The organism is Sphingobium sp. MP9-4 (assembly GCF_005281675.1).
In the GTDB taxonomy this organism is placed as follows: Bacteria; Pseudomonadota; Alphaproteobacteria; order Sphingomonadales; family Sphingomonadaceae; genus Sphingobium; species Sphingobium yanoikuyae.
The window spans coordinates 1-57,671 of record NZ_LUFI01000049.1 but is presented as its reverse complement, the minus strand read 5'-3'; the positions used below and the strand labels follow the sequence as shown (position 1 = coordinate 57,671).

Genomic DNA, 57,671 nt, shown 5'->3' with positions numbered 1-57,671 from the left:
GCCTGGAGGAAAAGCCCGAAACACCCCAATCCAACTATGCGGTGACCGGGCTGTATTTTTATGATGGAACCGCTGTCGAGCGTGCAAAGCATATCGTTCCCTCGCCGCGAGGTGAGCTGGAAATCACCGATCTAAATCGCATGTATCTGGAAGATGGTGAGCTTTCCGTCGAGTTGATGGGGCGCGGCTACGCCTGGTTGGACACCGGCACCCACACTTCGCTGCTCGATGCCGCGCATTATGTGCGCCTGATTGAGGAGCGCCAGGGTTTACGCATCTGCTGCCCGGAAGAAATTGCCTGGCGCCAGGGTTTCATTGACGATGCTCAACTCGAACGTCTTGCCGGCCCCTTGCGCAAGAGCGGTTATGGGGAATATCTGCTCGACCTCCTGGCCGGGAAAGGGGCACTGGTATGAACATCATAGAGACTGGCATTCCCGATCTTGTCATCCTGGAACCGAATGTTTTTGGTGACGAGCGTGGCTTCTTCATGGAGAGCTGGAACGCATCCCGCTTCAGGAACGCAGGTCTGGATCTCGACTTCGTGCAAGATAATCACAGCCGGTCTGCCAAAGGCGTACTGCGTGGCCTGCATTTTCAAAATCCCAACCCCCAGGGCAAGCTGGTGCGCGTGACCTCCGGTCGGGTGTGGGACGTGGCGGTCGATATTCGTCGCTCCTCCCCTCATTTCGGTAAGTGGGCCGGCGTTGAGCTCTCGGCCGAGAACAAGCGGATGTTCTGGGTGCCAGCCGGCTTTGCGCACGGCTTTGTCACCTTGGAAGACAACACCGACTTTCAGTATAAATGCACCACCTATTATGATCCCGGCTCGGAACATTCCCTGCTGTGGAATGATCCGCAATTGGGTATTGAATGGCCGGTCGACGGGTTGGAACTCCGACTCTCCGAGAAAGATAAGGTGGGCAAGCCTCTTCACGCGATCGAGGCCTTCGAATGAAGGCGCTCATTGTAGGCGGCGGTGGGCAATTGGGGCGCTCGCTCAATGCTTCGGCCCCTTTGACTGCATCAGTTATCAGCCTCGACAGGGCGGGCTTGGACATCACCGACGCGCAGGCCATCCAAGCCGTGATGCAGCAGGAGCGACCGGACATCATTTTCAACGCCGCCGCCTACACGGCGGTGGATCGAGCGGAAAGCGATGCCGAAGCCGCTATGGCCGTGAACGCTACGGCCGTCGGCTATATGGCCGAGGCCGCACAGCAAGCGGGCGCTGCATTCGTTCATGTATCGACTGACTTCGTTTTCGATGGAGCTGCCGGAACCCCCTACCCGACAGACGCGGCCACCTCGCCCTTGGGCGTTTATGGCGCGACGAAGCTTGTGGGGGAACGTCTGGCCGGAGCGGATGCTCTGATCGTGAGAACCGCCTGGGTCTACGCGCCTACTGGCGGCAATTTCGTGCGGACGATGCTACGCCTGATGAGTGAACGGTCTGAAGTCCGGGTCGTCGCGGACCAGATCGGCACACCTACTTATGCGCCGGCACTTGCTGATGCGCTCTGGGCTATGTCGCAAACGGGTGCCAAGGGCATATATCACTACACGGATGCCGGCGTCGCCAGTTGGTACGATTTTGCCGTGGCGATCCAGGAGGAAGCTCTGGAGGCAGGCCTGCTGACGGAAAAAGTACCGGTCATCCCTATTGCGACCAGCGATTTCCCCACGGCTGCCGAACGTCCGGGCTATTCGGTTCTGGATAAGAGTGCGACTTATGCGCTGATCGGGAGAATCGCCCCTCACTGGCGCGATAATCTTCGGATCATGTTGAAAGAGATCAAGACACATGGCTAATCTGCTTGTTACCGGGGGTGCCGGTTTCATTGGCGCCAATTTCGTGCATCATTGGCGCGCTGTCGAGCCGGCCGATTCCATCATCGTCCTCGACGCCCTCACCTATGCCGGCAACAAGGCTAATCTGGCCGGTCTTGATGGCGTGGAACTGGTTGTCGGCGACATCTGCGATACCGATCTGGTGACCAATTTGCTGGACGAGCGTGGAGTTGACACGGTCGTGCATTTTGCAGCGGAAAGCCATGTGGACCGATCGATTACCGGCCCTGACGCCTTTGTCACGACCAACGTCATCGGCACCCACAGTCTGTTGAAGGCTGCCAAGTCGGTCTGGCTGGACAAGGGCATGGGACGTCCCCACCGTTTCCATCATGTTTCGACCGATGAAGTCTATGGAACGTTGGAACCGGAAGATCCCGCCTTCTCGGAAACCACGCCTTACGCGCCCAATTCTCCCTATTCCGCTTCCAAGGCGGGTTCGGATCATCTGGTGCGCGCCTACCACCATACCTACAAGCTGGAAACGACGACCAGCAATTGTTCCAACAATTATGGGCCATATCAGTTTCCCGAAAAGCTGATCCCGCTGTTCACCATCAATGCGCTCAATGGCCGCAACCTGCCCATATATGGCGACGGTATGAACGTCCGCGACTGGCTTCACGTCGAGGATCATTGCAAGGGGATTGAACTAATCCTTAAAAATGGTCGCATCGGTGAGACCTATAATGTCGGCGGTGGGCAGGAATTACCCAATATCCAGGTGATCGAGGAAATTTGTCGGGTTGTAGATGCGGTTTTCGAAGCCGATCCGGACATGGCTCTCCGCTTCCCCGATGCACCGGCAGCGCGTGGACAGTCCACCGCGCAGTTGATGACCTATGTGGAAGATCGCAAGGGGCATGACCGGCGCTATGCGATCGACGAAACCAAGATTCGCAGCGAACTGGGTTATGCACCGAGCCGGGATTTCCCGGAAGGCTTTGCTCAGACGCTGGCCTGGTATCTGGCCAATGAAGAATGGTGGATGCCGCTTATCAAGCGGGCCGCCTGAGCAGCGGCACTGGAACGGTAGGCGGCGTTCAATGAAGGTGGAAGGCCGTCGATGATTGCGACATGGCGTCGACATCAGTCGCGAAAACTTGCCCGACGCGGCGAGGTGGCCATGGAATGTGGCGACTGGACGCAAGCGCAAAAGCTGTTTGCAACGGCTTTTCGCCTGCGTCCGGATCGATACGAACTTCAAACCCAACTGGCGCATGCCCTAAAAGAGGCCGGTCATGTTGAGACGGCCGTCCAACAGTATGAACAGGCGGCTGTTCGTGATGACGACGCGCTCTATCATCTGTGTGTCCTTTATGCCGAACGCGGCGAGCGTGAACATGCCGGCGCATGTCTCGCAGCCCTTCTCAACCGCCGGCCCGATTTCGCCGGCGCTTACAGCGCCATGACGACGTTCGGTCTTGAATCCGGCCTACCATCGGCGCTGAAGAACCGCCTTCGTTCGGATATGGAGGAAAAGATGGTCAGCATGATTGATCGACTTGAAAGCCTCATTGCGCAGACGCGCAGCCTGATGGTCGAAACGGTTGATGCCTATGATACCATTCGGCCAAGTTGCATTCCTGCGCCGCCGCCAGGATCAGGAAATCCACGCCTGCATGTAGTCGTCGATGCACGAAAAAGTGAACCTTATCATGTTCGTACGACCCTGTTCAGCCTGATCGGGTCCGACTATCAGAACTGGTCCGCATCCATCATTCTGGATGATCCGGGTTTCGATCATGCCGTCATGAGCATGTTTGATCTAGACTCTCGTTTCCGCGCGCACACGCCGGACACATGGGACCCTGATGCTGCTGCAATCGGGGTACTATATACCAGCGCGGGAATCAGTCTTGATCGTCATGCGCTTGCATGGTTTGCCCATGTCTGGGAAAATTACGCGATTTCCGTCTGGACCTGCGACTGGGATCATAAAACGCCAGTCTGGGACAAACCCCCTCATTACGCCCGCCCGGTCTTGAACGGGGCGTTCGACCTCGATCTTTTGCTGGCGGATGAGATGCCTCCGCCTCTCCTTGGCATTCGGCATTTCGCACAGTCTGCAACCTACGTCATGAGCGCAACAGAACGCAAAAGACGACTGGCGCTACTGGCGATGGATGGCGAACATATCGCCCATATTCCGTTGCCGCTGGCGTCCGTCACGCGCATTCCAGAACGGTCCGATCAGGCAAGGGAAAAAGGGGAAACCCTTTCGACCTGGCCCCTCGAATGGGAAGGAAGTGCGCGCCTCCCTTCCGTCGATGGAACGCTGACGATCAGCAGAAGGAACGGTCGCCCTGCACTGACCTGCGGCCCCATGCCAGTTGAAACGGACGACATACGAATCATCATTCCCACCCGGGATTGCGCCGACCTACTGAAGGCCATGGTCGACAGCTTGCTGGAACATGCCGATTATCCCGATCAGGTCAGGATTATGATTGTCGACAATCGCAGTCAGGATATCGAGACCGAGGCGCTGCTGACCCTTTTGCAGGAGAGCGGCAAGGCCAGCATCCTCCGCCATGATGCCGCGTTCAACTGGGCGCATATGAATAATCTTGCGGTGCAGGCGTCGCACGAGCCCCTCCTGGTTTTTGCCAACAACGATATGCGCATGCTTAGCCCCGGCTGGGACAGTCGCCTCCGTGGGCAACTGAATCGTAAAGACGTGGGCATCGTGGGCGCTAGATTGCTGTTTCCCGATGGCGGTTTGCAACATGCCGGCATGATGCTGGGTCTTGCGGAAGGATCACCTGTCCATCTCGGCGTTCACGGCGTCGATGCCGGCGCAGCGCAAGATCCCATTTATGATCGGACACGATCTGTTGCCAGCATAACCGGCGCGTTCATGGGGATCACGCGCCAGTGGTTTGAAAGGCTCGGCGGGTTTGATGCCGTTCGATTTCCCATCGCGTATAATGATGTCGATTTATGCCTCTCCTCGAGAATGCAGGGCAGAAAAATCCTCTTCGACCCTGGAATCGAATTGCTGCATTTTGAGTCGCGGACTCGTGGACTGAACGATAGTCGCGCCAAAATTGCATGGGATCAGGGCGAACTGGGGCTGCTTTTTGCTAAATGGGGCCGCTTCAGTACGCAGGATCCTTTCATTTCGCCTTTACGCTCGCGCCCCTCCCTGCGGGGGCTAGCCCCGACCACAGCGCATCAGATCGAACAGCACATTGAGGTTGCAAACGCTGGTTTTGCGAAGGGCATATGATGTAGCAGGCAGCGAATGGGGCACTATCTTTATGCCGTGCTTTCCATATGCTGTGCTTTCCATATGCTGTGCTTTCCATATGCTGTGCTTTCCATGCATCATTCTGGGCGACCGCTGGGGTGCTCGACACATTATTCCTTGCTAGCCTTGCTCGACTTTGGCACAGGAAGCGTCGTAAAAAGTGGGGCTTTTGCCGTAAACCTTGCAGGGATTTGGTATCGGCCGGCTTTCATGGCGAACGGAATTTGCGACTTTATGATGCGGAAAAATTCGGCCGTACGACTGATCGTCATGGCCAGTGCTACGCTTGGCGGATGTACGACATTGCCGTCCAATGGGCCTACAGCTGGTGAGGTCATTAAATCAGTCGAGCGCAATGACAGTGGTCTGGGTATCAGGCTCATCGACTTTTCACATGCCAGTATGCAAAGCCTTACATCAACGCCCTTGGCCGCATCGACAGGCTTTGAGGATCTGAGGCGCGAGGGGGCAGCGGATTCTCCCGAGATAGTCCGTCCAGGTGACACATTGTCAATCTCGATATATGAAGTTGGGGTGTCGCTTTTTTCGGCGCAATCGGCCGCCGGCGGAGATCTTCAGGTCAGCAACCCCGTTGCCAATGCGCAGCGCATGAGCGGCGTGCAGGTCGATGAAAATGGCGACATTCAACTTCCTTATATCGGCACCATATCAGCATCAGGCCTTACGCCGCGTGCTATTGAGCAAATTGTAGAGCAGAAATTGCGCGGACTTTCACAAAGTCCGCGTGCGGTCGTTTCGATCACCGACAGCGTGAACGGAACTGTTTACATGTCCGGGGTTGTCAGACGTCCCGGTCGTTACCGCCTCTCCGTTGCCCATGAACAATTGAGAGGGTATCTGGCGATCGCCGGCGGCGTGGAAGGAGATCCGAGCGATGTGATCGTGAAGTTGACGCGCAGCGGAGTCACCCGAGAAATGCGGTTGAGCGACGTACAGATCGGATCGCCCAACGACGTCCGTCTGCTGCCCGGGGATCAAATGGAATTTCTCCAGCGACCGCGTACTTATACCGTATTCGGCGCCTCGGATCGCATCTCGCAGGTGCCGTTCACTTCTGAAACTCTTTCTCTCGCAGAGGCTATCGCCCGTGTCGGTGGCCCATCGGATGCGCGGGCCAATTCGCGCGGTGTGTTTCTGTTTCGGATGGTGAGCGAAGGTCCAGACAAGCCGGCGCGTCCGACAATTTACCGGCTGAACCTGATGAAACCGGCTACCTATTTCCTGGCTCAACAGGTCGCGATGCAAGATAAAGATCTGATCTATTTTGCCAACTCCGTATCTGGTCCGCCAACGAAGCTGATCGGCATCATCAACCAGTTGTTTGGTCCATTTGTTACCGCACGCGCCTTAACGCAATGATCTATTGTTTAGGCAGGCTGCTGGAGATGGCCGACATGATGGCTGAGATTCTTTAATGGGATGGCTCCCGTTTGGACGCTCATCACGGCGGTCTTCGATCTTGGTTGGCAAGATTGGCGCGCCCCTGTTCGACATATCCGATTTGCAGCGCCAAAATCGCTTGCGGAACGAAAATGCGATCCGCAGTCTCAGCCAATGTGTCGCGGTAAGCGCGACGCAAGCGCTGACCCGGGTGTTGGGCTGTTATAAAATGTATGTCGATCCCAGTGATTTCGGCCTGTCGCCTCATTTGATGCTGGATGGCTTTTGGGAAATGGACACGACCGAGGTCGTAGTTCAGCTATTGCGCCCCGGAATGGTGGCTGCCGATGTTGGCGCAAATGTCGGCTATTTCACTATGCTGATGGCAGGTTTGACCGGGCCATCAGGCCGAGTGCTCGCCTTCGAACCGAATCCGGCAATGGCGGAACGGATCGTCCGAAGCGCCTCTTTAAACGGCATGAGCGACAGGATCGAGGTCTATCCTGTCGCATTATCCAATCGCAATGAAGCCGTTTGCTATGTCATGCCGAGCGACGAGCCAAAAAACGCGTATATTCTTCCGTTCGAGAATAACGAGGTTCCATCTGGTGCTGTCGTCATTGATGCAGAACGGCTGGATAGCCGATCGCAATGGGCTGATATCGAGTTTCTGAAAATCGATGCGGAAGGGGCCGAGGAAAAGATCTGGGAGGGCGCTTCCGGGTTGCGGGCTATGGACAAGCTGAAAATCCTTATCCTGGAATTTCAACCGGGCCGCTATGCCGATCCTCGGGCCTACCTTAACCGGATCATGGACTGGGGTTTTTCTTTATCTCTGATTGATCAAAGACATGGCCTGGTCCCAACCACTGCCGAAGCGATCACTTCCGGCAATCCGGATCGCGACGTCATGTTGGTGTTTCAACGGTGATACCCTCTAGAGTTGTTCTGTTGCGATGAGCGAAGAAACTTCCACCTCGGTCAAACGAATCATCGAACCGTTTGTCTATTTCCCTAACCACGCCAGCGCGATCGCAGGTCTGGGGGGCGCGCATCGCAGCCCCGATCCCAACTACTGCTTCCATACGCATTATTTCGAATATGCTCCAGGCCGTGTCATCATGCATGTCACCCTGCTCGGGGCGCAAGCGGGTTTCGGCGAACTATCGATCCGCATCCATGCATACCGGCCCGGGAATGAAGCCTTGGGCATCAAAATGGTTGGTGCGCATCGGGAAAATCTCTCCGGCTTGTCGGGAGACCATCACATTGCCGTGAAATTTGCGGCGATTCCCGGCGTTCATTATGCTGCTTATGGATTTTTCACGGAGGCTTCCGACATTACTGCGTTGGGCATTGATCTCATCGCGGAAGAGTTTGGCGATGACGATGCCGGCAATTATCGCGAAGCAGACGCCCCGCAGACTATTCTTGTTGCCCATGCTCTGGAAGAGACGGCATCTCTCATTTCCGCTCAGCCTCCAACTCTAAAGACGCCGATGTCGCAAGTCTGCACAAAGAAGCAGCTGGACGAACTTGACCGCTGGGAACCATGGAGCAGCACCATTTCAGGTGCCGGTAGTCGGCTCGATCGCTGGCGCCAGATTTTCGCGCTTCGCGTTCTCGAACGGTATGGGTTGCTGCAAAAGGAAGCTCGCTGCCTGATCCTCGAACCTGTATCGCATGAACTTGCCTCCGTACTTTTCGACGCCGGATGCTTTGTCGAACGGATCGGGATGTCCGAACGCACGGAAGACAGGATTTCCCGGCATGATATCGGATATTTCGATTTCGCCATATGCACGTGTCCGACTGCTTGGCTGCAGGATCGCGCGGCTGTGAACGCCTTTATCGACCAGTTGCTGCAGAATATATTGTCAGGAGGTTTTGCCATTATCGTCTTCGACTATGACCCGGCTTCAGGTACGGCAGAAACGAAGTTAACGAAAGGTGACATTGAACGCGCAGCTTTCCATCTTCTGGGGCACAGCCACAATGTGGCTCAACTCAATTTTTCATCCGGCATCGGTCCGGATGCGCCGTCTTCTCCTGAGACAGCGTTTGCAATGGTGATTCAAAGATAGATTCTGCACGTCGCCAGAACGACGGCAATGGTGATATACGGTAAGGCGCAATCAAAATGATGGATCGGTTCAAGAAGTTTGCATCTCTGGCCAAGTTGACGCCTCAGCAGCGTTCCGCTGCGCGCGCCGTCCGCATGGCGGGCAATCAGGCGCGTGACGAACGTCAATGGCACAAAGCCCAGCAGCATTATTCCGAATATCTCAACCTGCGTTCAGATGATTTCTCTATCTGGGTTCAACTTGGCCATGTCTGCAAAGAAGCAGGCGATCTTGACGCTGCCGAAAGCGCATACGAGCGGGCGCGATTGATCAATCCGGCGGATAGCGACTTATTGTTGAATTTGGGGCATCTGCGCAAACGCCAGAATCTATTTGAAGAGGCTCATCTATTCTTCACTCAGGCTGCGAATATTGACGGCAATCAAGCCGCGCTTAAAGAATTGAACGGCGGCTGGATCCCGGCCACGCCATCACTTCCCATCATCCAATCCAGCGACGAACGACGGTCCGAGACGGAAGAAGCGCTTGCGGAGCTGATTAAGGGCGCCAAATTCAGCATGGCCCCCGGCTTATCTCTGGGAGAAGAACCGGGACTGTTCCAGTTTAGCGGGATGGACCCCCAGATCCATTTCTCGTTTACCGATGCCATCGCCTCCAGCAAGGTAGCGGTGCTGAAAATCGCTTTTGAAAAAGGTGAGTATTTTCCCTCCGACTTTGGTACTCTGTTCTACGACCTGGGCGCAGGCTTCCAGGCCGGACAGATGATCATGGTTCCCTATTCGGAAGGGAGCATATGCGAAGTGACGCTGCTTCTGGCAGCCCCTGCCCTGGTGCGAGGGCTGCGGTGGGATCCGATTGAAGGCGCTGGTGCGGAGATCAGGCTGCGTCATATCCATGTCGAGGCCATTTCCAGCTTGAATGCGCTGCATGCCGCGGTGCGTTGCCTTGAGGCTACGCAATTTGCCGATCCGGATGTCGCAGATACATTGGTCTCGGCTGATGAAGTGTGTGAAGGGCTGGCTCCGTTTTTTACGAAAGACCGTCTGTTCGAGGCGGATTATGCGGTTATGCAGCCGTTCCTGACGCCATGGTCTGGCCGCCATCATGCTTATTCGCATTGGCGTCATATCTATGCCAATCCCAGCGAGAACGATTATGCGACAATGGACCGTATGATCGAAGAAATGCCGTGGCGGCCGCGCTTTTCTTTCGTCATGCCGGTTTATAACACTCCTCCACAGTTGCTCTGCGAAGTGCTCGATGCAATGTTGGAGCAAAATTATCCTGATTTTGAAATATGCCTAGCCGATGATTGCAGTCCAAATGCAGAAGTGTTGCAGATCCTTGAAGATTATGCTGCGCGCTGTCCGCAGGTAAAATTCGTTCGACGTAAGACGAATGGCCATATTTCCCTCGCATCAAATAGTGCTGCGAAATTGGCAACTGGAGATTTCATCGTTCTGGTGGATCATGACGACCTGATCCCGCGTTACGCGCTATTTGTGGTTGCTGCTTACCTCAACCGTTTTCCAGATGCCCGGATACTGTTCAGTGATGAAGATAAGATCAGTCCTTCTGGCATATATTTCAACCCATATTTTAAGAGCTGCTTCAATCAATATTTGATGTATGGCCATAATATGGTCAGTCATTTGGGCGTGTATCAGCGAGCCTTGTTTGAGGAAGTTGGCGGATTCTACAAAGGGCTGGAAGGAAGTCAGGATTACGACCTTACCCTGCGCTGTATCGATCGGGTGGATCCACATCAGATCATCCATATTCCTCATGTATTATATCATTGGCGTCAGGTACCCGGCTCCACATCCATGGCGGCTGAAGCGAAAGATTATGCGGCCTATGCCGCTCGCAACGCCATTAACAGGCAGATGCAGCGCCAGAACCTGCCGCTTGCATCTGTAGAAGGTCACGCCCCGGGCAATCATGCCATCGACGTTACCCATGAGCTTGACACCTCTATCAGCATAATCATTCCCACCCGCAACGGAATAGATGTCCTTGACGACTGCCTGAGGTCGATCGGCAAATGCGATACCGTGAACACGGAAGTCGTGATCGTCGATAATGACAGCGATGATCCCGAGGCATTGGCCTATCTCGGCCGGGTGGCAAAAATCCATCCGACATTGAAGGTCAGGGTCCTCAAGGCGCCCGGCGCTTTTAATTTCTCTGCGATCAACAATTTGGCAGTCGAAAACAGCACTGGCGATATCGTCTGCTTCCTGAACAACGATACGCGGATATTGTCCAAATCTTGGTTGATTCGCGCTCGCGGTCTGTTGGCAATGGAAGAAGTCGGCATGGTAGGCGGCCGGCTCCTATACCCCGACAACACCATCCAGCATTTCGGTATCGTGACGGGCATGAGCGACCACCACGTTGCAGGCGGCGTCCATCTGTTCGAGGATGGAAATGGGTATGGCTATTTCAGCAAGCACCGCATGATGGGTGAGTTCACGGCCGTCACAGCTGCATGCATGTTCGTCCGTAGGGCGGATTTCGACGCTGTGGGCGGGTTCGAAACGGATCTTGCCGTGGCCTATAATGATATCGACCTGTGTTTGAAAATACGGGCGATTGGCCGTCGGATCCTATGCGATCCTTCCATTCTTGTAGAACATAAGGAATCCAAGAGCCGGGGTAGCGACACGACGCCTGAGAAGGCCGAACGCCTTGAACGAGAGGCCGCTTGGATGCGGGCTCGTTGGGGAGAACAACTGCTGGAGGATCCCTATTATTCTCCCAACCTGTCGCTCAAACGGCCTGATTTCTCTTTGGCTTATCCCCCAAGGCAAGCCTGGCCCTGGCAGCTAACCGACGACAAGCCGTCCATTGCCAGCGGCGCTATAGCCCGCGCGCCACGCTTCTTCTCCGCGAAGAAACGCAACGATCAGGGTTTCCTGGCTATTTGCGCAATTTTGAAAAACGAGGCAATCAACATTCTTGAATGGATCGCCTATCATCGCGCACTAGGCGTCGAGAAATTTTATCTTTATAACAATAACAGCACGGATAATGTGGACGCGCTGCTTGAGCCATTGATAGAAATCGGCTTGGTTGATTTGATTGACTGGCCTATCCGACCCGCTCAACTCGAAGCTTACGATGATTTTGTCGATCGTCATCGGCACAACTGGACATGGACTGCATTTATCGATCTCGACGAGTTCATCAATCCACTCGAGTATGATTCAATCATCGATTGGCTCCAAGGCTTCAAGGAAGCCTCGGCAATCGCTGTTCAGTGGATGAATTTTGGCCCCGATGGCCACAATACTCCGCCTGACGGCTTGCTGATCGAGAATTACACGACTCGATTGCCTGACGATCATGCGATGCATGGGCATGTCAAGACGATCGTACGAACAGCCGATTATGTGAAAGCAAGAAGCCCGCATAGTATGATCGTGTCTGGCCGTATCGTAGACGAGCATGGCGAGGATATTGATCAATCGGTCGATTATGCGATCCTGCCAGTCCGCAAGCATCGCTCAATCTGCATAAATCACTATTATACTCGCTCTCGCAGTGAATGGGCAGCCAAACTCAATAAGGGGCTGGCAGACCATCGCAAAGACACGACGGTTTCCAGAAACCCCGCTTGGCTTGAAACCTATGAGCGCGAAGCGATTGTTCCAGACGTCCGGATTGCAAGATTTGCCGATGCCACCCGGTTGATGTTAACCGAGCTAGGTTTGCCCGCTGGTCCTCAACTGGAAAAAATCTGAGTTAGGAAATCAATAGTCGTGTCCAATCATGACAGGAGCCTCACCCCATCGTCCTGGAGTACGCAGGCAGCGGTGCTGCACGCGTTAATTTTGCGCGAACTTCACTCCCGGTTTGGCCGAGACAATATTGGCTATTTGTGGCTGATCGGTGAGCCGATGATGCTCGCCACGGTCATCAGCTCCATACATACGCTGACGCAATCGCATCATCCGGTGGGCATGCATCCCTTCGCTTTTACGGTGATCGGCTACTGCATCTTCATTATCTTCCGCGGCATCTTCAACCGGGCAGAGGGAGCGGTCGAAGGAAGCGCGTCCTTGCTGCACCATCGCATGGTGACGCCGTTGGACATCATGGTGGTAAAAGCGGTTATCGAAACCGTGGGTTGCATGGGGTCAATGGCAATTTTGCTGACAATCGGCATCATGTTGGGCATCGCGGAACCTCCCGCCAGGCCTCTTTATCTATTCCTAGGGGCATCTTTAGTTACGTGGTGGTCTTTCGCTTTGTCGCTTATCATTGCGGGCGTCACATTTGGTAGTCATACTCTGGGACGTTTTGTTCATCCTATTTCATACTTCATGGTGCCACTGAGCGGCGCGTTTTGGACCATGTCTTTCTTACCCGTGGCGTTTCGAGATATTATGGCTTGGAACCCCATGGTTACGATGTTCGAGATCGCACGCTATGGTCAATTCCGCGCTGCAGATAGCAGATATCTGTATCCTGAATATGCTATAGCCGTATGCGCTGTCCTGACGTTGATAGGGCTTATGGTAATTAGAAAATTGCGCGAAAAAATACAGGCTAACTAAAAAGGCTGGGAAATCCGGAGCTCTATAAAATGTTTATGTCAGGGATCATGAAGCCGTCCGGTCGTGACGAAATTGAAAAGCCGTCTCTGAGAAGTATCATCATCCGTGGAATAAAGCGAAAGCGATATTTCATTGGACTTGTCGTTTTGCCATCGCTTTTGACGGCGACATATTATTATTTTGTTGCCTCCGATCAGTATGAGTCGACCGCTGATTATGTTGTGCGCCGAGCCGATGCTCCACAGAAAAGTAGCGGTGGCGCTGCCGCGCTGCTCGGATTTGGCGCGCCTACAGGAGCCTCGGCAGATCCCTACATTGTCTCGGACTATCTGCTTAGTCACGATGCGGTAAAGAGTCTGCGGCGGGACGATAATCTGGTGGGGCGCTTCCGCCGGACATCAATCGACTTCATCAGTGCACTGAAAAGTGACGATCCATCTCCTGAGAAGTTGCTCAAATACTATCGTGATCAGGTTGGCGTGGAGCAAAATCTTGAATCTGGTATCAGTCAGATCAAGGTTCGGGCGTTTACGCCTCAAGATAGCTATCATATTGCCGACAAGCTTCTTAAGATGGGCGAGGATCGCGTTAATCAGATAAATGAAAGAACTACACGGGGACAACTTTCGTCAGCACAGAATAATTTGGCTAATGCTGAAAAAGAGTTGGCCAATATTCAAAGAAAAATCACATTGTTTCGTCAGAAGGGCGGAGATATCAATCCAACAGGGAGTGGAAAGGCTCAGATTGAACTAGTATCGCAATTGACTGCGAGCCTGGCCAGCGCACGTGCGCGATTGAACTCTCTGCAGGGGTTTATTTCTCCTTCTAGTCCACAATATCGAGCAGTAGCTGCACAGGTTTCGGCGCTTCAGCGGCAGGTTGATCTTCAAAATGCGCGGCTTGCGGGGGCAGGTAATAACATCGCAGTAGGTTTGGGGACGTATGAAGATTTGATTGTGCGTCAGGACTTCGCTGCCAAGCGCTATGCTGCTGCGGCCGCTGTCCTTGATGAGGCAAAGGCGCAAGCATTACGTCAGCAAATTTATCTTGTACGGGTGGTCGACCCTAACATGCCCGTGAAATCACTCTATCCCGAGCGGGGGCGCATTGTCATTACCGTGTTCTTTTCACTTCTAATCGCTTATGCCGTCGGCTGGCTGATGCTTGCGGGCGTTCGCGAACATAAGATGTGATCGACGGTCGTGCGCCAAAAGTAGGTCGTTTCGATTTGATCGTCCGCACTTGAAGTCCATTTGGGAGCTCAAATGCGGACGGTCAGGCCAGGACGAGCGCTGTAGCGGCCTAGAGGAAAGCGGGGAGGGGCGTAGAGGTCATTCGAAACCTTTGGCGAAGCGGCTGATCGGAGTGAAGTTGCGATCCACCAATCACCCTCTTGGATAAGTCGGGAAATCGGCCTGGTTCGCAAACTTTCGAATGGTCGATTTCGATGAACCGGAAGTGGCGTGCCGGGACTTCGGGAGGACGTGGCTCTATTGTCGGACGATGGAAGAGGCTCGGGAGCCCGATCAATCATGCAGCAAATATTAGAAGGTTGAATCATTCACGTTATCAGTCAGTTGAGATATTTATGATGCAATCCGTTTCTATTGGCGACCTGATGGCGCGCTCCGGCGTCGCGTTCGGCACTAGTGGTGCGCGCGGACTAGTGGGCGCTATGACGGATCGGGTTTGCTTTGCCTATACTGCTGCTTTCTTGCAGCATCTGGCTGCGATTGGGCAGTTTTCGCCAGGTACGCATGTCGCGATCGCCGGCGATCTGCGGCCCTCCAGCCCGCGCATCATGGCTGCCTGTGCGGCAGCGGTGCGCCATATGGGAGGGCAGGTCGATCTGTGCGGCTTCGTGCCATCCCCTGCGGTGGCAGCCTATGGCTTTACCCATGCCACCCCATCGCTGATGGTGACCGGCAGTCATATTCCCGACGATCGAAATGGCATCAAGTTTAACCGCATCGACGGTGAGGTGCTCAAAGCGGATGAACTAGCAATTCGCGCCCAGAATGTCACCCTACCCGACCTGTTCGACGAAGTGGGCATGTTGAAGGAAGTACAACAGTCAGAGGTGCTGATCGATGTCGCGACGGCCTATATTGCGCGCTATGTCGATGCCTTCGGTGCGCAGGGGCTGGCGGGCCTGACACTGGGCGTTTACGAGCATTCGGCTGTCGGGCGTGACATATTGGTCGCGCTGGTGAGCGCGCTGGGCGCTAAAGCCGTTTCGCTAGGGCGATCGGACCGCTTCATTCCCGTCGATACAGAAGCGGTCCGACCCGAAGATCAAATATTGGCGCGGGAATGGGCCACGCAGATGGGGCTGGACGGCATCCTTTCGACCGACGGCGATTCCGATCGCCCCTTGTTGGCCGACGAAAGCGGCATATGGATGCGCGGCGACGTGATGGGGATATTGAGCGCCCGTGCGTTGGGCGTTGCGGCGATCGCAACCCCGGTCAGTTGCAACAGCGCAGCCGAACTATCGGGGCTATTTACTGCCGTGCGCCGTACTCGGATTGGGTCACCTTATGTGATCGAGGCGATGAACGCGCTGGTTGAGGAAGGGCAAGTCAGTGTTTGTGGCTATGAAGCCAACGGTGGATTTCTGCTGGCAACGCCGGTCGAGATCGAGGGGCGAACATTGGGCGCATTACCCACGCGGGATGCGATGCTCCCGATTCTGTCGATATTGGTTGATGCGAAACGGCGCGGCGTGACACTATCGGCGCTTCAGACGCAATTGCCCGAACGTTATACGTTTAGCGAACGGTTGCAGGCTTATCCGCTTTCACAAAGCCAGGCGCTGATCTCGCATCTGGAACAGGGTAGTGACGAGGAGATACTCGCGCGACTTACGAGCATGTTTGGAGATATTGCCGGGCAGGCAGATTCTATCGACCGAACCGACGGGCTACGCATCCTTTTCGCAAGCGGCAACATCATTCACTTGCGGCCGAGCGGTAATGCGCCCGAACTTCGCTGTTACACCGAAAGCGACACGGCCGAGCGAGCTGCATCACTCAACGCGCAGGCCCTGGCGCTGGTGGTGAATTTCAGCGTCACGAGCTGAATGAAGCGGAGAGACTGTGGCGTGGGATGGCGAGCATCCGAAGGACAGCATATTGCCGCTGACAGCGTCGTCGGGGGGCTTTCCCGGCCTGCTGAAGTCCAGCGTGACACGGCTGATTTAGGCCCAATGGTCGAGCGCCCGAGAGATAAATTCCGGGCCGTTGTCCACCCTGATCTTGGCAGGTGCGCAGCCGCGCTCGAACAGCAGGCGATCCATGACATCGACGACCTGTTCACCCTTGATCCCATGATCCACGTGGATCGCCAGTAACCGTGGCGCCGAGGCCGCCTTGCGCGGTTGCTGGATGAAGGGCTGATTGCCGCTCGGATAGGAAGCGGCGATGGATAGCGAGATCGAAGGTGGACACCTCGAAAAACCCGTGGCGCCTGAGGGCCTGAAGTGATTCACTGCCTTTGCGCGATAGCGGAGGCGATGATGGCAGGGCAGCCGGGTTTCTTCGATCTTTCGGACCGATATGAGGCATTGAGCGCTGCGGGCGATCCGCTGGAGCGTCTGGCGGCCGTCGTGGACTTCGAGGTTTTCCGAGGACCGCTGGTAGCCGCGCTGCGCCGTAATCCTCGCGGCAGGGGTGGCCGCCCGCCGTTCGACCCGGTCCTCATGTTCAAGATCCTCGTGCTGCAGGCGCTCTACTCGCTTTCTGACGAAGCGACCGAGTTTCAGATCAAGGACCGCCTCTCGTTCCAGCGCTTTCTGGGGCTAGGCCTGGATGGCACGGTGCCCGATGGGACGACAGTGTGGCTGTTCCGGGAGCGTCTGGTGAAGGCCAGGGCCATCGACAGGCTCTTTGCCCGCTTCGATGCCGCCCTCACGGACCGGGGCTACCTCGCCATGGGCGGGCAGATCATCGATGCCACCGTTGTACCCGCCCCGAAGCAGCGGAACACCGAGGAGGAGAAGGCGGCCATCAAGGAGGGCCGGATACCCGAGCGCTGGCAGGATAACCCTGCGAAGATCCGGCAAAAGGATCGCGATGCCCGCTGGAGCGTGAAGTACACCAAGGCCAAGGTGAAGGAAGGCGCGGACCCCAAGGCCTTTAATACCGACCTCCAGTGATGCTGACTCACGAGGGGGATTCCCAAGGCGCTGAATTTCTGAATCTATGGCTTCCCGTTGGGAGGGCATGGCCATGGGTGCAGCGATCGGATTGCGGGACGACTTTGACGCGGTGGGCTTGAGGCGACTGGCGCGTGCGACAAGGAGCGCGAACCAAGGACGGCGGCTGCTGGCCTTGGCGGAAATTTATGATGGTGGGAGCCGCAGCGATGCCGCGCGGATTGGCGGCGTGACGTTGCAGATCGTGCGCGACTGGGTGGTGCGCTTCAATGCTCGGGGGCCGGACGGACTCCTCGACGGGAAGGCGCCGGGCAAGCCCCCGTTGTTGAACGATGCCCAGCGTCGGGCCCTTGCGGAGATCGTTGAAAGCGGCCCGATCCCGGCGATCCATGGAGTTGTTCGCTGGCGGCTGATCGATCTGGTGCGGTGGCTCCATGACGAGTTTGGCGTGTCCCTGACGGAAACGACTGTGGGGCGGGAGCTGAAGAAGCTGGGCTATGTCAAACTGACGGCACGCCCGCGTCATCATGCCCAGAACGAATATGCGATGGAGGACTTCAAAAAGGGGGCTTTGCAGCCGAGCTGGCAAAGATCAAAGCCGCCCTCCCGCGTGGCACGCCGATAGAGGTCTGGTTCCAGGACGAGGCCCGGATCGGCCAGAAAAACAAGATCACCCGGCGCTGGGCCAGACGTGGTACCCGGCCGTCGGCACCCAAGGACCAGAGGACGAAATCGGCCTACATCTTCGGTGCCATCTGCCCCGAACTCGGCAAGGGAGCGGGCCTGATCCTCCCGTTCTGCAACACCCAGACCATGTCGCTGCACCTGGCGGAGATATCGCTCGCTATCGAGCCAGGTGCCCACGGCGTTGTGTTGATGGATCAAGCCGGGTGGCACATGACCGGAAAGCTGAAAGTGCCAGAGAATATCAGCATCATTCCGCTGCCCCCGAAATGCCCCGAACTCAACCCGGTCGAAAATATCTGGCAGTTCATGCGGGATAACTGGCTGTCCAACCGGATCTTCACATCCCACGACAACATCATCGACCTTTGCTGCGAAGCCTGGAACAGGCTGGTCAATCAGCCGTGGCGCATCATGACTATCGGACGCCGTAAATGGGCGCGTGGGTCGTGATCAATGCATCTTGGTATAAGCCGGTCGATCTGGCCATCCCGATGTTCGGCTACAAGAACCATATCGGCATCGACCGGGCGCATGGCCTGATCCGCACCTGGGATGCCAGCGCTGCCAATGCCCACGACGGCGCGCGATTGCCGACGCTGATCAGCCGGGGCAACACGGCTTCGGGCGTATGGGCCGATACGGCCTACCGCTCGAAGAAGAACGAGGCCTTCCTCGCCAAAGGCATGTTCATCAGCCACATCCACCAGCGCAAGCCGCACCGCCGAGCGATGCCTGAGCGTATTGCACGCGCCAATGCCAAGCGGTCCGCTGTCCGCTCCGCCGTCGAGCACGTCTTTGCCGGGCAAAAGCACCGCATGGGTCTGGTGGTGCGCACCATCGGCATTGCTCGTGCCCGTATCAAGATCGGCATGACCAACCTTGCCTATAACTTCGAGCGCCTGGCCTGGCTCGAGGGGCGAATTGCGCCCGCGTGACGCCAAAGACGGCCTGTGAAGGCGCCGCACCGACGAAAATCAGCAGATCAGACCCCGAAACCGACGCTCATACTTCCCTCTTGAGCCTTCCAGCCGCCATCATGCCGAAATCAGACGGTTCTTCGAGGTGTCCAGGTGGACCAGCGAGCAGTCATATGAGATTCCTCTCATTCCCGCTGGAGGCAGTTTCCGGGACAGGGGAATTGTGCCGGGGGAATCCCAAAAATCGCACTTCTGCCAAACTAGTGCTAGCCACGTTTGAACAGGAATGCGATATCATTATCGCCAACCCCATGACGGACAACGTGGCGGATATGTCGGAGAAGGACTTCACCCGCGACCTATCCGGGTCGGAATGACTGTCATTCATAGTGTAAGCTGCCTATCCCGTTTATGCGCAACGCTCGATCCAGATAGCGTCTGAACGTCGGCGTTCGCTCTGTTGCATCCCGCGCGCGTAGCCATGCGAGCGCCACGACAGGCCGCCATGCATCAATGTCGTGGGCGTTGACGCCCGACGCCGCCACATGGCTGCTGCGCAGCCGTCGCGCCGCCCAGTCGCGCCAGAGGTTCGTCACCCAGTCGCACGGCCCGATGCCAAAGCGCATCAGCATTTCGGATCGCACCGCATCAGCCGCCGGATGACCCGCCGCCGCTTTCGACCAGTCGATCACCCTCATTCCCAGCGGCGTCATCATGACATTGCCCAGATGAAAATCGCCATGGGTCAGCGCGTCCCCTTCTGACAGGGTCTCAAGATACTTAATGGCGGCGCTTTGCAGCCCTTTGGGCGCGGGGCCGTAGGCGATATCGGTAGCCAGGACCTGTTTCAACGACCGCAAAGTCCCTCCATGTGCCCGGTGCATGTCGGCATGGATTTCTCCCATCTGGTCCAGCGCCCATCCTGCCCGCATCGGATTGCGGCGGATCCAGTCCATCAGAGTCGCACCTTCAAGCCGCGGGTAGATGATACCCCGCCGACCGTTCCGACTTTGTTGCATAATCGCCGCAGCCGTAGGCACGCCGCAAGCCCCGGCATGGACGGACGCGGTAGCCTCGCGCGCGATCATCTCGTCTGAAACGCTATCGTGGAACAGTTTGAGCGCCTGCCCTCCACCTATATCGAACAGTTCTGCGCTCGCGCCTTTGGCAAGGAAGGGATAGGGAGGCGTCCGATCGTTCATTCGAGGCTGCTATCAAACCTTGTAGCTATGGTCATGTCCGCGCATAGCGATCGTCGTAACGGATGATGTCATCCTCCCCGACATAGGGGCCGGTCTGTACCTCGATGAACACCATGGGGATGCGGCCCGGATTTTCGATCCGGTGCTGCGCGCCGACCGGGATGTAGATGGACTGATTCTCCGTGAGTACTGACACGTCGCCGTCAAGCGTGACACGCGCCGTCCCTTCCACGATGATCCAATGTTCGGACCGGTGGAAATGGCTTTGCAGGCTGAGCGACGCGCCGGGCAGCACGGTAATACGTTTGACTTGGAATCTCCCGCCAATCAGCAGGCTTTCGTGCCAGCCCCATGGCCGGTGATCCTTGGGGAAAGTCTCTGCTTGAACGGCGCCCTTGACTTGTAGAGCCTCGACCACCTTCTTCACGTCCTGCGCGCGCGATTTGTCGACGATCAGCACTGCATCGTTCATTGCCACCGCGACAATATTGTCGAGGCCAAGGCCGACAATCTCCAGTCCGTCGCTTTCGGACCGCAGCAACGTATTGCGGCAATCGATCGCGGTTGCCGCGCCGGACAACGAAACCCCCTGCGTGTCGGGCTCCATGTGGCTCCAAACTGCGTCCCAGTCGCCCAAGTCCGACCATCCTGCATCAAAGGGGACGACAGACAGATTGTCTGCCCGCTCCATGATGGCAACGTCGATGGCGATATTGTCCGCCCTGCTCCACGGGGCGGCCGCCAGGCGCAGGAACCCGAGATCTGATTCCGCCTGTTCTACGGCCAAGCGTACGCTGTCCAGCATGGCAGGCGAGTGCCGTTCGAACGCGGCGATGATATCCTTAACTGCAAACAGGAAAATCCCGGCGTTCCAAAGATAGTTGCCGGTTGCAAGCATTTCTTGCGCGCGGACGATGTTGGGCTTTTCGACAAAACTGGTCAGGCTGATCGGTGTCCCCGACCCGTCCGGTCGACTTGCTATTTCCAGATAGCCATAGCCGGTTTCCGGTCGCGTCGGTTGTATGCCGAACGTCACCAGATCACCCCTGTCAACGGCGGCCAGCCCTTTGCCCACCGCTTCGTGGAATGCTGCGTTATCGGGTACCACATGGTCGGACGGCGCGACCAGCATGACGGCGTCGGGCTGCCGCCCTGCGAGTTGCAGCGCAGCGGCCAATATGGCAGGCGCCGTGTTGCGCCCTTCCGGCTCGATCAGGATGGCGTCGGGGTCCATGCCTTCCTGCGTAAGCTGTTCGGCGATTATGAAACGGAACAGCGTATTGGTAAGCACCATTGGCCGCGTAAAGGTGAAATGGTCGGTTGCGCCCGACAGGCGATGGGCGACGGCCTGAAACAGTGTCCTATCCCCTACCAGCGGCACGAACTGCTTGGGATAGGATTTGCGCGACAAAGGCCATAGCCGCGTACCCGCCCCGCCCGCCAATATGACAGGAGTTATCCGCATGTTGGAACCTGTAGCTGGTGGTGGTGAATTATCCATGAACATCCCTCTGGCACCATCTCATGGTGACCGCTGCAACTCTATGCGGAGATTGCATAAGGCCACAATGCGACATCTTGATTTTCTGCACGTGTGACGGGCGAATATTTGTCCTTCGTCAATCACAATCCTGACAGGCGATCCTGTCAGCGAAAGGGCATGTTAGGATATCCTTCTAACGTCCGATAGCGGCCATTGGCCTGTGCCATCGCCCTCTATTATTTCGCAGTTTCCGTCCGCCCTCCGTCGTTCAGGGGCCTTCATCACGCGAAATAGCGTCATCTCCATCGGCGATCATTTCAGCCATTTTGTCTTCGAACAGGTGCGATCATAATGGGTCGTGTCCCGCGGGGTGGTGTAGGAAGGTTTCCCTGAGAGGGTGGCCACCGTCGATCTTCTGGTAGGGTTCGGATGCGAACTCGAACCTGGAGAAGAAGACGATGACCGACGATAGAATGGCCCTTGTCGAGCTGATTGAGCAAGGGGCTGATAGCGATTTGGTGCGTGAGATGCTGGCTTTCGCCGCAGAGCGCATGATGGATCTGGAGATCGACGCGAAGACGGGTGTGCCTTGCGGGTCCCGCAGCCCTGAGCGGCTCAACCACCGCAATGGCTACCGTGAGCGGGGCTGGGATACGCGCGCGGGACGGATTGATCTGGCGATCCCCAAGCTCAGGAAGGGCAGCTACTTCCCGAGCTTCCTGGAGCCACGCCGCACCGCCGAGAAGGCTTTGGCGGCAGTGATCCAGGAAGCCTACGTCCATGGCGTCTCGACCCGTTCGGTCGACGATCTGGTCAAAGCGATGGGCGCCAGCGGTGTTTCAAAGAGCCAGGTCAGCCGTTTGGTTGCCGAGATCGACGAGCGGGTGAATGCCTTCCTTACGCGGCCCATTGAAGGCGAGTGGCCCTATCTATGGATCGATGCCACCTACCTCAAAAAGCGCGAGGGCGGACGGATTGTCTCGACGGCGGCGATAATCGCGGTGGGCGTCAACACCGATGGCCGGCGCGAGGTTTTGGGCGTAGCCACCGGCCCCTGGGAGGCCGAACCCTTCTGGAAAGCCTTCCTGCGCTCGCTGGCGGATCGCGGCCTGCGTGGTGTGAAGCTGGTCATCTCCGACGATCACAAAGGGCTGCGCGCCGTTGCCAGCAGTCCGATCGCTTCATCGACACTGCCCCGACGCTGACGTCGGTAAACCTCAATCGCATTGACTATCTTTTCGACAACGACCTCTACAATCTTCCGGACGATCAACGACCCGACTGCCACAAGAACGGCACCACCTATACGGCGGTCTACGGCCGGATGCATTGGGACAAGCCGGCCCAGACGATCACGACGGGTTTCGGAACGCCGGGGCAAGGACGCTATGTACATTCGCTGCGCCGCCGCGTGATCACGCCGCACGAGGCGGCTCGCATCCAAGGGTTTCCGGACTGGTTCGATTTCGAGCCCCCGCACATGCCCGTCAAACGGAAAAACTTGGCCAAATGGATCGGCGACGCCGTTCACCCGGTCCTGGGTTATGCCGTGGGTCTCTCGATCTTGGCGGCACTTGAAGAAACTGTGGTCGCCGATTTAGAAGACGCTGCGTAGTTGCGAGCGAGATAACCGGACCGCTTTCCTTATCCCGGCTTTAAGAAGCATAGCCTCATCATCGCGGCCGCGTGCGTTGCAGGCGCGCGTGGACCGCTCCTGCCCTTGCCGATCCATGCGAGGGTGCGCTCCGCGCAAAGGGCACGACCTTCTCCGGTGTGGTGCGCTATGTCGCTATGTCGGTGATGGTGACAGCTTTTGTTTCGGTCCAACCGGCCGGGCCGCTGGATCGAAGTCCGGCTCGCCGACTTCTACGCGCCCGAGCTGCATGCACGGGGCGGCCTCAATGCCAAGCGCCGGCTTGAACGGCTGGTCATAAATCGGACATTGGCCTGCCGCGCGGGGCGCCGCAGCTACGATCGGTTCATTGCCACCTGCGCGCTAGGTGGCCGTCCGGCTTGACCATCTGCTGCGTGATGCCGGCGCTGTAGGAGGCGGCTGTGGATGGCCGAAATGATTGCAATGTGGAACCTATTCTACAGGCTGCGGTGCCGGGTCTCGCCATGCGAAACATTGGCGTTGTAGCCGAGGACGCCGAGTTGAAGCGCATCAGCTCATATCGGATAACAACACCATCACAACGCGCTAGACACCACGTCGAGGCTGTGCTGTCACTGGGAGAGGCCACCAGCATTGAGCCCGCCTCCCTAGCGCGGGCGTTCATAGTCGCGCCACCGCCAGTCCCGTCATCGATCAGGCTGCCTGAGCGCTCCCCTGTGGGGTGCTTTAGCGCTCACAGTGCGTCGCGTTGGCGCCTCAATGCGTCCCAACCGGAGTAGAAGGTCTGTGCAACGTAGCGCCGGCCGGCATCGTGATAGCGGCGATGGGCACGGTCGACGGTGCCATTGCTGTCGCTTCGTCTACCGTTGCCTCCGTATCCGACCGCGATGCCATCGGCTGGCTCGCACGCGCGAGGAAATCATAGCTATCGGCCAAGAGTTAGCAACACGTCGATCAGCTGATCGACGGTTCCGAGCGCCGGCGCCCGAACTGCCAGCTCACGCCGTCCGCGCGCATGATCCCGGACGCCGCCTTGCCGATATTACGATCAAGGACGTCACGCCACGGCGCCAGGGTGAAATCCCGCGAGCGCTCGACGACCGCGAAGCTCCCGCTTTCGAGATCGACCTTGCGCGCGATGACGCCCTGGATCAGCTCGCCCGTCCGGACAAGCTCGAAGCCCTTGCCGAGATCGCTGCCGAGCCGCTTACCGGCCTCCCGCAACTCGCGCTGCCGAAGACTGTCGATCGCACCGTCGCGATACCTGAATGCCGAACGCCCTCCGTCGGCCAGTTGCTGCTCGATCAGCCATTGCCGACGCGCCACAAGAGCCGCCCGAACCTCACGCCCGTAACCGACATCCCGAATAGCGCCATGGCCGCCTTCGGCAAGCTCCCGATCGAGCCAGGTCGACGCACCCTTGACGGCGAGGTCGGCGACCGGGGACCGTGACATCACCGCCAGGGTGACGGGCCGGTCGCGTTGTTGGCGCGCGGCGTGGGCTTCCGCCCGCGCGAGATGATCGTCGGGGATCGTCCAGCTTCCATCCGCCAGACGTTCGGGTCCACTGCCCGCGCGCCGCATCGCCTCGAGCCGCCGGACATGACTGGTTGCGAAGGCCTCGCTAGCACCCGGATCGTGCGCCAGGTGCAGGTCGATCGAGTAGCGCCCGCCATTGGCGCGGGCGACCGCGTCGACGGTGCGATCAGCCTGGGTCGCCTCGATCCGCGACGGCAGGATCCGTACGGTCGATCCTTCGGGAACCGATGGCGTGGCATCGCCACGGCCGATATCGACATAATGGACCCGGCCATCGACCCCGTCGACCATCAGGTAATGCCGGTCGCGATGCTCGTCGGAAAAGCCCCGCTGAATCACGCGTCCGACGATCGGTTCTCGAAGGTCATTTGACACGACCTGCTCGACGCCGGCACGGTCAAGCCTGCGGGCGGTCAACTCACGCTGCATGAGGCGGATGATGTCGCCGCGCTCGCCCATGCGGCGAAGCGTCTCCTCCAGCCCCTCGGCGAGCCTGTAGCGTCCGCCACCGATATCGTCGGCCAAGCCCATCGCCTTCAGTTTGCGAAGCCGTCCTGCCGCCACCGATTGCTGGAAGGGATCGTTGTCGGCCGATGATACCGTTCGATCGACGTCCATGCGGCGGAGCAGCCGACGATCGATCGCGGTCAGCCGTTCCTGGTCGACATCATGGCAAAGGCGCGCCTCGATTTCCTGATCGGTCCGGGGGCCAAGGTCGAGCGTCACAAGCTCGGTGGCGCGCTCGCGAAGCCCGTGCGAAATATACTCCCGCGCGATGACCAGATTGTCGCCTTGGTCATCGACCCCGCGCAGGACGATGTGGGTATGCGGACGCCCGGTGTTGAAGTGGTCGACCGCGACCCAGTCCAGCTTCGTGCCGAGGTCCTGCTCGACCTGCGTCATCAGTCGCCGGACATAAGGCTTGAGGTCTGGATATTCCGCGCCGTCTTCGGCGGAGACGATGAAGCGAAACTGATGGCGGTCCCCGGAGGTCCGCTTCAGGAAATCACCGCCATCTGCACGGTCGGTTTCGGGACCGTACAGTTCGCCTGGTAAGCCCTCGCGGGTCACCCCGTCGCGCTGGATGTAGCGCATGTGCGCGCGGGCGGCCTGGCCGCCCTTGCCAGCCAAGCGGATCAGGCTTGCCTTCACTACCGCACGGCGTCCGCGAAATCTCGCGAGCCGGTCGCGGCTCGACAGCAAACGCCCCATGCTCGCGCCGCGCCCGATTCGACTGCCGTCGAACCGCCGCGAGCGGACTCCGGTCTTCGTGCCCGCGAGGCGTGCAGCAGCGCGGATGCGTCCGCCATATTTGACGACCTTCTTGCCATCCTCGCTGCGCTGGCTGCCGAGCTTGGGGATGAAATCGTCGTCAGACATCGCGAAGTACCTCAGTCTCGCGATTTCGAGCAGGAAAAGGCTGGTTTCGGCTATTCCTGCTCTGGCCGTCTCGCGGCCGCGATCGTCTGTCTCGTGAAAAAAGGATGTGCAGACAAATGCTTGGCAGGGGTCGCGAGACACTGCCTTTATCTTGTTTCCCCTTTCTCCCTTCTCCCATTTCCTTCCGCCTCAAAAAAGGGCAGAGACGATGTCGAACCAACGACGCCTCTCCACCCGAGCTCTTCGCTGGTCAGTGCGCATGGAGCATCCCGTCGCGCGCCTCCGTTCGATCCCGGCGACACGGCACCCGGTCATGCCATGGGCATTCCCGTCGCCATCCACGAGCATGATGGCAGTGAACCACGACCCATCAAGGCAGCCACAGATGGCGACCCGGTCCAGTTCAAATACTGCATCATCGAGGTCCTTATAGGCGCCCAGCCAGCGCTCCTCGCTCCGTGCATCCCACCGGAAATCCACTTCCTCCACCTCCAGGAAATGACGGGCCAGGCCTTCCGCCGCGCCGCGCCCGAACTCCCGCTCCAGCCCTGCGACCAGCGCCGACACGACCCTGTCATTGCGTCCGGAAAACGCCGTTTCGATGTGCGGAACCATGGCCATGATGACCTCCTTCGCTGTCGTTCCCATCATCGAGAACGGCGTTTCGACGACGGCTGGCGCAGCGGCTGTCAGGGCCGATGAGCGAAGCGAAGAGCCGCGATGCGGACGTGGGGGGAACCGATTTGCGCAGCAAATTGGGGGGTACCCGCGGGCCTTGATAGCCGCTGCGCCTGCCGTCACACTGGGCCTATCGAGACGAGCTTCCTCCCTCTCGGGGGCACGCGACCTCACGTCACTGCCCCTGCGACAGGGCGACAAAAAGAGAACCTTGGCGCCGTGCATCGAGGCTATCGGAAGGCGGCGATGCCGGTATCTTTCGGACGGCGAAGAGCCCCTCCACCCGCCGGGCAGTCACCGGGGGCTGATCGCTTTCGTGTCCACCCGGCGCAACGCTGGCGAGATAGTCGACGGTCTCGCGCGGAAGCCTCGTGCGACCTGCGAGATAGTCGGCATAGCGCGCTGGACCCGCATTATAGGCTGCGAAGAGCCCCGGAAAGCCGAAGCGGTCGTACATTAGGCGGAGGTAGAAGGTGCCCGCGAGGATATTGTCGCGCGGGTCATCCGGATCGACGCCAAGGTCGAGTCTCGCGCGCATGTCCGACCAGGTCCCGGGCATGAGCTGCATCAGTCCGATGGCCCCTGCCGGAGAACGGATCGGCCGCCCACCCTGCGCCGTGCGGCCCCGGCTCTCGGCCTGCATCACGCGCTCGATCCAGGCGACCGGCACGCCGAAGCGCCGTGATGCTTCGCGGATGTAGGGCCGCCACGTCGCGACCGTCGATACAGGCTGCCCGGTCGATGACCCGGCAGGGGACTGAGCTGATATCGGCGTCGACGCGGCGAATGCGAGGACGACGACCGTCCATTTCAGCGGCGCCATAGCAGCTGCGCCTTGCCGATGAGATCGGTCCCTTCGCTCACCCCGATATAGCGCCCATCGAACGAATCCGGACTGTCCATCAGCAGGAAGAGTTGCTGCCGCCGGAGCATGCGACAGCCGTGCCACCACGGCATGACCCGCCCCATGGCATCGAGTTTCCGGCGCATCGCGACCGGCCGCCCATTGACGAAGACCTGGTCACCGAGCGCGCAGACCTCGTCGCCGGCCTCGGCCGCGACACGCTTCACGAGGGGAACGTTGCGGGGGAGATAGCGCCGGGCCGCAGCGAGCGCCCGGAAGGGTTCCGGCAAGCGCGCCACCACCATGTCGCCTGTCGTGGGCGCACCCGGACTGACCCGGTAGAGCCCGACAGGGGCGCTCGCACTGGCATTCCAGACGAGACGGGGCGATGGCGCAAGCATGGCCGAGCCGAGCACCAGACCCGCGCCCAGGCCGACAAGGAAGAAGCGCCAGCGGCGGCGGTGCTGCACTTCCTTGCGCAGGCGAAGCGCCTCGCCCCAGGCGAGCAGCGGCGCGTCCTTGAAGCGACTGCGACGGCCGCTCATTTGGAAAGTCCCCGCGCGCTGTGTTCGCGCGACCAGGCATCGAGATCGTCGATATGATATTGGACGTAGCGGCAATGGCGGCGGAACACCGGCCCCGTGCCGAGGCGTCGCATCCGTCGCAGCAGCAGCCCTGAAATCTTGAGATAGGCCGCCGCCTGCTCGGTGTTGAGGAAGGGCGAGCCGCGCTTGGCGCGGGTCGCCCGGGCGATCTGGTCGTCGTCGTCCATGATGGGCCATCCTTTCGATAGAGCGACCCATGGCGATGGGTTCGCGATATCGAGGATGGCGGGCGGGATACCGGGCCGGGAGTGTCGGAACCGGCAACGGCGTTTTCGACACAGCATGAAAGGCCCCCGCGCCGGGTTCGGCGCGGGGGGCGTGGACTTCAGCGGGACCAGATGAGCTTGTGCTCGCCATTGTCGCCCTGGGTCAGAGTCGCGTAGATCGGCGCGGGAAGCGACGGGTCGTCGAGCTTGAGGCTGAGATATTCAGCACCGGTCTCGCGGGCGGCCTTGGTCCAGCCGGCTCCGAACTCGACGCCGCCGGCACTGACGCGGTGGTCCGGGGCCTTGTCGTGCTCGCGCTCGACCGGCCGGATGGTGGCCTTGACGCGAAGCGTGAGAGTGCGGATTTCCCCGTTGTAGATGCCGTCCTCGTTGCGGGTGAAGCTGCCAATCTGTGCCATGATATGTCTCCTTCTATTGCCCGAGTGCCGCCCGATGCGGCCTCGATGGCGGTCGATCGGGCGGCGTCGCGCCGCCGTGCACCGGGACGGCCGCAGCGCCAGCGAAGGACGGCAAAGCGCCTGTTTCTTGTTTCGCGAGGAGCCCGTCAGGGCGGGGAAGAAAGAGGCGCGAAGCCGTTGCATGGACAAGGCGCGAACGCCGCCAGACCAGCCTTCAAGAGAGGCCAGGGGCGGCACGGGTCATGGGAAAGTGGAGACTTTTGCTGGCGCGATCCGGGTCCGAACCACATGCAACGATGAGCCCATCGGGGAGTCTGCGCGCCGCCGGGCGTGCAGCCAGCCTCCCGCGACCTAGCGCTCGGCAAGCTCCCGGCGCAGCGCGGGGACCGTGGCGCAGACGGGGCTGCCGTCCCTGGCGGTGCCGCATACGGTGGTGACGATGATCCCGCCCCGCGCCGCGCGAGCCAGCAGCGCCGGGTCGATATCATGGATGTCGACCTTCATCCGGCGGGACCAGGGTGAGGCATGATCGCCCGCCGCCTGACCCACGCGGACATAGACGAAGCGGCGGGTGGGGCCTTCGCGGCGAACCTGGTCGCCGAAGAATTTGGGACCAGGCCCGACCCGCACGGCGAAGTCGAAGGGGAGCGGTTCACCATCGGCAGATCTTTGCGGGTCCAGCGGGTTGCCGTCCCTGGATTGCAGGCTGTGCCACACGCCGGGCACCGGCCGGTCGATGATGATCCGCATCGCGATTTCCGTCGTGTCGGCGCGCTTCATCATCGCTCTCCCTGTTGGCGCGCGTTCGCCCCCGAAAGCCGCGCACCTATCATAATGCGCCATGCTGGCCTGTTCCAGCATGGATGCGAACGGGACAAAGCCGCGCGGCCGAGCCCATCGGGCGAGGCCGCGCGGCGCGATTTTCCAGCATCTGGCAGGCGGGCGGGATTGCGCCCGGCCGCCTTCGTTCATGCCGCTTGGGGCAAAGGCCTCTCCTCCTTTTCCTCCAATTCCGCCAGGCAATCCTCCGAGGTCCTCTGGCGCACGGCGACGACCCTGGCATGGGCGGCAACCGTTCCGACGCCCCCTCTTTGCGTGTAGGCAGAGGGGGGGAACTGCATCCAGCGCGGCACCCAGCGCTCGACCTTGTCCCGACCTTCCGCGCCGTCGAGATGATCGGCGATGATCCGCTTCAAGGTCTTCGCCTTCTCGCCCGCATTGGCGCTGGCGACCGTTTCACCGGCCACCTCCGCCGTCATCCGGCCCAGCAATTCGCGGTCGCGCAGCAAGGAAAAGAGCGCTTCGTCGGCCTGCCACCAGTCGGCCATGGCAATGCCGACCTCCGCGCCGACCGCCTCGACCGCTGCCGAGCCTGCCATCAAGGTCTCGCCGATGACGACGGCAAGGACGCGCATCACCTCTTCGTCGGGCAGCGCGACGAGACGCAGGAACAGTCCTGCGACGCCATAGTCATCGCCATTCCCGCCCGTGACGCTGGGCTCTTCGGGGACAAAGCAAAGCGTGTCGAGAACAACGCGCCGTTCCGCGTCGAAGACCGCCTCGCCCCGGCATGTCTCGATGCTCTCGCGCACCTGATCGTTGCGCGTCGCCTGCGGTTCGGGACGAACGGTCCATAGAGGCGAGCCAATGATGGCGTGCGCCACCATGAGTCGCAAGGCAAGCGAGGGATGACCGACCAGTGCGGCGCGCACGGCTGCATGGCGGTGCAAGTCGACATAGGTCTGGAGCGTGGACGTTAGCTCGGGCCGCTGGGCCTTGGGCGGCGCGGCCGCTTCGCCGCGCTCGATCCGGCGGGCCTCGGCGCGCGTAACATAGCCTTCGTGAAACAAGACCTCGCCGGTTCCGCGCACATCGACATAGACGCGCCCGCCCTTGCGCTTTGGGGCCTTTTCATATTCCCACGAATGGAAATGCTCGGCAGGCGGGACGATGACGACATCGGCCCAGCCCTGTGCGAGATAGGCTGCGCGCGATGCCTCGATCGCTGTGTTCTGCGCCGCCCAGAAGGCGTCAGGATCGGCGAAGTAGCGATCCTCGCCGAACAGGTCGGCGACGGTCGCGCCGCTGAAACCATCGATGTCGAAGAGGGCGAAACGCGCCGGGATCGACTGGCCGCCAAAGAGCCAGGCCTTCAACTGGTGGCCTGTGGGGACATAGGCGGCGGCGTCATCGAACAGGGCCAGCCATGCCCTTTGCTGGCTCTTGCTGGCTAGTGTCAGGTGCCGGACGGTGACCCGGTCGATCCGCTCGGCGCGATAGAGGTCGCGGATGCGCGGCAAAAGGTTGCCGAGGGCAAGGACGCGCCGGAGAGTTCGGGCAGGCCGAAGGTCATGGCGATCTCCTCGACCCCTCGCCCTTCCCGCACCAGCCGGGTGAAGCTCTCCCACTGGCGCACTTCGTCGGCGTCAAGCCGGGCCATGTTCTCGATCATCGAGGCCTCGATGGCGGCGGCATCGTCGCCATCCTCCATGATCGCGCAAGGCAGGAGCAGCGCGTCGGGATCGATATCGCCCGCGTCCCGCCGTTCGTCGGCGACGATGCGGCTTGCGTGGAAGCGGCGGCTTCCAGCGATGATGCCGAAGCGGCCTTCGGTATCGGGGGGACGGACGAGAAGCGACTGTATGACGCCGCGCGCGCGGATGGTCGGGAGGATGTCGGCGACGTCCGGCGCCTTGCGGCCAAAGCGCATGTTGGTCTTGTCGACATAGAGCCTGTCGAGCGGGATATGGTCGAGTTTCATGGGTCATTTGCCTTTCGTCAAAAGGTGCTGGTCGCGCTGTTTGCGATGCTCAGGACGTGACCGGCACTGAGGGTGGCGGCATGACGCGCCGCCTTGCGTCATCCGCCGTCAGGACGGTGGAAGATCAGGGTCCGCAGCCGTCTCGCCCGAAGCCGGGCCATGGCGGCGGAGCATCGCCTGCGCCCAGAGGATCGAGCCGGACCGGCGCGACCATGTGGCCCAGACGGAAAGCGGATGAGCCGTCTCGAAAGCGAGATCGCGCTCGATGGCCATGCCATAAGGCAGCGGGATGGCAGCGATTTCCGAGAGGCTGAACGTGCCGAGTTCCGGGCAACCGAAGCCAAGATCGGCAAGGCCGAAAAGCGTATCGCCATCCTCGGCGAGTTCGCTCGCCAGCCATGTCGACGCGCCCAGCGGGTTGAACAGCTTGAGAAGGGGCACGAAGTCCGGTTCGGCAAGGCCGCCGCGCAGGGCGATGCCGTGGTGAATGGCGTTCGCGCGCAGTGCCTTGCGCAGGTCATCGGGAAGCAGGATCATGCTGCGATCCTTTCCTCGGCGCGGGCGCTCTCGACCTCGCGATGGCGGGACAGCAACCAGTCGGCGGCCTTGGAGGCAGCGCTGGCGGCGCGAAAGATGGCGCGGTTGTCCTCGCGCAGGACATCGAGCCACGCGCCGAGATAATCGGCGTGACGAACGGTCGGGACGATGCCGAGCGCGGCGCACAGGAAGGCCGAGCCCATTTCCGCGATAAGTTCCTCGCGGGCATAGTCCTTGCTGCCGAAGGGATTGGTCATATCCCGGTTCAGCCGCTTCGCATGGCCGGTCGCGTGACATAATTCGTGAAAAGCCGTCCTGTGCCAGTTCACCGGATCGAAGAAGGCGGCCTGCGGCGGGACGGCGACGAAGTCGGCACCGGGCGCATAGAAGGCCTTGTCCCCGCCCACGCGAAACTCGACGCCCGAGGCAGCGATCACTTGCCGGGCGACCGGCTCGATCTCGCTCTCGTCCAATGGCACCGGATCGCCAGCAAGGTCTGCGGGCAGCCCATCACATTGGGCGACGTTGAAGAGGGTAAAGCGCTTGAGGAAGGGAATGGCGCGGGGCTCGTCGCCATCGCGCGTCGCCCGCTCGGCCTCGCCCTTGGGGGTGAAGCGATCGGCATAGACCACGCTTACGCCGTGCTCGCCCTTACGGACGCATCCTCCCGCCTCGCGAGCCTGCCGAAAGGTCAGCCAGCCTTGCGAAGGCCAGCTGTTTTCGATGACGGCGCACCACAGGATCAGGATGTTGACGCCAGAGTAAGGCCGGGCCGTCACCGCGTTGCGCGGCAGGCCGGGCGCGGCGTTGACGCCCGGCCCTTCGATCTTTCCCCATGGCTGGACCCAAGGGAAGCGCCCCGCCTCCAGTTCCGAGACGATGCGCGTGGTCACCTCGTCATAAAGGTTCGCACGTTCGCCGTCCCTGTCCTTTCCGACCTCACGGGCAGCACTGCGGCTAGACGATTTCGGCATGGCCTGTCCTTTCCACCACCCTAAAAAAAGGCACAAAGCCTCCCCGCAAAGGCGGGGGTGGGCGGCGAAATGCGACCAAGAGGCCCGGCTCCAGCGGGCAAGGACACCGCAAGGGCGGAACGGATGTGGAGCACCCCGCAGGAGCGCAGCGAGCGGGGTTGTCCTTGGCCGCGACGGGCCTAGCCGGGAGCGCCGGCCACACCCGCCACGCCGGGAGAGGCAAACAGAAAGCGCCGCCGCGCGAACCGCGCGGCGACCATCATCCTGCGCAAGCGATCGTCACCGTCAGGCCGAGACCCGCAAGGGGCTCGGGGGCGAGGGCAGCGAGCCCTGGAGCGCGGTCGTGGCCCTGCGCGATGCGCCCTTCGAGCCCTGGCTACCGAAGCCTCCACCGCCCCGTCATCTCTCCGGCCCGGAGATTAGGATAGAAAGGCGATGCGCCAGCGCAGAAGCAGACCTGTACGCCCGGTCAATCGAAGCGGAAGAGGAACAAGGCCGGTCAGCCATTCCCGTCCGGCCAGGATTGCAGGATTGCGGCAGGTCCCTTCTCGCATAGCAGGGCGCCTGCCGCCACAAGGCGGCGGACCAGCGACTTGCGGTGGTCGCCATCGCCTGGCCAGTTGCCTGGCCCCAGGACAAGCTCGGCGACATCCCGCAGGCTCGCCCCTGCGGCGCGTGCATCTGCGGCGAGAAGCGACAGATGCTGGCGCCGCAGCCGATTCGCCTGCTCGCCTGCCCCGGTATGGAAGTAGATCCGCTGGAGCGCGGCCAACTGCGAGCCAAGCCGCTCGTCGGCGATGATTTCGAAGCTCAGCAGCACTGGTTCGTCGGGCAACCTCTCCCCGACAAAATCGATCCGCGCCACCTCCCCCAGGCAGTCGAAGGCGATATGCTCGCCTTCCGTCCCCGAGATGCGGCGCGCCCGGCGGGCCGGCGCATCGAAGCGACAGGACGCATTGGCCTGCCCAGTTGCGATCCGGGCGCGCAGGACGCACGGATCGAGGACGGCAGACCAGACCGGCACCACCTGCATAGAATCCTCCCCTGGATTCTCGGCAAAAGTGCAACCCCCATTGGTGCGCCAGGGCAGCCTTGCGCGAGACCAACGGGCGGTCGTCTCGCCCGGATGGTAGATTGTCAGCGACGACCGCGCGCTCCCAGTCAGCACGATAGGCGGGGTCGCGCCGCGTCACCTCCCAGGCCAGACCGGCACGCCCGCGACGCACCAGTGCCTCGATACGGCGAGCCAGCGGCCCGGCTATCATCGCCAGGTGGCGGGCGGCGGAGGCGCCAGCATGACGGGATGGGCCCGGCGCGGGCGCCGAGGCGATGCGGAAGGGATACGCACATTCGGGGAGCCGAAGCGGTGATCAACAGACCTCTGCATATCCCCCCTTTCCGCAAGGGCAGCCGATCTCGATGCCCCGGGCGATGGCGATGCCCGGGCCGGGCAACGACAGCGCATCCTTGGGTCATCGCGGCCTTCACGCGCGGCGGTCACCCCCCGAAGATCGTGGCGGGGATTTCCAGCGGGCTGGTCGGACGAACAATGAGAGAGCATCCCGGGCCCGGCGGCGTGGGGGTGCGCGGGGGCCGGAGATGATGGAAATTCAAGGCGCGAGCCCCGGACCGGCCCCAAGCCGTCCCTCGCCCCGAAGCAGCGCGGGTCTGTAAGCCGCCGGGAAAGCCAGACGCAGGATCTCGTAGCTCAGGAACGCGCAGAAGCGCCGCGGGCTGGCTGGCGGGCAGGTCCAGTATGTCGCGCAGCAGCGCCGCAAAGGTGCGTGAATGCCGGGTGCCATACATAGGGGATGAACGCTGCGAATCGCTGATTCCGCGCGCACGACGCGAACCGATCAGACGGATCGGCCACCCGCCGTGACCGTGCGTCTTCCCCCCGCGTCGGGGTGGCAAACCGAAGGTTCGCGATCTATCTATTCCTGTGGCCAGAATTGACCATAAACGGCAAGGGATTGGATGCGTTGGGAAAGGTGCTGCGGGCCGCTCGATCATGATGGAGCGGAAGGAGGTGCAACGCTGGTGCGGACGGCAATCAAGATGATCCTCGCGGCCCACGCCGCGTCAATCGAACGGGCGGCGCCCCGCCCTCTCCCGGTATCGGTCCTTGAAGGACCAACACAGTGACGGAGGAGGCTGAAGCCCTTGCCGACAGGCTTGCCCCCCGCCATCGCGAATGCCTGTGGCACGTCTTCCAGCTCCGGACATCCAAGGAGATTGCCGGTGAGCTCGGCATCGGCGTCGGCACGGTGGACTCCTATATTTCTGAGGCGGTAGCGATCCTGGGCGCACCCAACCGACGCCGGGCGGCCGAAATGCTGTTCGGCGGCAAGAATATGACGCCCCCCGGGAAATCCGGGGGTGAATTGGCGGGGGTAGCCATCGGCTCGAGCGATCCCCCAGTGCCGGGCCAAGGGTTGCAGGTCGGCGAATGGCAGGTGCTGCTTCCCTTTCGTCACAAGGGAGTAGATCGCAATGCACTCGGACCTATCCACCGCCTCTTCTGGTTCATCCTCCTCGTCCTTGTCGCCGCCGCAAGCTTCGGAATGCTGGCCATCGGCCTCGAGGTCCTCTCCAGGTTCTTCACTGGAGAATAAGGCCAGCCCGCATGCCCGGGGCCCGGCCGTCGCGGCCCTCGCCAGCGACCTGCACGCCTATGAGAAGCTGCTCCAGGCCCTGTTCGCAAAAGGCGGCGAGCTTTCGACCTCCGCGATCCTCGCGCAGGTCGGCCGCAACCTGTCCCCCGTCGCGGGCCATCAGGTCCTGGCCGCCATCAGCAACGCGCAGTTGCTGACATCGAGCGCGCTCGGACATGTCGCCGAGGCCCACCGCATGCTTGAAATGCTTGGTCGCAAGCTCGGCATCGACGTGCAGGCGTTCGGCGACGTCCTCAAGCCGCCGGCAAGCGCGTTCGGCCTGGAGCCATCCGGGGCCGGCGGATGAGCGGCGGCGATGCCCCTGCACGTCCGCGACATCGATGACCCCGATCGCGGCCTTCCTCCTGCTGGTCCTAGTCCTGGCGATCCACGCCGGCTGGCGCGGGGGCGCCCCCGAGCGCCTCGCTGCAGCGGCGATGCTGGTCGCCACGATCGCAACGAGCCTTACGAACATGCAGGGGGCCTTGGCTTTTCGCGACGTGCAATGGTCGATCGTCTGGATCGATGCGGCGCTCCTCGCCGCATTACTCGCGATCGCGCTGAGGGCGAATCGCTTCTGGCCGCTCTGGGTCGCGGCGATCCAGTGCCTGGCGCTCGCTGCCCATGCCGCCCGTGCCTTCGACGCCGACATCCTGCCGCTGGCCTATTGGTGGATCGTCGGCAAGCTGTCCTATCCCATGCTTCTCCTCCTCATCATAGGCACGGAGCGGCATCATCGACGCCGCCTTCATGGCCACCGCGATCCGGCATGGAGCCTCGTCGGGCAATGACGAGGCTACTCGGCTCGGCACGAGGCAGTGTCGCGACCGTGACGCGGCCCGGGCAGCGTCCGGCTGGCGTCATCGCATGCCGCCGAGCCGCTCTGGCTCGGAACAGGACCGCTCGGGATCGCGCCAGGGTGACACATCGCAGAGGCGGGCGATCGCGCATGGTCAGGAAGGGACAGGATAGGGAGGAGGCCAGGTGACAGGCCTGACGGACGGGGAGCTGCGCGCCCAGGCATGCCGGATTCTCGCCAGCATGCGCGAGGCGACGCGTGATTGCCTCGGCAGCAACTTTGCATCCACCCCGCGCCTCGACATGCTCGCCCAACTCTATCTGGCCGAGTGCGAGCATCGCACGCTGCACGCCTGGAGCTTGTGCCTGGCCTCGCAGGTGCCGGCGTCGACCGCGCATCGCAAGATCGGCGAACTGGAGCGGCATGGCCTCGTCCTCTGTCGCCGCGGCGCGAGCCCGGAAAATGGAACCGAGCGTAGCGGGAGACAGCGCGACCACCGCTATGTACGCGTCAGCCTCACGCAGGAAGGCAGGGCAAAGATTGTCCGACTACTTGATCGATTCGTCAGCATCTGGGGCGGTGCTTGCCCAGACGACGGGACCGACATGTCGGCATAGAACGCAGTCCCTGCCGGGCGCCCGCATGCCACCGGTGAGGCGTCGACATGCCCCGGTACAAGACCAGCGCCAGCAGGATCGGCATGAGCCATCCCGCGTGCGAGTAGCCGGCGCGCCAAGCCGATACCCGCACGCGGAAGCGAACCGACAGGACCCCAAAGAACCAGAGCACAGTGTGCGGAAGTCCCGATGCGCAGAACGGAGGAAGGATGGCGCCCGAACCCATCACGGCAGATTATACATATCGTCGCATCCGACGGGAAATTGTCGGGGGCGCCTTTGCGCCCGGCACGATGCTCAAGCTCACCCGTCTTACCGATCAGTTCGGCGCGAGCGCCACGCCGGTCCGCGATGCCCTGAACCGGCTGGTCGGCGAGCGCCTGGTCGTTTTGCTTCCGGGCGGCGGCTTTCGCGTCCGGCCGCTCGATGCCGACCGGCTCGCCGGGCTCTATCGTTGGCATGGTTATCTGATCCGGATCGCCCTCGACCGTACCTTGCCAAAGAGCGCAACGGGCGGACTCGGCGCGTTCGAGCATGAGGCCCTGGAGCCGGGACAAGTGGCCGCGGCATCCGAGAGGCTATTCGGCATCCTGGCGTCCGTCCCGCAAAATGAGGAGTTGGAGCAGGCCGTTGCAGCAGCCTCACGCGCATTGGCACGCGCAAGGGCCCTGGAACACCGCCTGCTCCCCGATGTCGTCGGCGAATTCTCGCAGCTCGTCGCCACGATCGAGGGGGAGCAGATCGGCGCGGCACGCCGAGCCATGGTCCGCTATCACCGAGAGCGCGTACAATCGAGCTTGACGATCCACGAGATAATAGAGCTATGAATCGCGACCCATAATATATTTATCCGGCATGATGAGACATTCGCCAGACCAAGTATAATAGTCCGGCCCGCCGAATCCCGAAGGCTCTCATTCCGGCATAATATAAGTTCGCATGCAGAAACGCCGGATCCTATCCTTCTCCTGCCGCAATCCAGCGGCGAGAAGGAGTAGACGAAATGGAACGCAACAGCGAAGACCGCCGTGACGACGGCGTCGAACTCGGCGCGGTGAGCGTCGAAACCAAGGGCATCTCCGGTGGAACGGTCGATGCGCCTGCCGGCCAGGGCCTTGCCGGCATCCTCGACGACTGATCTACCCTGGCGCATTCCCGGCCGGGGATGCGCCAGGCTTCGTCACCCGCAAACCGCGAGGCAGGCTTTGCCTGCGACGCCCGGCATGCAGGGAGCCAGAATAGATCATGGCCCGCGCGGACCTATATTGGTGCGATGTCGCAGGGCGGATCGTCGTCATCGACGTTGCGCGCGACATCTACCTGCAATTGCCTCAGCATCTGGTCGAGGCCTTCCACGCCCTGCGACAAAGCGGCGCCCGTGCCGATGGCTCCGCCCAGTTCGAAGCCCTCGCCCGGATCGGCCTTTGCGACGCGGATTTCGGATGCCCTGCGGAGCCGAGCCATATCGCGGTACCCGCGCGGGATGCACCGCCGCCAGCCACAGGCGAGGTACATCGCCGACCCCTTGTGACAGCGGCGGCGATCTTGCGCATCATCACCATGCGCCTTGCGGTGCGTCTCATTCCGCTGCGCCTACTCATAAGGTGGGTCCGCCGCCTCCAGTCTCGCCCGTCGGCGCCCATGACGCCGGGCCGGGCCGCAGCCAGAACTGCGCTGTTCGTGCAGGCGCGACAGCTTGTCCCGACGCGGGATAGCTGTCTCCCCGATTCGATCGCGTTGCTGCATTTCCTGCGATCGCGAAACATGGCCTGCCGGCTTGTGCTCGGCGTGCGCCTCGACCCGTTCGAGGCGCATTGCTGGATCCAGGACCATGACATGATCCTGGGAGACACGCATGAGCGGGTCGCCTGCTTCACGCCGATCCTGCAGCTATGATGCTTGGCGCTTATCTGGGCGTGGTGACGCTGGCGCAGGGCCGCCCGGCCCCTGCCCGAACCGCGGCCGATGCGGTGGCAAATCGCCTCGGCCTGGCGCCCTGTGCCGTCTCGAGCGCTCACATCTTGTTCGCGGCTGGTCCGACCCAAAGCATCGGCGGCGTTCCTGCGGACATTCACATAGTGGGGCCGGCCTTTGCGCGCACACCGGGCGGATCGCCGTTCATAGGGGTCGTCGATTCCAACGCCGCGCCCGCTGCTTTTCTCGAAGCGATCGAAACGCGGTGGGGCGCTTTCGTGGCCTGGACCGGCATCGAGGGAGGAGATGCGGTGTGCATCTATCGCGATCCATCCGCTCGCTGTCCCTGCTACTATAGGCGCTGGGGCAGCGAAGTGGTGATCGCGTCCCACTTGCCGTTCATCGAGGCGCTCAGCGGCCGCGCCAATGCGATCAACTGGCTGGTCGTCGCAGACGAACTACTCTATCCCGACTTGGTGGGCCGCGCGAGCGCCCTGGTTGGCATCAAGGAGGTTCTGCCCGGCGAGATGCTGCATATCGGCCGCGAGGGCGTCTATCATCATGCGCTATGGAGCCCGGCCAAGTTCATCGACGCCGCGGCCCTCCCGTCTTTCGCGCAGGCGCAGGACGAGGTCGTGCGGGCAGTGGACCATGCGTGCCGCGACTGGTCGCGGCAGGTCGGTCCGGTGGCGCTGACATTGAGCGGTGGGCTCGATTCCTCGGTGCTCGCCGCGACGCTCCCCGGCCTGCGCCATGCGATCACCCTGGTAAGCGGCACGGGGAGCGGCGACGAACGCCTATTTGCCAGCGAGGTTTGCCGGCATCTCGACCTGCAGCCGCATCAACTGGACCTCTCCCCGGCCGACGTCGCCCTGTCCGTGTCGAGCGCGGCGCAGCGCCCCCGGCCGTCTACGCGCGCCTTCACGCAAAGCCTCGTCAAGCATGGCAGCGCTGTCGCCCATGAGGTCGGCGCAAGGGCGATCGCCTATGGCAGCGGCGGCGACAATGTCTTCTGCTTCCTGCGCTCGGCGACGCCGGCAAGCGACAGGATGGCCGCCCAAGGGCTGGGGGCGGGATATTGGCGCACGGTGATGGAGGTCGCCGCGGTAACCGAATGCTCGCCCTTCCTGATCGCCCGTCGATCGCTGCAGAAGCATCTGCGCCGCCGCCGGGCCTGGACGTGGCCCCGGGACGAGCGCCTGCTCGCTCCCGCGCTGCTCGACGCAAGAAAAGCGCATCCCCCGCATCCCTGGATCAACGAGTTCGCAGACCTTCCGGTCGGAAAGCGCGAGCATGTCGCGGCGATCATGCGCGGGCTTGCCCTTATCGACTATCTCGATGGTGCGGACGGCATGCCAATTATCTATCCGCTCCTGTCGCAGCCGGTGATGGAGGCTTGCCTGCGGCAGCCGACATGGCTCTGGTACGAGGATGGCATGAACCGGGCGATCGCGCGCCGTGCCTATGCGCACAAGCTACCGGCCAGGATCGTCCAGCGTGCCTCGAAGGGCGGTTTCACCAACCTTGTGCGAAGCCTTTATCTCGGCAACCTCCCCACGATCCGCGCGATGCTGCTGGAAGGCGAGCTCTGCGCCCGCGGGATCCTCGACCGGCGGGCACTGGAGGCCAGCCTAGCGACGACGCCGGACGCAGGGGATCACCTCTATGTGCGGATCATGCGGTTCATGGATGTCGAAGCCTGGCTCACTGCCCGTCGCGCCTGACCCTGCTTAGGCTCAGGGCGCTTTACCCACGCCCGGCTTGAACCAGCGCTGGAACCAGGCGAGGTTTCGCTCATAGACGGCGAGCCGATGGGCTGGCTGCAGCTTGACATGGCCCTCGCCCGAAAAGACATACATCTCGGTCGGCCAGCCGGCATTCTTGACCGCCGCATAGGTCGGCAATGCGAAGCGGAACTCCTCTTCGCCCGCCTGGATCAGCAAGGGCACCGGCGGCAGCACCCCAAGATTGGGCGCCAGCGATCCCTGCTTCCAGAAGTCGGGACGGTCTTCGTTGAACCTTGGATAGCCCCACTTCGCGTACCAGTCCTCGAATCCCGGGCCAAGACTGGCCATCATCGCCGGATCCTCGCAACAGGTGCTGAGCGCGACAGCCTTGAACAGCCGCGAATGGATGAGCGCGAAGGTCGCTGTGGAGGCGCCGTCGCTTTGCCCGGTGATGCCGATGCGGGCGGGATCGGCAATGCCCCGCGCGATCAGGCGCTCGACGACGATTTCGAGGGAGGACTGGACGCTGCGCCGATCCAGCCAGTCCTTCTGGTTGGCCTGGAGGAAGCCGAAAAGATCGAGCGGTTTTCCCTGCAGGGCGTACCAGGGCGGCCGATTGAAGCTGAGGACCGCAAAGCCATTGGCCGCGAACAGCTGGATCGGGAATTCGTCAGCGGTCCCGCCGCGCAGGAAGCCGCGCGATTCATATTGGACGACGACGAGCGGCACAGGGTGGCCGGGGCGATAAGTGGAAGGAAGGACGAGGTCGGCGAAGGTCTCGATGCCGAATGCATTGCGCCAAACCAGGCGCTCCGGGACACGAAGCCGGATCGCGGCAAATTCCGGATTGGGATCGTAGATCGTGCGGACCTTGGCCCTGCCCACATCGACGCCGATCACATGGCGGGGCGCAGTTGCGCCCTCCGCCGTGCAGACCAGTTCCTCGGGCCCGAGCTGGCAGCCGAGCCAGGGGTCGGTCGTCCTGTGCAGAAGCCGCGGCGCGCCCTTGCCGAGGTCCCAACGCATCAACGCCATCTCGCTGCGCGCCACGCCTTGTCGCCTGAGGAACAGGATCGTGCGATCATCGCGGTTCCACAGGCCGATCACGTCGCTACAGGCCGGCTGCGGGCAAGGCAGTTCGCGACCGTTTACCGAGACATGGAGAATATTGGGCTTGAACAAGACATCAGGGTTGGCCGGCGCCAGCCAGGCACGATCCGCGCCGTTGCCCAGCGGCAGGGCCTGGATCGCCCCTGTGGGCCAGCCCGGCGTGCCCGCTGGCTCCAGGACGAGGCGCTGCGCATCGCTTGCCGGTCCTATGGTTCGATCCGCCAGCGTGATGACATCGGCGCGGCTGGGGATCGGGGATGGGGGATGCGGCCGGCCACCGGCGAGCGGCCAGAAACGCAGGTCGTAGCGCCAGCCGCCTGGCGCTTCGCCGTCGATCCGCCGCTCCGCATCGATCAGGCCAGCGCGGCTGGCATAGACGATCGCCTCGCCGCCTGGCAGCCACTGGAAATCGTCGATCGACACGGTCGAATGCGTCAGTTGCGTCTCATCCGTCCCATCGGGACGAACGAGATACAGCTGCATGATGCCGCCCACCGCCTTGGTGAACGCCAGAAGCTTGCCATCGGGCGCCCAGCGCAGGGCCGAAGGCACCGGCGCGCCGGCGACAAGGCCGGAGAAGCCATATTTGTCGAAGGAGAGCCGGATGACCTCGCCGCCATCGGCGACGATCCGGGGCGGCGCGGCGCTCCCCGTCTCCTTCACCAGGATGCCGGTGCAGTAGCGGTTGGACGATGGGTCGCCGCGCCGAAGCTGCAATGCCACATGCCGGCCGTCAGGCGACAGCGCCGCCGGCGGCCCGGGATAGCTATCGAACTGCATCCCCCCGAAATCGCGCAGGCGGACAAGGTCGAGCGCGGTGATCTCGCGCCGCGCCTCGACCGGCGCCGCGGCGGGCGGCAGCAGGTCGCAGGGCGGCTGGCTTGCCCAGGATGCGACCGGCACCAGCGCCATGCCAAGGGCAAGGCCGTCAAGAGCGATACGTCGCTTCCCTTCGCCTGCGCGGCCAACGAAGCGTCGACCCCGCCATCGCGCTGCCATCCGCGTCGATCCGGCTAGGGGAAGATCAGGACCGGTCATCGCTCACCACTCCTTGGTCAGCGAGACGCTGATGAAGCGCCCGATCGCGGACTGGTTGGTGGAATCGTAGCTCACATAATAGTCCGCTACCGCGCGCGCATAGGCAGGCTTGTCATTGAGAAGGTTGCGGACGGCCAGCGCCAAACCGACGCCCGGGACCAGTCCTTCCGGGGATGGGCGATAGACAAGAGCGAGATCGAAGGTCGTCTGCGAACCCACTCGGACAGCGGGGCTATTGCGGGTGTCGTCCACCCCGCCGATATAGTTTGCAAAGGCGGATGTGCTCAGGGGACCGCGCGTCCATGTCGCACCGGCCCGGCCCCGCCAGTGCGGCGGGTTGAAGATCGTCCCGGCAAGGTCGGTATAAGGCAGCGACGGGTCGAGCCTCTGGCGTGACTGCAGCCAGGATGCCGAGCCTGTCAGCGAGAGCCTGTCGCCACTATCGAGCTCAGCATCATAATGGGCCATAAGGTCGACGCCGCGGATCTTCTGCCGCGCGACATTGAAGAAGCTATTATAGACGGCGGCGACGACGGCATCCGGGTCGTAGGCCCGTCCCGAATAGTTGAAGAGCGGGACGGGTGACGCGGCGATCAGCGCCGATTGCTGGTCGGCATCGGGATAGGGATCGACAAAATCGTCGAGCGCCAGCCGGCCGAGGGCGTTGTAGAAGTCGGTGCCCTGGAACGGCTGCGCCACCCGGTCGCGATAGGCGACCTCGAAATAGCTGGCCTCCAGCCGCAGCCCGGTGACAGCGCGGGGATGGGCGACAAGGGTCGCCGACCAGGAGGTCGCGCGCTCGGGCTTGAGCGCCCGGTTGCCGCCATTGGTGAACAGCGCGGTCGCGCCCGCCGGGTAGCCCGAACCACCCAGGGTCGTCGCGTCATACAGAAAGGCATATTGGGGCTGGTATTGCTGGTACAGCGTCGCCGCCTTGAAGGACTTGCCCCAGGATGCTTTGAGATCCAGGTCCGGGCTCGGCGCATAGATAACCCCCAGCTTGGGCGTCAGCACGTCGTCGATACCGGGATATTTCTCGTAGCGCAGCGCGCCGGTGAGCGACAGGCGATGGATCGCGGCGACCGCCTGTGCTGGCGAGACCAGCGGGACGTAGATTTCGCCGAAGCCATAATAGCTGTCCTGGTGGACGTCGATCGGCTGGGGCAGGCTGGTGGAGCGGTTGAGATAGCCATTGTCGCGATAGCCGGCGCCGCCGGCGAACCTGACCGTGCCGGCGGGCAGGTCGAAGAGGTCACCCTGCGATGTCGCTTCGAGGGACTTGACCATGTTGCAGTAGCAATAGGGATAGGCGCTGACCGCGCCGGCCGCGGTGGTGGTGAACTGCCTGGTATCGGTCCGGTCCTCGCCATAGACGCCGCTGATGGCGAAGGTGAGCGAGGGCGTCGCTTCGAAAGTCAGCGACGGCGCGATCGCAAAGGACTGGTTGGTCGGCTCGGTCGTATAGCGCGGCCCGCCAGGCACCTGCAGGACAGTGGGAGCACGCCGCCAATTATAGAGGCCATCGATGCTGAAGGTCAGGTCGGGAGAAAGCGCATGGTGCAGGCTCAGCACCGCGCTGTGCCGCTTCACCGCGGGCAGCAAGGTCGTATTGCCCGGCATATATTGGGTATAGCTGCGCTGCCGCGCGGTGATCGCGGTGTCGCGCTCGAAATCATAGGTCGCCATGAGGCCGCCGCCGATCCAGGTCGTTCCCGCTACGAGGCTATATTGCTGCTGCGTGTTGCCGCCGTCGGTCGCGGAACCGAGCCGCGCAGTGGCGGAAGCGCCGTCATAGTCCTTGCGCAGGATGATGTTGGCGACGCCGCCGACCGCATCTGAGCCGTAGAGCGCCGAGGCACCGTCGGCGACGATCTCGATGCGCTCGACCGCGGCAAGCGGGATGGCATTGACGTCGATGGCCTGGGTGAAGGAGCCATAGGCGAGGCGATGGCCGTTGAGCAGGGTCAGTGTCGCATCTGGTCCGAGGCCGCGCAGATTGATGCTCGAGCCCGAATTCTGGTTGTTGTTGCTGCCCGGCGCACCTGGCGCCACGCCCGGGTTCTGGCCACCACCGAAGCTCTGCGGCAGCGTGCGCACCGCCTCGCCGAGGTCGGTCTGCCCGGCCTGGGCGATCTCGCGGCTGGTGAGGACGGTGACCGGCGAGGCCGGCGGTGCCCCGCGAATGCGCGACCCTGTCACAAGGATCGCGGCATCCTCACTATTGGCTGCCGCCGGGGCTAGCGGCGCCTGCGATCGCCCCACGATAAGGACAGTCCCGTCGCGCTCGACCGTGGCAAGGCCGCTGCCTGCCAGCACCGTGTCGAGTGCCTGCTTGAACGTATAGGCGCCGTCGAGAGCACCGGCGGACTTGCCCGCGACCGCCTCGGGGGTGAAGATGATCTCGCGCCGGGCGGCACTGCCGAGCGCTCGCAGCGCATCGCCGAGCCCTTGGGCAGGCATGTGCAACTCTTGGCGTGGTTCTTGCGCCCCGGCCGGAACGGCCAGCGCCCACAGGCTCGCCGCCAGGAAAAATGCACTCGATCTCTTGTTGCTCATGGATATCCCCTTGTCCCGTTTCAGGCCGTTCAGGGGTATCCATGCCGGTCAGGCGAAATTTATGAGGGTGGGCACGAATTTTTTTCGCGCGGGCCGCAGCGTCGGCCCAGCGCGATGCCTGCCGGGCTTTCCATGAGGGAGAGATCGAGCAGTTCTGCGAGGTTTGCGGCGAGGCGTGCGGGCTCGCGGACGCGGAAGATGCCCGATACGCGCAGGTCGCCGAGCTGGGGCTCGGTCAGGAGCAAGGGCCTGTCGGCATAGCGGTTCGCCTCCGCGAGCAGATCGCGCAGCGGCACGTTCCTGAAGTCACGCAGGTCGCTCGGCCAGTCGGGCTGGACCATCGCGGTTGCCTGAAGCACCACGCCCTTCCCCCCACCGATCGCAATGCCATGGCCGGCGGTGAGGCGCGTCACCTCGCCGCTTGCAAGCGACGATCCCGCAGCCGTGCCCGAGGCGGACTGGCGGACATCGATCAGGCCTTCGATGAGCGCGACGGATGCACCATCGCCGCGAAGCGCCACATCGAAGATGGTGCCGCGCGCGAGGACAGAGCCCCCGCCGGCCGCCACGACGAAGGGCCTCGGCTCGTGCGCGACGACGAAGCGTGCCCGCCCACGCAGCAGCGCCAAGTCGCGCCGCTCGGCCGAGAGCATGACGCGCACGCGGCTGTCGGCATCGAGGATCACCCGGGATCCATCAGCAAGCCGGAATGCCCGCACTTGCCCGCGCGACGTGGTGAGGCTCGCCTCGGCGCCACCCGCCGTGCCGGTTCCGTCCGCCTGGATGAGCGGATGGCCGGGGCCAATCGCGCGCATCGCAACCACGGTCAGGCCGACCAGCATGGGAACGGATACAAGGAGGAGCAGCAGCACGAGAATTGGGCTGCCCATCATCCGGGCGAGCATCATGGGCTGCCCTGCGGGACGACGGGCATCCGGGACCTTGACGGCCGACTTCAGCCCCTTCCCGAGGCTGAACACCTCGCTGATATGGCTATAGGCCTGGCGGTGCGCCGGATCTGCGGCAAGCCAGGTCTCTAACTCGACGCGCCGCGTCTCGGCTTCGGGACCGCGCATGAGGGCGAACCACATGGCAGCGTCCTCGCGCAGTTCGGGCGTTCGCGATCCATCTATCTGTGTCATTCGGTCTCTAGAGCCGTGGAGATGTGTGCCAGTGCCCGCCCGACATGGTATTGGACGGTGGGAATGGAGATGCCGAGCCGTTCGGCGATCTCGCGATAGGTCAGTTCGTCGAGGCGGTGAAGCAGGAACGCTTCGCGGGTCCGGTCGGGAAGGCCCTGCACGGCGGCCTCGTAGCGCGCCATGAGGTCGGCCTGCGCGAGGGCTTCCTCCTGGGCAGGCGGCACTGCAATGTCGGCTTCCTCGCCGATGGCGACATGGGCGGCGGCCATGCGGCGCGAGCGGCGGCGGCTCCGTTCGAACAGGAGATTGCGTGCGATGCGCTGGAGATAGGGCGCCGGGTTGGCCAGGCCCTCGCGCGCCATGAAGGCGGCGAGGCGCGCGAAGGCTTCCTGCACGAGATCGGGGGCCTCGTCCGTCTCGCCGATGCGACGGCGAAAATAGCGGGTGAGGCGCGGCGCCTCCGCCCGGTAAAGCCCCTCGATCCTGCTGGCCTTGCCGCCAATCTCATGCGCGTCTTCACCGGGGTCCGGGTCGGCGGGTTGCGCAGCGATGCGGCGCTCGCCAGCAAGCGCCCGGGCATGTCGCATTGGCATGGAAACGCACGACCTCGTCGGGCCAGCAGTCGTCGCGCCCCGGGGCGGTCCGGGGTTGGCGAGAGCTAGCGACGCGCGAGGTCTTTAGAAAAACCCCTGCCACCCGACCGCAGGGACGGATGTAGTGATGCCTGGCAGAACAGGAGGGAGGCGGGTGCCGGCGATCAACGCCTCCGCATCCCATGATAGCCAAAGGTGCGACGGGCGCAAGACGCCGGCTCAAGCCGGATCGGTAACGGCCCTGCGCAATTCGGCGATGCGCGACTGGCACAAGGCATGGACGCGCTGCCCAAGGACCTCGGCATGGCCGGCGAGCCATTCCAGGTCCTCGCGGCTGATCTTGTAATGGCGCGAATAGCGGCCCTTGCGATAGGCGTCCTTCAATTTCTGGTAGAGCGCGCGCTCCCGCCGCGTACCGCGCGGCCAGACGTCGAAGAGGCTGCGGTCGATATCCTCGGCAAGGTCCCGCAGGAACAAAATATTGTGATCGTATGGCGTATAGAAAGTGAAAGTCAGCAATAACCCCTGATAGAGATTCTCCACCATCTGATGGAGAAGGAACGCCGACAAATTTAAATGCTCACGACGCATGGCGTCTTGGTAGCCACCAAAAAATTCGGCTGCGTCAGCCATATACTCGGCGAAATAATCTTCCGCAGCAGCCAAGGCCATGTCCGGTGTCTTGGGAACCGGTGTCTTCAGCGGCCGATCGTCGGATTCGTAGAGAAGGATGCCGTCGTTGAGGATATTCATGAAAAACAGTCGGCCATGCGCCAGCCCGTCGTTCACCTCCTGCAGCGAGTGGACGATGAAATTGGCGGGCGTACCGAGCGTCTTCTCGAAATTATAGGCGGTGACGATCCGCTGGTCGGTCTCGTCCCAATAGGCGGCACGATCCGTCAGGTCCTTCTGGTTGACGATCACCAGGAGGTCATAGTCGGATTTGTACCGGTTAGCATCGAGCGGCGCATCTACCCAGTCGCCGCGGGCATAGGATCCGAACAATATGATCTTGAGGATCCGGCCGGACTTGCGCCGCCCCGTCGCCGCCACGGTGGCGTCGCGAAGCCCCTGGAACAGCATTTCCACGACAAGGTCCAACTCGCGCTGCTTGTGTAGCGGCAAATGATCGAGATCGCTCCGCATAGCTCAGGCCTGGCGCGCGCTGCCAAGGAAGGGGACGGCGATGCGCAAAGCGTGGGAACTCCAAATGCGTGGGCGGGACCGGTTGCTATGCAGGACAGGCGAGCAAGCAGCACAAATATAGAACGGGAACGCGTTGAAGCACAAGGTTGTAGGCGGCCGTTACAAAAGCTGGTCAAGATCCGTCACTGATCGGCAGCGACCAGCCGATTAGGGTTCAAGACACCGCGACGAGGCCATCCTAGGGGCGTCACATAAAATGGGCAAAGATATACGCTCTCATGACTGCCATCCGAGATACTGACCAAGTTTACCCCTTCGCTGGCCGCAAGACCAGCGTTCGCATTGACCTTGGCGGGTGTGCCGCGGACGCCTGATCGACGACGATTGATCATGCTCTCATCCGCGGGTTGGTTACCGCACTACCCGTATCCGTCGCTGGGCCTATCCTCCGTCTAAGTTCGGGCGTCGGACGAACCTGCCCCACCGTATACCGTGGATTGCCCATCACAGTCGGGTGCCCGCGGCACGCCAGCCAAGGCTATGCAGCTGGTGCGCTGGCGCCTCCTCTCGCGATCGTTGTACGTCGATCAGCCAGCCACCGCCGGTGACACCCGACGGGCGATGTCCCAGGCATAGCCGACCAGTTCACGCGCGATTGCAGTGGTCACCTTTGGCTGTGGTTTGCCGGCGGCGGCCAGGCGCCGGTAGCGCTGACACAGGCGAACCTGTGCCTTCCACCCGATCTCTTGGATATCCTCGGGCATCTCGATGACCCGCTCACGATAGCGTCGCTCCTCGCGTGCGGGCAGTCGATACGACCAGCCAGCCTCGATCAGCATGGTTCGTGCCTGCGCGTTGCCCGCCCGCGTGATCCTGCCGCGTTTGGTCCGGGCACCGCTGGAGTGCTCGGACGGCACCAGGCCGACATACGCCATCAACTGCTTAGGATTGTCGAAGCGGGTGAGATCGCCAACCTCGGCCACCAGCGTCGCGGCGCTGACCAGCCTGATGCCGCGCAGGACCTGTAGATTGCGGACCAGCGGCGCAAAACACCATGCGTCCACCGCTTCAGCCAGCGCCGCTTCTAAGCGCCCGACCCGTGCCTGCGCCTCCAGCACCCGCTTCTGCATTTCCTCGAATGCCAGTTGCTGATGGGGAAAATCGAACCGCTGCTCGGACAGCCACCGCCAGTACATCTTTGTCCAGGCTGCCCTGCCGCCAAAACGACGATCGTGTCGCAACAGGAAGCTGCGCACCGTTTGCTTGGCCCCGATGGCATCGTCCTGCGCATTTCGTCGAGCGCGGATGAGATCGCGTACCGCCTCATGCGCTTCGTCCGGCACCCAGATCGCCGTGAGTTCGCCGGCGCGTAAAAGCCGCGCCAGCGTCATTGCGTCACGTCGGTCCGTCTTCACATGGTCGCCCGGGCGTCGCGGCATCATTGAGGGGGCGATGACGATGCAATTCTGTCCCAGCTTTGTCAGCAGTCGATGCAAACCATACCCACAGGGACCCGCTTCGTAACAGACATTCAACGTCACGCCCGGTGACGTCAGCCGCTTGACCAGTTTCCTGACCGCATCGTCCTCATTGGCGACCGTGCCGACGAAACGCACCTCGCCTCCGCGTTCCCCTTCGGCAACTGCGACCGCAATGGTCTCCTTATGAACGTCCAGACCAACATATTTCACTGCCTTCACCATGACTCGCCTCCGCTGCTGAAAAATCCATCATCAGCATCTCAGATTTGAGCCACCGAGGCTCTGGCAGTCATGGGGTCTAAGGGTTGCGGGTGGCCGAGAACACCTGTGTGTCGCACATTGCTTCCAAGGACGCGGTTTGGGACAAAACTGCCGTTTGCGAGCCGCGCCGGGAACGGCAGGTCCCTATTCAACACCTGCCATTCCTGGAGCACTGATGATCGTTCCCGGAACCCGCAGGACTGGCCGGTAGGCGACTGTCGGGTTTGGAGCCGGGATGCGGGAATAGCCGACCCTCGCGCGGGGCGGCTGCCGACCAGATTGCGCCATTCGTGTCTGACGGCGCGAACGTCGCAATCTAACAAAAGCGGTCATTCGGGTTTTCTCATGATAACACCCGGACTTAGATCGCTAGCGCTCACCGCTCAACTCTATTCCAAGGGGATCAGCAGGACGCAGACATCGTCCTTGGGCGACATGATTGTCGTTCGGATCTTCGCGCGCGTCACGCTGACGCGGAAATTCTGGCGCGCCTGCGTCATCGGGCCGGCGTTCACGTTGCCGCCGACGATCCGATCTGGGTTGCCCACGATCTCGCCTTTGACCCGCTTCGGCCAGCCTTCAAAGATGATGACCTCGTCGAACTGCTTCCCCTTGGCTTTGTGCATGTTCATCACGACAACACCTGACTCAGGCTTGTGCGCCGTCGCGAAATGCTCCTGAACGAATGACTGACGCGTGATGGCAAGGGCGTTTCTGTAGCCGCCAGTTTCGCGCCAATCCTGCGAGAGGCTCTGACGGAGCTGCGTGCCCCGTTCCAGCAGGCGAACATTACGGGCTTCTTGGGCAACCTCCACGAGCCGCTTGCAGCCACCCGCCTCGAGGACGGCGCGAACCGCCGTCCAGTCGGCATCAGGCTGGCCGGTCAGCACAACGGCGCTCGCAGCCTGGTGTACGGCGAACGTCGCCTGCAGGACGCTGTTGCCCGGCGTCGCCTTGCCTTTTGCACGGCATCCATTCCACTTTTCCAGCGCGGACCTGAACCGCGCGGCTTCCTCCAAGTCGCCCTTCGTCGGCGTCGCGCCGCCGCGTCCGTCGAAGAAGCTGCAAAGCACGTCGACGAACTCGTCGAAGTAGCCATTATGGCTGCGCTGCTGCAGGAGGAACGCGATCACCTCGGCGGCTAGGATAGGGCCTTCCATATCGATGGCCGCCGTATGAGCGATCGGCGGCACGTTTCCGAACGGCGCGCGCAGATTGTCGGACACCAGACGCGTCATGCGCTTGGTGGGGACCAGGATCGCAAGCGACCAGTCGCGCTGGCCTAGCGCGAGGAGCCGTTGCCGGGCCTTCAGCACCTGAGCAACGAGCGAGGCATAGGCCTGGTTCGGATTTGACGCGAACCATTCGGCTTCCACGCCCTGATAGGGTTCGTCGCGAAACTTGCCCGTGAGGAGATGATTGCCGAAGATGGCTATATCGGTGCCCTTGCTGCGGTGATTGTCGCCGGCGAGGTCGTGCTCCGATGGCGTGAACGCGGCCCTGAAGTGGTTCAGCCGGTCGGGATCGGCGCCGATGAAATCGAAGATGCGCTGCTCGGGATCGGCCAGCGCGATCAGCGTGCTGCTCTTCCCGATCGCCTCGACGGCGTGCCATTGCTCGGCGCTGGTGTCCTGAAATTCGTCCAAGATGATGAACGGGTACATGGTCGAGACAAGCTCGCGCACCTTGACCGAACCGTGCAGCAGGATGGCCACGCGCTCGGCGAACAGATCGAAGCAGACCTTGCCTTCCTCAGTCGCGAGCCGCATGCGTTCGGCAACTTCCAATGCCGCCTTCTGCGCTTTTTCCTCGTCCGACAGCTTCGACGGGGCCTTGAAGACGCTGCGGATCGACGACAGCGCGATCGCTTCGTTCGGCGGCGTCAGGATCGTCATCCGCCGCGGAAACCCGACTAGGTAGCCATGGGCCTTGAGGATGCGCCAGAAGAACGAGTGATAGGTATCGACCTCGATCCGCTTCTTTTCCTCCTTGGTGACTGACCGCTCTTCGTCGATTGCCTCGAACACGCGGGAGACGGTCGCGCGCGCGAAACTCAGGAAAAGGATGCGCTGCCCAGGCCGCAGTTTTTCACGCGCTATCCTCGCCGCCTTCAGGATCGACACCGTGGTCTTGCCCGAGCCGGGACCGCCGACGACGAGCTGGGGCCCGTCCGCGGCCAGAACTTCCTTTTGTGCCGGCGTCAGGTCGACCATGGCGCCCTCTAAGCAGCGGGCCCGAGGCCGGTCTGCCCGCCATTGCCGGCCAGAGGCACGGGCGGAGCCGGTGGAGCGGGCGGCGCTGGCGGGACCGGGGGCGCTGGCGGTACTGGCGGTGCCGGGGGCGCGACGGGCGCGGGCGGCGGATCACAGATGGCCTTCAGCGTTATGCAGGCGTCGCGGATCCATGACGGAATCTCGGCCTCGGAACACTGACCCAGAAAATCGGCGATGCCCCAATTGCCTTTGGCCCAGCCGAAATACTCTTTTAGCGCCGGGATCAGATTGGCCTTGGGATCGGGATATTTGCCGAGAATGTGCAGCGGCCAGTCGAGCGCATCCGAGAACCGCTCTAGCGCCTCCTGGGTCGTATTCTTGAGGATCAGATCCTCGATCCCCTTTTCGTCGTGCATGAAAAGCCGCTCGACCTGGGCTTCGATCGCCGCCTTCGCCGGATCAGTCTGCTTGTCGCATAGCCCGAAGGTCCGCTTGCCAAGGCCCTTATACAGCCCCGCGAGGTCGGCGATCTGCGACTCCGTCCCTGCATCGATAATGCAGATGCCCAGCGCCTCAATCGAGGCATAGGTCGCGGCATTAAGCTCGGACAGTCGGCGCGCGGCCACGGGGAAGGCGCTGGCCTCGGTCGCCCCCTCGGCGATCAGCACGCGGCGGGATAGAAGACCCTCGCAGAAGCGAGTGCGAAACTCCTGACGGTAGCGTTTGTGCTTGACGCTATCGGGCAACGCGATCTGCGCCTGGCTCAGTGTACCCACGCTGTCCCGTGACAGAATCACAGTCTCGTCCAGCTTGAACTCCTCCAGGACGTAGGGCGAATGCGACGTGACGATCGATTGCGCCGCCAGCTTGCGCAGCTCGTGCACGATCCGCTTCTGCGCATAGGGCGGAATCGCTGTCTCGACCTCCTCCATGGCAAAGATGACGTTCTGCTTGTCCTCGGCGATCTGTGACAGCATCGCCAGTACCAGCATGTTGATCGTGCCGGTGCCCTGCCGGAAGAACGGCGCCGCATGAGTACCGTCGCCGGTCGCGATGAAGGCGGTCACGACCTTGCGCAGGTGCTCGCGCGTCAGGTTCGACACCTTGAGGTGCGGCTTCACGCCCCATTCGCGTGGCACATATTTCTTCAGCGACTTGTCGATGCTGTCTAGCACGCCGGAAATGCCGAGTGCCGGATCGCTTGCGACGTCGAATCCGGAGAGCGTTCCGATAGTGCCTTCCCACATCTGCGGCCGGATTTCCTTCAGGCGCAGGATGATGTCGAGGAGGCTGCCGTGCTCCAGGCTGAGCGCGCGCGACCCCGTGCGCAGCGAGCGCAGAAAAAGGAAGCCACAGTGTTGCTTGTCCTTCTTTGAGAAGGGCTCGGGCTTGTCGCCTTCGGTCAGGCTGCGCGAATAAAAAGTATTGCCGGTAAAATCGTCTTCGTCCGGGTCATAGGCGCCGATGAAGGTGACACGCAGCGCGGCCTTGATGTCCGCTGCATCGACGCCCGCCGGATTGGCATCGGTGAAAAAATCGCCCGTTGCGACGTTGAGCCATTCGACATGCCCGCCGAACCTGGCCTGCTGTTCTTCGGATAGGCCAATGATGGTAACTTCAACCGTGATTTTCGGCGCCTCACCGGGGGCCGCGTCCGCACCCTCATCCGGCTCAGCGCCTTCCTCGGGCGCCGCTGGAGCTACGGCAAGATAGTTGCCCTCGAAAAAATCATGCTCGTCGACTGGCGGGCGGCGGCTCAGTCGATCCGGACCCAGCGCAAGGTCTATAGCTTCGAGGACAGAGGATTTGCCCGTGTTATTGTCGCCGATGAGGACGGCGTGGTCAGGCAGGACCAGTTTCGTAGAACTGATGCCCCGGAAATTATGGATCGATACGGCGTAGATTTTCAACGCAGCCCCCCGGCGCAATTCAGTTCTATTGTTTTCCCTGCTCACAGCTACCGTCGATTCGATGCGACGTCACCCACCATTCCAGCGAAAGCCACTACGGGGGCGGGACTGCGGCATAAAGAATCCTTGTCCCTGATGTTATCATATTATTTGTTGTCGCGTGGGGTATCCGCCTTCCTCGCCCGCGCAAATAACTTCTCGAAGTCGGCGCGGTATCCCTCCGCAAAGCCGCTCGTACCATCAATTTCAACGACGAGTGGATGGCCCGCTCGAGTCACCGCCATGTACGGCGAGACAAAGATATCGCCGCCCGTGTCGATCATCATGTAGGTTAGGTCATCTTTGGCCAGCTGAATGTCGAGTTGCCCCCCTTCGAACGACTCTTTGTACTCATCCATCAGTTCGCCGAGCAGGCCTACGAAGTCCCTAATATGACCTGCATAGTCCTTGCCCAGCAGCTGCGTTTTAGCTTTCGCAACAAGGCCATCAGGGTCCATGAAGACAATCCTGACTTGGCCGCCGTCGTGCAGGATTCTTGCCACCGCAGACTTGAGTCGTGCCCGGAACTCACCCTGTACCCAGCCTGATAGCGAGTTTCCAACGATGTCTAGCCGATCGGTCGCCTTCGCCAGAATTGAGAACCAGTAGTCAGGGTTGTGCTCCCGCTTGTCCGACACACTGATAACGCCAGCCTGCAATCTATCCCTCGTCTCGAGCTCAATCGCGCGTACCGACCGCAGCGACCTGCGCAACGCGTCGGTGATGCGTGATTGCGGAGTGTCTGAGAATTCTGACAGGGTCGCGAAAACGATCGAAGCCAGCAGCGATCCGATTACGCCTAGCGCGACGTTGCGTACCCCGTCATGTGTCGTGTCCGCTGCAATCAGCCCCGCTGCGATCAGTGCTGCGCTCAGAAATCCCATCGCCGTGGAGAAACCCACTTTTCGGATCGGACGTGTAAATTCGTCGTCTACTTCCATTGCGTTCCCAATTAGTAACGTCGTCTTCGGCTAAATGAATAGTTGGAATTGCACTACACTGCGTCAGAAGGAGATGGTCCGCCAGCGTCGAAACTAGTCATTCGCAAGCTATCCCACAGCCCAATCGCTAATCTTTGAACGTCTTGTACCATGGACGAGTGCAGAATACCGGCCCGGGCCATTTGGAATAGCAGCCAAACGCTTAAAGGCGATTCGGTCCACGGAGCTAACCGTCGGTTTGTATGACTGATGACGACATTCCCGCGTAGAGGTCCAGCCTTTGCGAAAGTTGGGCCGTTGCAAAGGTATCGCTTTCTCCCACGACGTGGCAGCCGTAGAGGAAGTCGTCGCCAAACCAGCGGCGCTCCTTGACGATGGCATCGAGTGCGAAGCGAAAGGTCAGCTGCGCTGAGAGATCGAACCAATCTTCCGTGACGAGGTGCGTCGCCGAGAGCCAATCGTAGACGTAGCGGCACTCATCGAACGGGATCACGTCGAAGAACATTCGTGTGGTCTTGCCCTCCGCGACGTAGCTGAAGCGCCTCGTTTCTCGGATGTTCGGATGCGCAGGATATGCGAGTTGCGCGAAAGCCGGATAGAAGCCGATCTCATGGGTCGGCCAGTCGCACAGAAAGGGCATCACCTGTTCGTAGGGGAAGTGTCTGATAGCCTTCATTGCGGGCGTCCAGAGGGTCTCATCGTGGCGCCAAGCGTAGAAGCAGGCGATCAGGTCCTCGGCTGACAGCTTACTTGGAGATGAGCCAAGGAGCTGATTTTTCCATGCCTTGGCGAACTCCTTCACCCGCGACGAGGGTGGTCTGAAATTGACGTCAATTGGGTAGAAGCCCAGCCAAGCCAGCGTCCAGATGAGTGAAAACATACTGGACTCGCTGATGGCATCGCCATCCATGTCGACATCGGTCGGGTGCCATGAACCATCCTCATCCTCCCGGAAGGCGTCATCGTTGAACTTGGCGAACCGCCGTCCACGTGCCGCCGCTTTGGCCAGATCCTCGTCGAACAGCACTTTGTAAAGGCCTCCGTCTGTAATCCGCGTGGTGGGCGCCACAATCTCAGCGATGTCCATGATTTGGCGAGTGATGAACGAGCCATAGTTCGCACTGAAATTCGTGCGTACCTCCTCCGGGAAGCTCGGCGAGTCTTGATCCCAGTCTGCGTCGTCATCTTCAACGCTGTCGCCGCTAGGCTCAGAGCACGGTTCATGGTCGTATGCTGAATAGCCGTGGACGGGAGGTCCCTCGATCATAACTCCGTCGTCTTCAACGAACCCCTTCGGGAAAAGGTAGGCGGCAACTAGCGAGGAATAAGTTTCGAGCGTGTGGCCCTTGGACATGTCCGGTTCGGCGAAATTTGTTACCAGCACGCCGAGCGGCGACAGGGAGCTGGTTCGGAATATGTCGACAAGTAGCTTTGTCGTCTTCTGCTCCTTGCTCGGAAGAGGACCGCATGCGTCTAGGTAGATGATATCGAAGCGCCGGGGCGTTCCGACGAAGTAGTCTCCAATACTAACGGGAACAAACTTGACGCCGCGCAGGCCGAGCGACCTCAGCTCATCAAGCCCCGTCGCGATTGCGTCCGTGTCCACCTCGAACGCCCAGATGTTTTCAGGGCGGAGACCCAACTCTAGCAGCGCGAGGAGGTCGTTCGACGGCTCTGGTCCGGCCAAATAAGCGACGGTCAGGTCAGCTGGAGATCGCGTGCCGACGGCTTCCTGCCGGAACGCCTGCCAAGATGAGATGTCGCTCTCGTCGCAAGAGGGAGCCGTGGCAACTCGAATCGCGTCGTCGCTCTCAGCGAACGCGGCCTTAATGCGCGACGGATAGTCGGCCGGAACGATCGCCGCCTCCTGCCTTCGCGTGGTCAGCAGTTCGACTGCATGGGCTAGGGACCGCCGCCTTGCCATGTTCTTGGTGGGTTGATTGTAGCTGGGTGCCTTCGGGCGCTTGGCGGCATGGTCAGTCATAAGACCGGCCTTAAACTGCCAACAGCAGGCCGCAAGATGCACGGAGTTCTTTTAATTTGCTGGTGAACGACTGCTGGCTGCTTGCGGCTTCCCATCGCTCGTCCAGCCGTCACAGGGCAAAGCCTTGCACTTTCCGACTGCTGACGGGAACCAGGAGAAAGTCTGGTCCTGACGGAAGCTGCCGTCGCCTCGCGACATAACGAATGTCCGGAAAGTCCCACACCACGTCATTGCTGAAGGTCGGCTTCCTAGCGCTGGAAAGCCGGAGTTGAGCGGCAAGGATGGGCGCACTTCCGCCGGGCCGCTCAACGAACCGAGGATGGTCGGTTCGGGCAGGAGCGGTCATTCAAGTCCGTTCTCCGGAACGCCTTGAGTTGGTCGGCAGCCGA

At 61.4% G+C, this 57,671-nt stretch carries 46 protein-coding genes and 4 pseudogenes (1 of these 50 running past the window's edge); 24 read left to right on the top strand and 26 right to left on the bottom strand.

From position 1 onward, the window contains the following. The 12 genes from rfbA to A0U87_RS16070 all read left to right on the top strand — a co-directional run. On the top strand, positions 1 to 416 hold the end of the coding sequence (gene rfbA, locus A0U87_RS16125) for a glucose-1-phosphate thymidylyltransferase RfbA (protein ID WP_137405723.1). Its footprint begins 469 nt before the window's first position; the window shows 416 of its 885 coding nt (coding positions 470–885); its start codon lies beyond the left edge, outside the window; the stop codon is at positions 414 to 416. Then, positions 413 to 958: a dTDP-4-dehydrorhamnose 3,5-epimerase gene (gene rfbC, locus A0U87_RS16120; RefSeq protein WP_137405722.1), complete on the top strand. Its 546-nt coding sequence runs from the start codon at positions 413 to 415 to the stop codon at positions 956 to 958. Before rfbA ends, rfbC begins: the two co-directional genes overlap by 4 nt. Further along, a complete protein-coding gene (rfbD, locus tag A0U87_RS16115) occupies positions 955 to 1,812 on the top strand; it encodes a dTDP-4-dehydrorhamnose reductase (protein WP_137405721.1) in 858 nt (285 codons plus the stop codon). The genes rfbC and rfbD overlap by 4 nt, the downstream gene beginning before the upstream one ends. Then, positions 1,805 to 2,866, top strand: a complete 1,062-nt coding sequence (rfbB, locus tag A0U87_RS16110) for a dTDP-glucose 4,6-dehydratase (RefSeq protein WP_137405720.1) — start codon at positions 1,805 to 1,807, stop codon at positions 2,864 to 2,866. Before rfbD ends, rfbB begins: the two co-directional genes overlap by 8 nt. Positions 2,867 to 2,917: 51 nt before the next feature. After that, on the top strand, positions 2,918 to 5,083 hold the full coding sequence (locus A0U87_RS16105; protein ID WP_137405719.1) for a glycosyltransferase: 2,166 nt from the start codon (positions 2,918 to 2,920) through the stop codon (positions 5,081 to 5,083). Positions 5,084 to 5,098: 15 nt separating this feature from the next. After that, positions 5,099 to 6,484: a polysaccharide biosynthesis/export family protein gene (locus A0U87_RS16100; protein ID WP_137405718.1), complete on the top strand. Its 1,386-nt coding sequence runs from the start codon at positions 5,099 to 5,101 to the stop codon at positions 6,482 to 6,484. 100 nt (positions 6,485 to 6,584) lie between these two features. Further along, on the top strand, positions 6,585 to 7,436 hold the full coding sequence (locus A0U87_RS16095) for an FkbM family methyltransferase (protein ID WP_170978407.1): 852 nt from the start codon (positions 6,585 to 6,587) through the stop codon (positions 7,434 to 7,436). A 25-nt stretch (positions 7,437 to 7,461) separates the two neighbouring features. After that, entirely contained in the window at positions 7,462 to 8,589 is a 1,128-nt protein-coding gene (locus tag A0U87_RS16090; RefSeq protein WP_137405716.1) for a hypothetical protein, read from the top strand. 56 nt (positions 8,590 to 8,645) lie between these two features. Beyond that, entirely contained in the window at positions 8,646 to 12,335 is a 3,690-nt protein-coding gene (locus A0U87_RS16085) for a glycosyltransferase (protein ID WP_137405715.1), read from the top strand. Between the two features lie 18 nt (positions 12,336 to 12,353). Beyond that, positions 12,354 to 13,151 carry an ABC transporter permease gene (locus A0U87_RS16080; protein WP_137405714.1) on the top strand — a complete coding sequence of 266 codons (798 nt, stop codon included), beginning with the start codon at positions 12,354 to 12,356 and terminating at the stop codon, positions 13,149 to 13,151. A gap of 47 nt (positions 13,152 to 13,198) precedes the next feature. Continuing rightward, on the top strand, positions 13,199 to 14,347 hold the full coding sequence (locus A0U87_RS16075) for a lipopolysaccharide biosynthesis protein (RefSeq protein ID WP_240700578.1): 1,149 nt from the start codon (positions 13,199 to 13,201) through the stop codon (positions 14,345 to 14,347). A 395-nt stretch (positions 14,348 to 14,742) separates the two neighbouring features. Beyond that, positions 14,743 to 16,236: a phosphomannomutase gene (locus tag A0U87_RS16070; protein ID WP_137405712.1), complete on the top strand. Its 1,494-nt coding sequence runs from the start codon at positions 14,743 to 14,745 to the stop codon at positions 16,234 to 16,236. A gap of 117 nt (positions 16,237 to 16,353) precedes the next feature. On the opposite strand, the gene A0U87_RS16065 is transcribed toward A0U87_RS16070, so the two are convergent. Next, positions 16,354 to 16,491, bottom strand: coding sequence for a transposase family protein (locus A0U87_RS16065; RefSeq protein ID WP_137405711.1), 138 nt, complete (start codon positions 16,489 to 16,491; stop codon positions 16,354 to 16,356). Between the two features lie 180 nt (positions 16,492 to 16,671). On the opposite strand from A0U87_RS16065, the pseudogene A0U87_RS16060 reads away from it, so the two are divergent. The 3 genes and pseudogenes from A0U87_RS16060 to A0U87_RS16050 all read left to right on the top strand — a co-directional run. Beyond that, positions 16,672 to 17,289 (top strand): annotated as a pseudogene (locus A0U87_RS16060) (transposase); the annotation flags it as partial. 94 nt (positions 17,290 to 17,383) lie between these two features. Continuing rightward, positions 17,384 to 18,447 (top strand): IS630 family transposase gene (locus tag A0U87_RS16055; RefSeq protein ID WP_137405710.1). Its coding sequence is split into 2 segments (ribosomal slippage): positions 17,384 to 17,875 and positions 17,878 to 18,447, totalling 1,062 coding nucleotides; the frame shifts between segments, so codons are not numbered across the junction. 17 nt (positions 18,448 to 18,464) lie between these two features. Beyond that, positions 18,465 to 18,932, top strand: a pseudogene (locus A0U87_RS16050) (transposase); the annotation flags it as partial. A gap of 362 nt (positions 18,933 to 19,294) precedes the next feature. Here the strand turns inward: A0U87_RS16050 and A0U87_RS16045 are convergent. Next, the gene (locus A0U87_RS16045) at positions 19,295 to 20,116 is read right to left on the bottom strand and encodes a phosphotransferase (protein WP_137405709.1); all 822 of its coding nucleotides are present in this window, start codon (positions 20,114 to 20,116) and stop codon (positions 19,295 to 19,297) included. Between the two features lie 31 nt (positions 20,117 to 20,147). Continuing rightward, positions 20,148 to 21,581 (bottom strand): mannose-1-phosphate guanylyltransferase/mannose-6-phosphate isomerase, encoded by a 1,434-nt coding sequence (locus A0U87_RS16040; RefSeq protein WP_170978413.1) that lies wholly within the window; start codon positions 21,579 to 21,581, stop codon positions 20,148 to 20,150. 476 nt (positions 21,582 to 22,057) lie between these two features. Here A0U87_RS16040 and A0U87_RS16035 point away from each other — a divergent pair. Then, positions 22,058 to 22,789: pseudogene (locus A0U87_RS16035) on the top strand (IS256 family transposase); the annotation flags it as partial. Then, positions 22,672 to 23,214: a DNA cytosine methyltransferase gene (locus A0U87_RS27035; RefSeq protein WP_137405747.1), complete on the top strand. Its 543-nt coding sequence runs from the start codon at positions 22,672 to 22,674 to the stop codon at positions 23,212 to 23,214. The pseudogene A0U87_RS16035 and the gene A0U87_RS27035, both read left to right, overlap by 118 nt. A 954-nt stretch (positions 23,215 to 24,168) precedes the next feature. Here the strand turns inward: A0U87_RS27035 and rlxS are convergent. The 11 genes and pseudogenes from rlxS to A0U87_RS15970 form a co-directional block, all read right to left on the bottom strand. Next, positions 24,169 to 26,133, bottom strand: coding sequence for a relaxase/mobilization nuclease RlxS (gene rlxS / locus A0U87_RS16020; protein ID WP_137405707.1), 1,965 nt, complete (start codon positions 26,131 to 26,133; stop codon positions 24,169 to 24,171). A 189-nt stretch (positions 26,134 to 26,322) separates the two neighbouring features. After that, positions 26,323 to 26,754 carry a hypothetical protein gene (locus A0U87_RS16015; protein ID WP_240700576.1) on the bottom strand — a complete coding sequence of 144 codons (432 nt, stop codon included), beginning with the start codon at positions 26,752 to 26,754 and terminating at the stop codon, positions 26,323 to 26,325. Between the two features lie 232 nt (positions 26,755 to 26,986). Then, positions 26,987 to 27,634 carry a lytic transglycosylase domain-containing protein gene (locus A0U87_RS16010; protein WP_137405706.1) on the bottom strand — a complete coding sequence of 216 codons (648 nt, stop codon included), beginning with the start codon at positions 27,632 to 27,634 and terminating at the stop codon, positions 26,987 to 26,989. Beyond that, entirely contained in the window at positions 27,622 to 28,200 is a 579-nt protein-coding gene (locus tag A0U87_RS16005) for a S26 family signal peptidase (protein ID WP_137405705.1), read from the bottom strand. Before A0U87_RS16005 ends, A0U87_RS16010 begins: the two co-directional genes overlap by 13 nt. Further along, the gene (locus A0U87_RS16000) at positions 28,197 to 28,427 is read right to left on the bottom strand and encodes a DNA-binding protein (RefSeq protein ID WP_137405704.1); all 231 of its coding nucleotides are present in this window, start codon (positions 28,425 to 28,427) and stop codon (positions 28,197 to 28,199) included. The genes A0U87_RS16005 and A0U87_RS16000 overlap by 4 nt, the downstream gene beginning before the upstream one ends. 158 nt (positions 28,428 to 28,585) lie before the next feature. Beyond that, a complete protein-coding gene (locus tag A0U87_RS15995; RefSeq protein WP_137405703.1) occupies positions 28,586 to 28,885 on the bottom strand; it encodes a DUF736 domain-containing protein in 300 nt (99 codons plus the stop codon). 351 nt (positions 28,886 to 29,236) lie between these two features. Next, positions 29,237 to 29,665, bottom strand: coding sequence for a DUF5990 family protein (locus tag A0U87_RS15990; protein ID WP_137405746.1), 429 nt, complete (start codon positions 29,663 to 29,665; stop codon positions 29,237 to 29,239). 188 nt (positions 29,666 to 29,853) lie between these two features. After that, positions 29,854 to 31,646: pseudogene (locus A0U87_RS15985) on the bottom strand (ParB N-terminal domain-containing protein). 108 nt (positions 31,647 to 31,754) lie between these two features. After that, positions 31,755 to 32,183, bottom strand: coding sequence for a DUF2958 domain-containing protein (locus A0U87_RS15980; RefSeq protein WP_137405702.1), 429 nt, complete (start codon positions 32,181 to 32,183; stop codon positions 31,755 to 31,757). Next, the gene (locus A0U87_RS15975; protein WP_137405701.1) at positions 32,180 to 33,157 is read right to left on the bottom strand and encodes a zincin-like metallopeptidase domain-containing protein; all 978 of its coding nucleotides are present in this window, start codon (positions 33,155 to 33,157) and stop codon (positions 32,180 to 32,182) included. Before A0U87_RS15975 ends, A0U87_RS15980 begins: the two co-directional genes overlap by 4 nt. Before the next feature lie 499 nt (positions 33,158 to 33,656). Then, entirely contained in the window at positions 33,657 to 34,190 is a 534-nt protein-coding gene (locus A0U87_RS15970) for a DUF2285 domain-containing protein (RefSeq protein WP_137405700.1), read from the bottom strand. A gap of 1,108 nt (positions 34,191 to 35,298) precedes the next feature. Between A0U87_RS15970 and A0U87_RS15965 the strand changes: the two genes are divergently transcribed. Beyond that, positions 35,299 to 35,772, top strand: coding sequence for a sigma factor-like helix-turn-helix DNA-binding protein (locus tag A0U87_RS15965; RefSeq protein ID WP_063976345.1), 474 nt, complete (start codon positions 35,299 to 35,301; stop codon positions 35,770 to 35,772). On the opposite strand, the gene A0U87_RS26240 is transcribed toward A0U87_RS15965, so the two are convergent. After that, positions 35,759 to 36,262, bottom strand: a complete 504-nt coding sequence (locus A0U87_RS26240) for a hypothetical protein (RefSeq protein ID WP_170978406.1) — start codon at positions 36,260 to 36,262, stop codon at positions 35,759 to 35,761. The two genes, A0U87_RS15965 and A0U87_RS26240, sit on opposite strands and share 14 nt — an antisense overlap. On the opposite strand from A0U87_RS26240, the gene A0U87_RS15955 reads away from it, so the two are divergent. The 4 genes from A0U87_RS15955 (at position 36,249) to A0U87_RS15940 (ending at position 38,365) form a co-directional block, all read left to right on the top strand. After that, a complete protein-coding gene (locus A0U87_RS15955) occupies positions 36,249 to 36,602 on the top strand; it encodes a hypothetical protein (protein WP_240700575.1) in 354 nt (117 codons plus the stop codon). The genes A0U87_RS26240 and A0U87_RS15955 overlap by 14 nt on opposite strands. A 193-nt stretch (positions 36,603 to 36,795) precedes the next feature. Then, positions 36,796 to 37,227, top strand: coding sequence for a MarR family transcriptional regulator (locus tag A0U87_RS15950; protein WP_137405697.1), 432 nt, complete (start codon positions 36,796 to 36,798; stop codon positions 37,225 to 37,227). 209 nt (positions 37,228 to 37,436) lie between these two features. Beyond that, complete coding sequence (locus tag A0U87_RS15945; RefSeq protein ID WP_137405696.1) at positions 37,437 to 38,054, top strand: GntR family transcriptional regulator; 618 nt, start codon at positions 37,437 to 37,439, stop codon at positions 38,052 to 38,054. A 176-nt stretch (positions 38,055 to 38,230) separates the two neighbouring features. Continuing rightward, positions 38,231 to 38,365, top strand: a complete 135-nt coding sequence (locus tag A0U87_RS15940) for a benenodin family lasso peptide (protein ID WP_137405695.1) — start codon at positions 38,231 to 38,233, stop codon at positions 38,363 to 38,365. A 122-nt stretch (positions 38,366 to 38,487) separates the two neighbouring features. Here the strand turns inward: A0U87_RS15940 and A0U87_RS26775 are convergent, their stop codons facing one another. After that, complete coding sequence (locus tag A0U87_RS26775; RefSeq protein WP_240700574.1) at positions 38,488 to 38,691, bottom strand: hypothetical protein; 204 nt, start codon at positions 38,689 to 38,691, stop codon at positions 38,488 to 38,490. Positions 38,692 to 38,754: 63 nt separating this feature from the next. On the opposite strand from A0U87_RS26775, the gene A0U87_RS26770 reads away from it, so the two are divergent. Further along, a complete protein-coding gene (locus A0U87_RS26770; protein WP_276609729.1) occupies positions 38,755 to 39,123 on the top strand; it encodes a lasso peptide biosynthesis B2 protein in 369 nt (122 codons plus the stop codon). After that, on the top strand, positions 39,120 to 40,865 hold the full coding sequence (locus tag A0U87_RS15930) for an asparagine synthetase B family protein (protein ID WP_137405693.1): 1,746 nt from the start codon (positions 39,120 to 39,122) through the stop codon (positions 40,863 to 40,865). Before A0U87_RS26770 ends, A0U87_RS15930 begins: the two co-directional genes overlap by 4 nt. Positions 40,866 to 40,877: 12 nt before the next feature. Here the strand turns inward: A0U87_RS15930 and A0U87_RS15925 are convergent, their stop codons facing one another. The 10 genes from A0U87_RS15925 to A0U87_RS15880 all read right to left on the bottom strand — a co-directional run bounded on the left by A0U87_RS15925 (position 40,878) and on the right by A0U87_RS15880 (position 57,282). Next, a complete protein-coding gene (locus tag A0U87_RS15925; protein ID WP_240700572.1) occupies positions 40,878 to 43,016 on the bottom strand; it encodes an Atxe2 family lasso peptide isopeptidase in 2,139 nt (712 codons plus the stop codon). A 3-nt stretch (positions 43,017 to 43,019) separates the two neighbouring features. Continuing rightward, positions 43,020 to 45,572 (bottom strand): TonB-dependent receptor, encoded by a 2,553-nt coding sequence (locus A0U87_RS15920; protein ID WP_137405692.1) that lies wholly within the window; start codon positions 45,570 to 45,572, stop codon positions 43,020 to 43,022. A 59-nt stretch (positions 45,573 to 45,631) separates the two neighbouring features. After that, positions 45,632 to 46,663 (bottom strand): FecR domain-containing protein, encoded by a 1,032-nt coding sequence (locus tag A0U87_RS15915; RefSeq protein WP_240700571.1) that lies wholly within the window; start codon positions 46,661 to 46,663, stop codon positions 45,632 to 45,634. Between the two features lie 47 nt (positions 46,664 to 46,710). Continuing rightward, on the bottom strand, positions 46,711 to 47,307 hold the full coding sequence (locus A0U87_RS15910; protein ID WP_240700570.1) for a sigma-70 family RNA polymerase sigma factor: 597 nt from the start codon (positions 47,305 to 47,307) through the stop codon (positions 46,711 to 46,713). A 219-nt stretch (positions 47,308 to 47,526) separates the two neighbouring features. Beyond that, complete coding sequence (locus A0U87_RS15905; RefSeq protein WP_137405690.1) at positions 47,527 to 48,453, bottom strand: HEPN domain-containing protein; 927 nt, start codon at positions 48,451 to 48,453, stop codon at positions 47,527 to 47,529. A gap of 587 nt (positions 48,454 to 49,040) precedes the next feature. Continuing rightward, positions 49,041 to 50,156 (bottom strand): IS110 family transposase, encoded by a 1,116-nt coding sequence (locus A0U87_RS15900; protein WP_125986459.1) that lies wholly within the window; start codon positions 50,154 to 50,156, stop codon positions 49,041 to 49,043. 428 nt (positions 50,157 to 50,584) lie between these two features. Then, entirely contained in the window at positions 50,585 to 52,408 is a 1,824-nt protein-coding gene (locus tag A0U87_RS15895; RefSeq protein WP_137405689.1) for an ATP-dependent helicase, read from the bottom strand. A gap of 8 nt (positions 52,409 to 52,416) precedes the next feature. Next, complete coding sequence (locus A0U87_RS15890) at positions 52,417 to 54,318, bottom strand: AAA family ATPase (RefSeq protein WP_137405688.1); 1,902 nt, start codon at positions 54,316 to 54,318, stop codon at positions 52,417 to 52,419. Between the two features lie 146 nt (positions 54,319 to 54,464). Further along, the gene (locus A0U87_RS15885) at positions 54,465 to 55,298 is read right to left on the bottom strand and encodes a hypothetical protein (RefSeq protein ID WP_137405687.1); all 834 of its coding nucleotides are present in this window, start codon (positions 55,296 to 55,298) and stop codon (positions 54,465 to 54,467) included. A 226-nt stretch (positions 55,299 to 55,524) separates the two neighbouring features. After that, positions 55,525 to 57,282 (bottom strand): hypothetical protein, encoded by a 1,758-nt coding sequence (locus A0U87_RS15880; protein ID WP_137405686.1) that lies wholly within the window; start codon positions 57,280 to 57,282, stop codon positions 55,525 to 55,527. Positions 57,283 to 57,671: the final 389 nt, after the last annotated feature.

Coding starts and splice junctions, on each gene's coding strand:
- A0U87_RS15905 (WP_137405690.1), bottom strand. CDS start 48,453: ATGCGGAGCGATCTCGATCATTTGCCGCTACACAAGCAGCGCGAGTTG.
- A0U87_RS15895 (WP_137405689.1), bottom strand. CDS start 52,408: ATGGTCGACCTGACGCCGGCACAAAAGGAAGTTCTGGCCGCGGACGGG.
- rfbC (WP_137405722.1), top strand. CDS start 413: ATGAACATCATAGAGACTGGCATTCCCGATCTTGTCATCCTGGAACCG.
- A0U87_RS15995 (WP_137405703.1), bottom strand. CDS start 28,885: ATGGCACAGATTGGCAGCTTCACCCGCAACGAGGACGGCATCTACAAC.
- A0U87_RS15940 (WP_137405695.1), top strand. CDS start 38,231: ATGGAACGCAACAGCGAAGACCGCCGTGACGACGGCGTCGAACTCGGC.
- A0U87_RS16005 (WP_137405705.1), bottom strand. CDS start 28,200: ATGAGCGGCCGTCGCAGTCGCTTCAAGGACGCGCCGCTGCTCGCCTGG.
- A0U87_RS16075 (WP_240700578.1), top strand. CDS start 13,199: ATGAAGCCGTCCGGTCGTGACGAAATTGAAAAGCCGTCTCTGAGAAGT.
- A0U87_RS15910 (WP_240700570.1), bottom strand. CDS start 47,307: ATGCCAATGCGACATGCCCGGGCGCTTGCTGGCGAGCGCCGCATCGCT.
- A0U87_RS15925 (WP_240700572.1), bottom strand. CDS start 43,016: ATGACCGGTCCTGATCTTCCCCTAGCCGGATCGACGCGGATGGCAGCG.
- A0U87_RS15915 (WP_240700571.1), bottom strand. CDS start 46,663: ATGTGGTTCGCCCTCATGCGCGGTCCCGAAGCCGAGACGCGGCGCGTC.
- A0U87_RS15990 (WP_137405746.1), bottom strand. CDS start 29,665: ATGAAGCGCGCCGACACGACGGAAATCGCGATGCGGATCATCATCGAC.
- rfbB (WP_137405720.1), top strand. CDS start 1,805: ATGGCTAATCTGCTTGTTACCGGGGGTGCCGGTTTCATTGGCGCCAAT.
- A0U87_RS15975 (WP_137405701.1), bottom strand. CDS start 33,157: ATGCCGAAATCGTCTAGCCGCAGTGCTGCCCGTGAGGTCGGAAAGGAC.
- A0U87_RS16085 (WP_137405715.1), top strand. CDS start 8,646: ATGATGGATCGGTTCAAGAAGTTTGCATCTCTGGCCAAGTTGACGCCT.
- A0U87_RS16045 (WP_137405709.1), bottom strand. CDS start 20,116: ATGAACGATCGGACGCCTCCCTATCCCTTCCTTGCCAAAGGCGCGAGC.
- A0U87_RS16070 (WP_137405712.1), top strand. CDS start 14,743: ATGATGCAATCCGTTTCTATTGGCGACCTGATGGCGCGCTCCGGCGTC.
- A0U87_RS16090 (WP_137405716.1), top strand. CDS start 7,462: ATGAGCGAAGAAACTTCCACCTCGGTCAAACGAATCATCGAACCGTTT.
- A0U87_RS15930 (WP_137405693.1), top strand. CDS start 39,120: ATGATGCTTGGCGCTTATCTGGGCGTGGTGACGCTGGCGCAGGGCCGC.
- A0U87_RS16105 (WP_137405719.1), top strand. CDS start 2,918: ATGATTGCGACATGGCGTCGACATCAGTCGCGAAAACTTGCCCGACGC.
- rfbD (WP_137405721.1), top strand. CDS start 955: ATGAAGGCGCTCATTGTAGGCGGCGGTGGGCAATTGGGGCGCTCGCTC.
- A0U87_RS16000 (WP_137405704.1), bottom strand. CDS start 28,427: ATGGACGACGACGACCAGATCGCCCGGGCGACCCGCGCCAAGCGCGGC.
- A0U87_RS15970 (WP_137405700.1), bottom strand. CDS start 34,190: ATGCAGGTGGTGCCGGTCTGGTCTGCCGTCCTCGATCCGTGCGTCCTG.
- A0U87_RS15900 (WP_125986459.1), bottom strand. CDS start 50,156: ATGGTGAAGGCAGTGAAATATGTTGGTCTGGACGTTCATAAGGAGACC.
- A0U87_RS15880 (WP_137405686.1), bottom strand. CDS start 57,282: ATGACTGACCATGCCGCCAAGCGCCCGAAGGCACCCAGCTACAATCAA.
- A0U87_RS15955 (WP_240700575.1), top strand. CDS start 36,249: ATGCTGGTCGCCACGATCGCAACGAGCCTTACGAACATGCAGGGGGCC.
- A0U87_RS15885 (WP_137405687.1), bottom strand. CDS start 55,298: ATGGAAGTAGACGACGAATTTACACGTCCGATCCGAAAAGTGGGTTTC.
- A0U87_RS16040 (WP_170978413.1), bottom strand. CDS start 21,581: ATGCGGATAACTCCTGTCATATTGGCGGGCGGGGCGGGTACGCGGCTA.
- rlxS (WP_137405707.1), bottom strand. CDS start 26,133: ATGTCTGACGACGATTTCATCCCCAAGCTCGGCAGCCAGCGCAGCGAG.
- A0U87_RS15945 (WP_137405696.1), top strand. CDS start 37,437: ATGGCGCCCGAACCCATCACGGCAGATTATACATATCGTCGCATCCGA.
- A0U87_RS15920 (WP_137405692.1), bottom strand. CDS start 45,572: ATGAGCAACAAGAGATCGAGTGCATTTTTCCTGGCGGCGAGCCTGTGG.
- A0U87_RS16100 (WP_137405718.1), top strand. CDS start 5,099: ATGGGGCACTATCTTTATGCCGTGCTTTCCATATGCTGTGCTTTCCAT.
- A0U87_RS26775 (WP_240700574.1), bottom strand. CDS start 38,691: ATGGCTCGGCTCCGCAGGGCATCCGAAATCCGCGTCGCAAAGGCCGAT.
- A0U87_RS16010 (WP_137405706.1), bottom strand. CDS start 27,634: ATGGCGCCGCTGAAATGGACGGTCGTCGTCCTCGCATTCGCCGCGTCG.
- A0U87_RS15980 (WP_137405702.1), bottom strand. CDS start 32,183: ATGATCCTGCTTCCCGATGACCTGCGCAAGGCACTGCGCGCGAACGCC.
- A0U87_RS16015 (WP_240700576.1), bottom strand. CDS start 26,754: ATGGCCATGGTTCCGCACATCGAAACGGCGTTTTCCGGACGCAATGAC.